This is a genomic window from Arenibacter lacus (assembly GCF_008711145.1).
GTDB lineage: Bacteria > Bacteroidota > Bacteroidia > Flavobacteriales > Flavobacteriaceae > Arenibacter > Arenibacter amylolyticus.
On the sequence record NZ_VVIN01000026.1, the window covers coordinates 1 to 51,644 of the forward strand.

Sequence of the window (51,644 nt, forward strand, 5' to 3'; positions counted from 1 at the left end):
ATACATGGTTTCGGCCGAATTTCAAAATCGAGTTGACCTGCCACGCAATACACTCCTTATATACAGGAAACGAACACTACCTATAAAAGACCACTTCCGCGCCCAAACCAAAGGGACGCATCCACCGGTCCCGCGTTAGGCATGCCCGCCGCTAGGCAGGGATTGCAGCGGCATCCCCGAAGCAAGGCTAGGGATACTGCAGAGAGCACGGCCCGACGAAGGAGGGAAACGCCCTAAAGGAAAATGAACTAATCCAAACTTAAGAGAAGAAGTTCCACACCAAACCAAAGCGAATCACAAAATCCCTATACGGATAGTTTGGCGCCGCATAGAATTTGTTTTCGGAAAACAAGGAGTTGAAGTGCTCTGCCTTTAGGAATACCCTGGTCTGTTGAATACGGGCATTGATGAAGAAATCTAACATTGGAAATCCTCCCAACTTCTCCGTATCTTGGGAATAGAATTCCCCCAGCACCGGGTTATAGGCGTCCATGGTATAGGCCGTAAAATACTTTAGGGTAACCCCCGTCTGAAAATACAATGCTTTTTTAAATCCAAAATTGGAATAGTACAAAGTATTCCTCGTTACAAACTCGGGCAGATTTAATACGGGGTTGGATTGGTTTACATTCTGATACATAATTGTATTATTCAGCGCAAATCCCTTCCACTTAAACTCCTTTTCATAATTCACCTTAAAAAGATCTACGTTCCCAGACTCCTGAAATGGCTTAATAAAGGCCTGCTCACTACCTTCTATCTCAGTTTCTGACGGGTCGGCAGCAAAATAGGTGTAGTTATTCAGGCTCGTGTAATTTGCCTTGAGATTACCCCAGGTTTTGGAATCTAGATCTAATTGAAACCCATTATTACCCACCTTCTTAAAATCGGATGTATGCTGCCAATTATAGTTACGGTAATCACTTTGGTATAACAAGAAGTTAAAGTTGGGCATCCTAGAGGAGGAGTGAATAGAAAACTTAAGCGCATGGTTTTCATTGATACGATAACTGGCAAAGGCGTCTAGGATGGTCCCAGAAAGATCTCCAGTAATGTTAGACTTTAGCGCCCCGTTCAGTTGAAAACCACCGATCTTTTTTACATATTTTGCCCCCACAGCAACTTCAGTCCCTTGCAACTGACTCTGAATCAACTGGTCATCCGTCTGCAAAACGGTATTAAAATAGTAATTGTACCGATAGAAGTCCACATGCCCTGTAAGCGCTCCCAGCGTTTTATTTGAAAACCGGGCACTCAGCTGATTATTGTAGGTCTTTAAATATACTTTATCCCCTATCTCGGACAGAAAGGCATCTCCAAAATATGGATTATTGGCAGTTTGCTTGTATTGGTAATATTTGGACTCATAATTAAACTCATGCCCCATGGTAAGTGCAGTAGTCCTTGCTTTTCCCGACTCGGATGGTTTTCCAAAGACCACATATTCATGGTCTAGGAAATACCGCTTTCCATGAAGTCGGTTATTAGCATTGGAAAACAAGACATCTAACCTAGACCGATCAGCAAAATCGGGATCATTGGATTCAAACTGCAATTCCTTATTGGCCAACCCGCCATTCTCTTCGGTTTCTAAGTTTTGGGTCGCAATATGAGCCCTTAAACTATAGCGCCCGTTTTGGGTAACATAATTGGTAGTGGCCTTAAAGTTTCCGGACGAGGCCTGACTGAATTGATATTTTCCCAACGATCTAAATCCCTTATAACCCAATGAAAAGTTAAGTCTTTTTGAAGTATTAAAGGTTAGTAATGCATCTAACAACTGTCCCTGTTCAAAGGTAGTTTTAAACATCAGGTCGGTCATTGGGGTAGCTACATTATAATAATCTACCTCCCTAGCCTCCAAATAATTAAAGTGCTTGGCTCTGGCTCCCAATCCCGGGTAGATATTGTTCACCTCTAAGTTAGCCCCCAACCTATTATAAGGCTGACCAACATTAGCGAAGGGCATTAGCTCAAAATCGTCCCTTCTTAAAAAGTTGTATTTGTATTCTTTCTGTATGGAAATCGTGGTATCCAAAAAGGTAGTATCTCTTTGGTAGTCTATAATCTTATAATCCTTAATTGTAATCTCCTGCACTTGGGTCCCAGGAGTACGTTTTGCTGGCAGCATTCTTTGTTGAACGCCCACAGGGGGCTCCCCCATTTTCCTAGGAGAAGGAATTGAATCTTCTTGAGCACTAATGGCCTGACTAATAAATACTACTAAAAGCGTCAATATATATCTCATGCTGTGGACTTACGCCGACAAAGTTAATTTTTTTGTCCTTAACGAAATGCTAAACTTCAAAAAACAGGCAAACAACGCCTTATCTCCGTCAATACCCTTGGCCTGCACAATCGAAATCTACAGAACAATCTCCACATCAATAAACATGAGGAAAAGCAAAAAATCAACTGAAACCCTTCAGGACATCGCTCCCTCCTTAAGTTAAAAACACTTTCTACCCAACACTCCCCAATTGCCCAGCAATCCTTAGGAGACCCATCCGCTTAGAGGACCCAAACCGTTTCTTGAGAGGTTTTCGCTCCAAAAACCTCATCCATTAATAGAAAAGCAGCCAATAACACCCATTGATTTTAAGTAGTATACTTCATTTCCTCCCTTTCAAGTTATGCAAACCTAATAATCCTTTTATAAATTTTTATATTTGGCCTTTTGCCCTACCACAAACAAATACTTTTGCTTTCTATATACAATGGAAAGCCACGGGCTTGATGACAAATTTACACGTGTACAATTAGCAAAGAACCCAAAATGTTACAACCATACTATACTACTTCTAGAGAAGCGGGCACCGATGAAGCTGGTAGAGGCTGCCTTGCTGGACCGGTAACTGCAGCAGCAGTAATACTGTCGCCCGATTATACCAACCCCATTCTTAACGACTCCAAACTCCTTACTGCAACCAAAAGAGATTTGGTAAGACCCCATATAGAAACCAATGCGTTGAGTTTTGGCATTGCACATATTCTCCCAGAGGAGATTGATAATATTAATATTTTGAACGCCTCGTTCTTGGCCATGCACCACGCCCTGGATCAATTGCAATTGCCGTTAGAATTTATTATTGTAGATGGCAACCGTTTTACTCCCTATAAAGACATCCCTCATGCCTGTATTGTTAAAGGAGATGCCAAGTACCAGAGCATAGCAGCGGCATCGGTTTTGGCTAAAACCGCCAGAGACCAGTATATGGAAAAAATACATTTGGAATATCCTATGTACAACTGGAAGAAAAACAAAGGGTATCCCACTGCAGAGCATCGTGAGGCAATTAAGAAATACGGTATTACAAAATACCACAGAAAAACGTTCCGACTATAGTCGGGAAGACTAAAATGAGATATTTAAAAATTCTATTTTTACGTAAAGTTCTTTCTATGAAATTTAAATTAGCGATTGTAACCATCTTCTTGTTATTAGGATGTGCCAAAAAGTCTCGCACTACTTCCCCCTTATTAACCTATATACCCCACAACAGTGCGGTTATTATTAAGATAAACGATCTATCTTCCTTCTCCAGTAAATTGGACAAGAACCATCTTTTAAGCTCCTTCTCTTCTACCCATCCTTATTCCAGTATTGTAGAAAAGGTAAAACCCTTGGATTACCTACAAACCGACAAGGAGAGTATGCTGGCCTTTGTTGAACTGGGAAAAGAAAATTTTGAGGTCTTATATGCTGCGTATTATTCCGAAGACCTTTTTATGGTAGAGGACATAACCGATAAAAAGGTAGAGACCATTACCTATGAAGGGAAGACAATTGAGAAACATAATTTGGAAGGGAATACCTTCTACGCAACCAGAATTCAAGACAAAATAATAATCAGTTCGGCCAAGATGTTGCTAGAGAACCTACTTCGCAACAAAAATAATCTGGAGGTTAATCCTTCACTATACAAATTAAATCAGGCAATAAACACCCAAAGCAGTGCCAATATTTTTATTAATGCCAAGAAAAGTACCTCCCTTCTCAACAGCGTATTGGCCGAAGGAACACAGTGGGATATTTCCAATTTTACAGAATGGGTATCTTTGGATTTCAACTCCAACAAAGACCATGTTAAACTCAATGGAATAAATACGGCTAACGATTCTTTACCTAAGATAAGCGACCTATTTAGAAACACCCACGCACTTGTAAACAGAACACCAAACATGGCTCCTATGGCCTCCGACGCCATTTTATCCTTCACCTTTGATAACTATACCGCCTTTGCCCAAAATCAGAAAAAGCATTTGGATAGGTCTGTTGAAATTGACAAAACCTTTGATGCCGTTGAGGAAATCGGTCTAATTTATTTAAATAGCGACCTCTCCATCGTTTTACATACCAGCGGTTCCATGAAGATTCACGAGTTTTTAGACAATTTAAAAACCGGTTCTGAAGAATATCAAGGAAATGAGATTGTATCCCTCTCCAAGAATAATTTCCTCAATGCTTATTTTAACCCCCTGGTAAAGGGCTACCATGCCAACCACTACACAATTTTGGAGAATGCCTTTGTTTTTGCCCGTTCTGCGGAAATGCTGAAAACAATCATTGCCAATTACAAGAACAGCAGCACTTTTAATAAGACGGCTACCTACAAAACGGCCCAGCAGCAGCTGGCAGATGAGTCTTCTATTCTCTTTATTTCCAACGCCAAAGGAGTAGAATATTTCCTAAACCGTTATTTTACCCAAAACTTGGCCAAGGAAATTAATACAAAAGAACTTTCCGAGTATTCTTTTGCAGCGCAAATGGTTGCCGAAGACCATTTTCACCACACTCATATTTTATTTCAAAAGATTGCACACGAAACCTCTTTGAACAAAACAACGCCCTTATATACACTTACCTTGGAAAGCGGGGTAGCTACCGTCCCTCAATTTGTAAAAAACCACTATACCAAGAAAGAGGAAATTGTAGTACAGGACCAAGAGAATACTTTATACCTAATCTCTACAGCGGGTAAAATTCTTTGGAAAAAACAGCTCTCTGGTAGAATTCAGGGTCGTATAGAACAGGTAGACCTCTACAAAAACGGTCGACTCCAATTAGCATTTACCACGGACAACCAATTTTTGATATTGGACCGAAACGGAAACGAAGTAGCACCCTTTTCATTTTCCTATAGCGGCGGCAACCTAGGTCCTCTATCGGTTTTTGATTACGATGGCAGAAGGGATTACCGTTTTGTAGTTTCGCAGGGCGATAAAATTTTCATGTACAATAGGCAGGGAAAAATAGTGTCTGGTTTTAAATATAAAAAGGCAGACCGTCCTATATTAGGAAGGGCCAAGCACTTCCGGATTGGCAGAAAAGACTACCTGGTTTTTAAAGAAGAGGGAGGCAATTTAAAAATCCTTTCTAGAACAGGACAAACTAGAGTCCCTGTAAAAGAAAAAATCACCTTTTCAGATAATGAGGTACAACTTCATAACAAGAAGTTTACCGTGACGGATACGGAGGGCCGACTCTATCAAATAGATGAAAAAGGAAAAGTGAATACAGCCAATCTAGGGTTATTCCCAGATCACGGGATGGATGCCACTAGCAAAACCCTCGTTATAATGAACGACAACGAACTACAGATACGAGGAAAAAAGGTAACGCTGGAATTAGGGGTATACTCCAAACCCAGAATATTTTATCTTAACGACAAGATCTATGTCACGGTCACCGACATCCAAAATCAAAAGATCTATTTATTTGACAGTCAGGCCAAACCCATTTCCAACTTTCCCGTATCCGGAAGCTCTCAGATAGACCTCAGCGATATGAATAATGACCATAAGCTAGAGTTGGTTTCCAAAGACCAGGAAAACTCCATTATTGTATATAGAATTAATTAATTAGGGCCTGGGCTCTGGAGAAAACGCCTCCGCATCCCAGGCTTATAATTAAGCAACCTATTACTAGTAGCGATTTACAAGGCACTCACAAATTGGTCACCTTTCTGAAAATCCTCTATGCACCTAATAAAATTTACCCACCTTAAGAATCTTGGTGTTTACTGGCAGGCACATCCCCTTTTTAGCCTATCTCTCCCTCATTCTTTGCGTGATACATCCTTACCGCAGTCACTAAAATCCACCCTCATCTTGATCTCTTCAAAAATTGAGCAAGGCAATTCTTACCTATAAATGCCATAGGAAACGGACCATTCTAATTTTATTGCAGATAATACAATAAAACATGCATTACATACAGTCTATTCTCATAAATCATTCTTATTCCTTAATTTTAAAAGAAAACGTTTTTTCAAAACAAACATATTTGGATCTATAAATCAATTAGTTATGACACTCACAAAAATAACCCCTAAGGCTTTGCTATGCGGTTTGCTTCTCTTTTCCTTCTCCCATGTTAGTCATGGTCAAATTTTAAAAAAATTGGGGAAAAGAGCCGAAAGGGCTGCCGAGCGTACCGTTGAAAGGCGCGTAGACAGGGAGGTAAGTAAAAAAACGGATCAAGCATTAGACAGTATTTTGGAGCCAGGAAGCAAGGGACCGGGCCCTGTATCTAATCCCCCTTCTGAAAGGGGTGAGCCAAACGCCCCCAATCCAAACAATCAGGAAGGGACCATTACCAGCTCCACCAACATGGATGCTGGCAACAAGGATTTAAAGTTTTACACCAACTACGACTTCGTAGCTGGGGATCGTGTACTAATCTACGACGATTTTTCGGTGGATAATATTGGTGACTTTCCTGCTAAATGGAATACCAATGGATCTGGGGAAGTGGTAACCCTAAACAATAGTCCGGGAAAATGGATGAAACTATCGGACAGGACCACCTACGTACCCGATATTCCCCAAATACTGCCCTCTGACTTTACCTTGGAGTTTGATATGATTACCTCGGGATTAGATAAAAAGGTAAGCTCCACCGCCCGTCTTAAAATATTACTGGATGATAACAATAGCCTGAAACAGGGAGCTGATTATGCTGAAGTTAGTATTCCGTTTGCTCAATATATTGATGCTGGGGTATATGTGAACAATCACTTCAATGGGCAAAATACATTGCGAAATTATGTGAAAAAAGACGTGCGAAACGACGTTTTACAACTGGCACATGTGGCTATTTCGGTTAACGGGCAGCGATTTCGGATGTGGATGAACGAACGCAAGCTGGTAGACCTTCCGCGATTTATTGAACCTGGATTGGTAAAATACGTCAAATTTCATTTAAGTAATATGCCCAGCGAAACCAAGGAGCAGTTTGTTTTCATCACCAATGTAAAGGTGGCAGAAGGGGGTGAAGACCTAAGGAGCAAACTTCTAAAAGAGGGGCAATTCTCCACTACAGGAATTTTATTTGATTCAGGGTCAGACAAAATTAAGCCTGAATCTTATGGTACCCTAAAAAAAATTGCTGATGTCCTACAACAAGAATCTGAAAGCAATATTAAAATCGTAGGCCATACGGATGCCGATGGTAGTGAGGCCACCAACCTAGAACTATCTAAACAAAGAGCCGCTTCAGTAAAAAATGCGCTGAGCAGCGATTTCGGGATATCGGAAAATCGCTTACAAACAGATGGAAAAGGGGAGGCCCAACCAGTTGGGGATAACAGCACTACTGCTGGCAAAGCCAAAAATAGAAGAGTAGAATTTATAAAAATATAAAAAAACCGCTACAGCCCTGTGTTACAGGGCCTATGCATAAACCTGGAATATTGACCTTAAAACCTTAAGCACAATGATTAAAAGAAATTGCATCGTATTAGTAGCCTTCTTAATTGCCTCCTTAGGCTTTTCACAGAACAATTGCAGTAAATTCTATCCCATGGAGGAAGGCGTAAGCTTTCAATATACCATGAGCAATAAAAAAGGCAAGCCGGAAGGAACCACAGATTATTCCATTACAGAGGTAACCAACTCAGGGGGCACTACCACCGCTACCATGAACATGAAATTCACCGATAATAAAGGGGAAGAAATCATGGTTTCCGATTTTAAAATAAGCTGTACGGGGCAGGGAATAAAAATAGATTACAATTCGCTAGTACCCTCCAAGATGATTGAACAATACACCGAAATGGGAATGGAAATGGATATTACCGGCACCGATATAAATATCCCCAACAACCTTAGTGTGGGGCAAGATCTAGACGATGCCAATGTAACCATAAACATTAAGATGACCGGGATGAATATGACTATGAAGGTAGATCAGATCAATAGGAAGGTAGTAAGTAAAGAAAGTGTAACCACCCCTGCCGGAACATTTGAATGTTACCTACTTACAGAAGACACCATTTCGGAGACCATGGGAGTAAAGCAAAATATGAGCACTAAATTATGGCTTGCCGAGGATGTAGGGATGGTTAAACAAGAAATCTACAATAAGAAAGGGACTTTAACCAGCCATATGGAGCTTACCAAGTATAATAAATAACCCCAGAAGGGAACATTAATAGAAACCGAGTCGTTTTGCACTCGGTTTTTTTATTGCGAAACTTCAGTCTTTACCGCTTGAAACTCCGCTTCAAAAAGCGTGGAAAAATGTTTTAACAATTTTTCCTTCACCTCATCCATAGCCACCTCTTTAACTCCCAATTCTACGTTTAGGGAGGTCACCGCCTTGTCTTTAATACCACAGGGAATCATTAAATCGAAATACCCTAAATCGGTATTTACATTTAAAGCAAAACCGTGCATGGTCACCCAACGACTTGCACGCACTCCCATGGCACATATTTTTCGGGCAAAGGGCGTCCCTGCATCGATCCAAACTCCGGTTTCCCCCTTAGAACGCTCTCCCTTTATGCCATACTCTGCAAGGGTAAGGATAATCATATCCTCTAATAATCGCAGGTACTTATGGATATCAGTGAAAAAATTATCGAGATCTAGGATTGGATACCCCACCACCTGTCCGGGACCGTGGTAAGTAATATCCCCACCCCGGTTGATCTTGTAAAAACTGGCTTGCTTTTCTGCCAAATGAGCCTCATCTACCAAGAGATTGCCCATATTCCCACTCTTCCCCAGCGTATAGACATGAGGGTGCTCTACAAAGAGAAAATGATTAGGAGTTTCCAGTCCTGCATCCTCCCTGCGGTTCTTAATTTTCAAATCCAAAATAGATTGGAAAAGTGTTTCCTGATAGTCCCAAGTTTCCTTGTAATCTTTATGGCCTAAATCTTCTAAGAGAATCCTTTTGTTCATAAGGCAAAGATACAAACTCCACTTAAAAATAAAGTCCTAATTTGGATTGTTAAGTATGATCAAAGCCGCAACCACTCCAGGCACCCAACCACATAAGGTGAGAAGAAAAACAATTATAAATGACCCACAACCTTTATCAATAACTGATAGGGGCGGGAATATGATGGCCAACAGCACTCTAAAGCATCCCATTTACTTTTTGATTTTTGATTGATGTACCAATAGGACGAAATTAGGGGCCTATTGTTACAGTAAGTTGACAAAAATACAAACAGCCGTGGAACAATACTATTTACAGGATTGATAGATTAAGCCAGAGTAGCTATATTTGCATCCTTAATCATTATTGTATGCAACTTTCGGAACAAGAAGTAATCAGAAGAGAAAAACTTGGCAAGTTACGTGAACTAGGGATAGACCCCTATCCCGCGGCACTTTATCCTGTAAACAATACGTCCAGGACCATAAAGGAAAAATATGAAGAAGGCAAGAAGGTAGTTATTTCCGGAAGGCTTATGTCCCGTAGAATACAGGGAAAGGCCTCCTTCGCAGAATTGCAAGATAGCGAAGGCCGTATACAAGTATATTTTAACCGGGATGAGATTTGTACTGGGGAAGATAAAACCTTATATAATGAGGTCTACAAAAAACTATTGGATATTGGGGATATCATTGGGGTAGAAGGAACCCTATTCACTACCCAGGTGGGAGAAAAAACGGTGATGGTTAAGAACTACACGCTACTTAGCAAATCCCTACGTCCTTTACCACTTCCAAAAGTAGACGCAGAGGGTAACGTACACGACCAGTTTAACGACCCAGAGTTGCGCTACCGTCAACGTTATGTAGACTTGGTAGTTAACCCTAGCGTAAAGAACAACTTTATAAAGCGTACCAAGATCACCAATAGCATTCGTCAATTTTTCAACGATGCAGGATACCTGGAGGTAGAAACCCCAATTCTACAACCAATTCCAGGGGGTGCCGCGGCCCGTCCGTTTAAAACGCACCACAATGCCCTAAACATCCCCTTATATTTAAGGATTGCTAACGAATTATATCTTAAGAGATTAATCGTGGGCGGATTTGATGGCGTGTACGAGTTTGCAAAAGACTTTAGGAATGAAGGCATGGACCGCACCCATAATCCTGAATTTACGGTAATGGAACTATACGTAGCGTATAAGGATTACAATTGGATGATGGATATGACCGAGACGCTACTAGAAAAGGTAGCTATAGACTCTAATGGCACCTCAAAGGTTACGGTAGGAGAGCACCAAATTGAATTTAAAGCCCCCTACCCCAGAATTCCGATTCTTGAAGCTATTAAAACCCATACCGGTTATGATGTAGCTGGAATGGACGAGAATGAACTTAGGGAAGTGGCCAAAAAATTAAACCTAGAGGTAGATGAAACCATGGGTGTAGGAAAGCTGATTGATGAGATCTTTGGGGAAAAATGTGAGCATCATTATATACAGCCCACTTTTATTACCGATTACCCAAAGGAAATGAGCCCATTAACAAAGGAACATCGCAGCAACAAGGCCTTAACTGAACGATTTGAATTGATGGTAAACGGAAAGGAGTTGGCAAATGCCTACTCTGAGCTGAACGATCCCATTGACCAACGCGAACGATTTGAAGAGCAGCTTAAACTCTCAGAAAAAGGGGATGATGAGGCTATGTTTATAGACCAAGACTTTATTAGAGCTTTGGAATACGGGATGCCCCCTACCAGTGGTATAGGTATTGGTATAGATCGTTTGGTAATGCTAATGACCAATAACAGTTCTATACAGGAAGTACTTTTCTTCCCACAAATGCGCCCAGAGAAGAAGGAAGTAGAATTGAACGACGAAGAGAAGGGAATCTTATCCCTATTAAAACCATCTGGAACTTTGCCCTTACAAGAACTAAAGGAGCAGGCAGGATTGAGTGGTAAAAAATGGGACCGAGCTATGAAGGCCCTCGCCAAGCACGAACTTGTGAAGGTTACGACTGAGGGAGCTACAAAAATGGTTGTTTTAACAAAGTAACTTCCTAAGGGATTAGAACAACGCTCATGGCGTTGAACCTTTACTTATGTTTATATTTATTAAAAGGGCTGGGAATAATTTTCCAGCCCTTTTTGTATTACCACGCTCCAAAGTTTATCACCCCACAGTATCGGTATTCGTCCAGAAAATCTGCCCATCCGGACTAATAGCAGGAGGTTTTCAGCCACACCTATAAACATGAACAGTATTGATGGGAGACCCCCCCAAATTTCACCGGCTCTAAAACTGTCCAATCAAACCCCATACAAACGGCAAAGGAACACAGGCTAAGCGGTCATTTTCCAACAACACAGCAAACAACCTTTCATTGGATGAACGCAAAATAGTATCAAGATTCGATAAGTTACAGCTGGTATTTAAGGTCATTTTTCCTTATAATTGTTATACCCAAGTCTCATAATCAGCCTCTTGCACATAAGCTACCACACTGAGGCGCTGATTAAACGCCCTTTTGGGGGCAACCTAGGAAACAACAACAAACACGAGCAGCGTGAAAAATGGACGTTATATACTCCTTACCATAATTGGATTTGTCCTGCTTAGCATCCTTGTATGGAAATTTATACAACCCGAACAGCCCGTTGACTTCAGTACCCAGATAAAACCCATCCTAAATAAAAATTGTATTACCTGCCACGGTGGAGTTAAAAAAAACGGAGGATTTAGCTTATTATTTGAAGAAGAGGCCTTTGCAAACACCGAATCTGGTTCTCCAGCTATACTACCGGGAAATGCAGCCAAAAGTCCTATGATTCAACGATTACATGAGGACGATCCTGAACTGCGTATGCCCTATTTAAAGCCTAAGTTATCCAAAGAAGAAATAGATTTACTGACCAAATGGGTAAATCAGGGTGCCAAGTGGGGCAAACACTGGGCCTATACCCTCCCCAGTAAGGTAGCGATTCCTATGACCACCCAAGCTGCAGGAATTACTGGTGAAGACTCTAAAGGGTTTATAAAGAGCCCTATAGATCATTTTATATTAAAAAAATTAGAACAACATAATTTGGAACCTAGCTTAGCTGCATCCGCAAGGATAATTGCAAGAAGGTTGTCCTTAGACCTCATCGGGCTGCCGCCAGATGCGCAGTTGCTCAACGACTTTAGCGAGGGGAAAATCACCTACGAACACTATGTAGACACCTTACTGGCCAACCCAGCCTATGGCGAAAAATGGACCAGTTGGTGGTTAGACCAAGCTAGGTATGCAGATACCAAAGGTTATGAAAAAGATTTGGGTAGAACTATGTGGCGATATAGGGACTGGGTAATAGATGCCTTTAATAAAGATATGCCCTATGATCAGTTTACCATAGAACAATTGGCCGGCGACTTACTGCCCAACCCCTCGGAAGATCAATTGATAGCTACGGCTTTCCACAGAAACACCATGAGCAATGACGAAGGGGGAACGGACGATGAGGAGTTTAGGGTTGCCGCCGTAATAGATCGCGTAAACACCACTTTTGAAGTATGGCAAAGCACTACTATTGGTTGTGTTCAATGCCATTCCCATACGTACGATCCCTTTAAACACCAAGAGTATTATAATTTAATGGCCTTCTTCAACAACTCTAGCGACGCAGATACTTCCGAAGATGAGCCTAATCTTAGATTTTACAACGAAGATCAAAAAAAAGAGGTAGATCGAATTTATGAATGGATCTCCAAAAATGACGATAGTGAGACAGCTACCTCCTACAACAATTTCCTAACCTATACAGAACCTGTCTACCACGCCCATTTAGCGCAAGATTATACCAATGGGAATTTGGCCGATACCAAATGGCTTGCTTTACGCCCCAACGGTTCTTGCTACCTAAACGAGGTTTACACTCAAGGCGCCAATTATATTTACCTAAAATACGCAGCTGGTATGGATGGTACTGAAATAACCATCCGCCGAGACCATCCCGAAGGGGAAATATTAGCCCAGTTCACCATTAATAAAACCAAAGGTAGAATTATCCAAAAGTTCCCTTTTAAAAAGGTAGATGGTAAGGTAAATCTTTTTATAGCAGCCAAAAACGATAAAATACCCGCTACAACCCCCACTAGTTATATCAGTTGGTTGGCATTCCTTCCCGAAATAAATACGGAAAATATGTTGACTCACCCCCAAATTGACAACACCTTTATGGAGTTGATAAATGCACAGGTTCCTACCCTGCCCATTATGGCCGAAAAACCTGATTTTCAAAAAAGAACCACTCAAGTTTTTGAGCGAGGCAATTGGCTGATGAAAACAGATACTGTGGAACCAGGAACGCCAAAAAGTCTTAATGCATGGGACCATTCCTGGCCAAAAAACAGATTGGGACTATCCAAGTGGTTGGTGAGCAAAGAAAATCCGCTTACCGCACGTACCCTTGTAAACCGGGTTTGGCACCAACTATACGGAAGAGGCATTGTAGCCTCCCTGGAGGATATGGGTTCCCAATCCGATTGGCCCTCCCACCCCGAACTCTTGGATTGGCTGGCCTTAAGATTCATGAACGAACATCAATGGAGCGTTAAAGCCTTGATTAAAGATATAGTGCTTTCTGGCACCTATAGACAAAGCTCCAAGACCAACGCCCAATTACACCGCATAGACCCCCATAATACGCTTTATGCCCGAGGTCCTAGAACGCGACTTAGTGCGGAGCAAATCAGAGATCAGGCCCTAGCGGTATCTGGGCTATTAAGCAAAAAAATGTACGGCCCAAGTGTAATGCCCCCGCAACCAGATGGCGTGTGGCAAACAGTTTACAATGGAGGCCAATGGGTAGAAAGCAAAGGAGAGGACAAATACCGAAGAGGGTTATACACCTATTTAAAAAGAACTAGTCCCTACCCTTCCTTCCTAACCTTCGATGCGGGAAGCAGGGAGGTGTCCACCGTAAGGAGAACAGTTACCAACACCCCTTTACAAGCCTTGGTTACCCTAAATGATCCCGTATATCAGGAAGCCTCCTATCACCTAGCTAAATACATGGAAAAGACCAAAGAGGTAGCTGCAGGAATAAGTAGTGGATATACCAAAGCTACCTTGGCAGAAATAGATCAGGAAAAACTTGAAGTATTAAAGGACCTATACCAACGCTCGTATATGGAATTTAAAGAAAATCCAGAGCAGATTAAGGAGTTTATTCCCCAACAAACAGAAAGGGATCCCCATATTGCCGCACTGACCGTGGTGGCGAGTACCATAATGAACTTGGACGAATTTTTAACAAAATCCTAGCGATGAATAACTTAAACCGACTCATAAAAGAAAAGATCCATAGGGAAATTCGAGCGAATACTCGCAGGCATTTTATAAAGGACTGTGTCACTGGAATGGGCGGACTAGCACTTGGATCTATGTTTTTGGGCTGCAATCACTTTTTGGGTAGCGACAAAAAAGAAAAGATAGCACTTACAGAACGAGACATCAATCCCTTAGCCTCTATGCCTCCCCCCTTTCCAGCCAAGGTGAAGTCTGTAATCTACCTACATATGGCAGGGGCACCGTCACAACTGGAAATGTTCGATTATAAACCCACCTTACACAAACTGGACGGGCAGCTAACCCCACAATCGCTATTGGAAGGGAAAAAATTTGCCTTTATTAGAGGCACCCCAAAACTGTTGGGACCACAGGCAGAATTTAAACGACATGGAGAATCTGGAAACTGGGTTTCCAACTTTCTGCCCCACTTTTCCAAGGTGGTAGATGAAGTGGCCTTCCTTAAAGCCGTAAACACAGATCAGTTTAATCATGGACCGGCACAGCTTTTTATGCATACTGGTGGACCCCGACTGGGGAGACCAAGCTTAGGGTCTTGGGTAACCTACGGATTGGGATCGGAGAATCAAAATCTACCAGGTTTTGTAGTACTGACCTCAGGCGGAAAAACCCCAGATGCAGGGAAAAGCGTATGGGGAAGCGGATTTTTACCATCCGTTTACCAAGGCGTACAATGCCGCTCTAAAGGAGATCCTGTACTTTATATAGAAGACCCCAAAGGCATCAGCAGAAATTTAAAAAAGAGCACCATAGCGGCCATCAATAAAATAAACAAATCTGAATTCAATGAATATTCCGACCCTGAAATATTGGCCAGAATTAATCAGTATGAAATGGCGTTCAGGATGCAGACCGCCGTTCCAGAGGTTATGAACATCAATAACGAACCAGAACATATCAGAGAGATGTACGGCGTAAAGCCCGGCAAGGAATCTTTTGCCAATAACTGCCTATTGGCAAGGAAACTGGTAGAGGATGGAGTTCGCTTTGTTCAATTGTTCGATTGGGGGTGGGATAGCCACGGAACGGGTCACGATACTGCCGTTGATCTTGGTTTAAGAAATAAGTGCACGGAAATAGACCGCCCCATGTCTGCCTTACTATTAGATTTAAAACAAAGGGGCTTGCTAGATGAAACCCTCGTGGTATGGGGTGGGGAATTTGGCCGGACCCCGATGCTAGAAAATAGGGAAGGCCAAGAAATGGCCTATAAAGGACGGGACCATCATGGGGACGCCTTTACCATGTGGATGGCCGGAGGGGGTATAAAGAAGGGCGCCAGTTGGGGCCTTACGGACGAAATTGGTTTTTCTGCCTTGGAAGGTCAGGTTTCCGTACACGATATACATGCTACCATACTCCACCTCTTGGGCTTTAACCACGAACAGTTCACCTATGAATTCCAGGGGAGACCATTTAGGCTTACCGATGTGGAAGGCCAGGTGATCCATGAAATATTAGCATAAACAACCAAAAAAACAACCCATGAATCCCATTAAAACTTTTGTAGTTCTTTTCCTTTGCACAATAACCCTCTCCCAGGCCCAAGAAAAAATAATGTTTTTTCAAACAGATTGGGGAAATAAGTTAACCTATGATGCCTTTTGTGAAAAGGCAAAAGCAGCTGGCTATGATGGAATAGAAACTTGGCTACCCTCTAACAACGCTGATCAAGGCCAATTAAAAGCAGCCTTGGCCAAACACCAACTTAAGCTGATTTTTTTACACGGCACCAATAAAGGTCTTCCCTTTAAAGAGAGCCTAGAACAGTATAAAACTGGTTTGGAAAAATTAATGAAATGGAATCCAACCCTCGTCAATTCTCATACTGGAAGTGATTTTTATAGTTTCGAGGAAAATCGTGCATTTATTAATGCTGCCACCACTATAAGCGAAAAATATAACATTCCGGTGGTTCATGAGACCCATAGGGGACGGTTTAGCTATAGCCTTCCTGAAACCAGCAAGTACCTATCACAATTACCCAATTTAAAGCTTACCTTGGATATTAGTCATTGGATGGTGGTACACGAATCCCTGCTAGAGGGAAAAGAGGAGTTGCTGAAACCGGTGATTAGTAGGTCGCACCACGTTCACGCTCGTATAGGCCATCCCCAAGGTCCACAAATAAGCGACCCAAAAGCGCCGGAATGGACACCTACCGTAGAAAGACATTTAGACCTCTGGGAGGAGATCATTAGAACAAGCTGGAAAGAAAACAAGGGTATATTTACAGTAACCACTGAGTTTGGTCCCCCAGATTATATGCCCACACTCCCTTATTCCAAAATCCCATTGACAGACCAATGGGAAGCCAACGTTTCTATGATGAAAGCTTTAAAAGAACGCCTAAAATTGAGGAGGTAAATAATGGATGTAATTCAACAATTAATAGGGCGTTTACACCCAATGGTTGTCCACTTACCTATTGGATTTATCATTACGGGTTTGTTGTTACAATGGATAGACCGCAAACAAGGCACCTTGAAACCCGTAATTGCCAAGGTATTCTTATGGGGTTTTATCGCAGCCATTGTGGCTAGTATTAGCGGATACTTACTTTACCTTAATGAGGGTTACGGGTTTAACACCATAAAGTTTCACTTGTGGGCGGGAATCGCCACTGCCCTTTTTTCTGGATTAATGTATTACCGCATTAAGGCACCCACTACCGTAGAGTTTTTAAGTCGCATACCCACTAGTCTCTTCTCCTATTCCTTATTATTTCTAATCTCCATAACCGGTCATCTTGGGGGGAGCATTACCCACGGATCGGATTACCTCGTGGAACCTTTACCAACAGCAATAAAAACTGCCTTGGGCATCGCTCCTAAAAACTACGAACTGCCCAGACTGGAGGAAGCGCTTTGGGAAGAATCAGATTTATACGCCCAAGTGGTACAACCCATCCTTAACAACCGATGTCTAAGCTGTCACAACCCCAAAAAAAGTAAGGGAGACTTACACCTGAATAATCCTGAAGGGATATTAAATGGTGGTGAGAACGGTGAGGTAATAAATTGCCACGATATAAAAAACAGCCCTTTGTATGCGCGACTCGTTTTGCCCATAGATCATGAGGACCATATGCCTCCCAAGGAAAAGTCACAATTATCTAAGGAAGAAATTGAAGTTATCAAGGCGTGGATAGAAACCGGACCATCTTTTGACAAAACAATTGGCGAATTAAAGCTTCCCAAGTCCTTGTTTACCGCCTTTTTCCCAAAGGACAGAGCCACCGATTATCCCGAACTAGAGGTAGCTGCCATTCCTACAGATACCATTAGGTTGATAAGAAGTTATGGCTTCCATATAGAACCAATAAGTGCGTCTAGTAACCTGATCCGTGTTTCCTGCATCAATAAACCAGATTTTATCGATGCTGATTTAAAACTACTAAGTTCGTTAAGCAAACAATTGGTAAACCTAGATGTAAGTAACACCCAGCTTACTGATGCTATTTTTGAGTCACTGACTAAATTTCCCAACCTCACTGTTTTAAAATTGAACCATACACAGATAACCGGGGAAAATATAGACAAATTACAATCTTTGGATTATTTAAAAACACTACACCTAACTCATACCAATTTTAGCGGCAAACATCTTTCCAGCCTTAACTCTTTTAAAGCGTTAAAGTCCGTTTTCCTTTATAATAGCAAGGTTGATCCAACAGAGTTCCAAAATCCACCAACTTCCAGCGACCTCCGTATAGATTATGGAAACTACCAACTGCCCAAAATAGCTGCAGACACCATTGTATATTAAAGATTGTGCATTGGCAGGGATACGGTTAAACCAAAGTGAATTACAAAAATATCATGAGAGGAATGGATAGCTCATACACTTATTACAAACTGCTTAAATTGTGAAACCAGGTCTTTTTTATGGCAGCTCCCCAACCTCAAAAAAATCATCCCTCAGGACATTTCCCAAAGAAAACCGCTGTAACATACTCACGAAAAACACGAATTCGATGCATTTTACGATACAAACCACATCAGCCATCAAATTATTCCCATCAACCAAGGGTATTCATTGAAAATAAATCAATACCCCGGCTACATTTCCGGATTCTAAAATTAATTCAGTTCTTTGAAGGAATTGAATTTACAAAATAACATATAACTCAATCATGATTACAAATCGACTTCAAAAAATGCTATTTGCATTTTTGTTATTGGGCTTTATTACATCTACCGAAGCCCAAATTTTTAAAAGGAAATCCAAAAAAACAGAACAGGCCAGTGAGGCGGAAAAACCTAAAAAAGGGGATATTCAGCCATACGACAAAGTAATTACCAAGGAGGCCATTACGGATAAAGGTCTATTTGACGTGCACAAAGTGGACAGCAAATACTATTATGAAATTCCAGACAGCTTATTTTCCAAGGAGATGCTCATGGTGAGCAGGATTTCCAAAACGGCAAGCGGCATTGGTTTTGGGGGAGGAAAAATTAATACCAAAGTCCTCCGATGGGAGAAGCGAGACAAAAAGGTTTTGCTCCGCGTAGTTAGTCATGATGTAGTGGCATCGGACTCTCTCCCAATCCACGAAGCAGTAGTAAACTCTAATTTTGAGCCGGTTTTGTATGCATTCGATATTAAGGCGATCAACAAGAAGGATTCTACCAAATTGGCCACCGTTATTCAGGTAAACGACTTATTTGAGGAAGATGTAAAAGCCTTGGGAATGCCAGAATTTTACCGTAGCCGGTACAAAGTATCTAGACTAGAAGGCTCTAGAAGCTATATTGAGTCCCTTAAAAGCTTTCCCTTGAACATAGAGGCCAGACATGTAAAAACATACGCTGCGGGCAATCCCCCTTCCAATGCCACCTTGGGTTCTATTTCCATTGAGATTAACAACTCCATGATTCTCTTGCCAGAAGAACCTATGAAACGACGGGCATTCGACTCTCGTGTTGGTTGGTTTACCAGTAGCCAAATAGATTATGGTCTCAACGCACAAGAAAGCAAGCGAGTTACCTATTTAGATCGTTGGAGATTAGAGGTAAAAGAGGAGGATATAGAAAAATTTAAACGTGGGGAATTGGTAGAACCCAAGAAGCCTATTGTTTATTATGTAGACCGGGCAACCCCGGAACATTGGGTCCCTTATATAAAGCAGGGAATTGAAGACTGGCAAGTAGCATTTGAGGCGGCGGGTTTTAAAAATGCCATTCTTGCTAAAGATCCTCCTACCATAGAGGAAGATCCGGAATGGTCTCCAGAAGATGTTAGGTATTCGGTAGTACGCTATTTAGCCTCTCCCATTCCCAATGCCAACGGTCCGCGAGTTAGCGATCCAAGAAGTGGGGAAATATTGGAGTCCGATATTAATTGGTACCACAACGTAATGTCCTTGCTAAGAAACTGGTTTTTTGTACAGACCGCAGCCATCAATCCGGATGCAAGGGGCGTAGCTTTTAAAGAAGAAGTAATGGGTCGTCTAATCCGCTTCGTATCCTCTCACGAAGTGGGCCACACCTTAGGCCTTCCCCATAATATGGGGAGTAGTGCCGCCTATCCGGTAGACTCCTTACGTTCTGCTACCTTTACACAGAAATACGGTACTGCACCTTCTATAATGGATTATGCCCGTTTTAATTACGTAGCTCAACCAGGGGATGAAGGAGTAGCGCTAATGCCTCAAATCGGTATTTATGACAAGTATGCTATCAATTGGGGATACCGTCCAATTTTGGACAAGTCCGAAACCGAGGAGAAAGAAATATTGGATAGCTGGATCCTAAAACATGCAGGAGACCCTCTATACCGATTTGGACATCAGCAAGTGGGAGATGTGGTAGACCCCAGTTCCCAAACAGAAGACTTAGGGGACGATGCCATTAAAGCAAGTACCTACGGGATAAATAACCTTAAGTTGATTGTTCCCCAATTAATAGAATGGACGGCAGAGGATGGCAAGGAGTACAAGGATCTAAATGTTTTGTACGGGCAGGTTATTGCTCAATTCAACAGATATATGGGCCATGTTAGTAATAACATTGGAGGTGTTTACGAACATCAAAAAACGTACGACCAAGAGGGAGCAGTTTATACTCCAGTAGCCAAGGAGCATCAGCAAAATTGTATGATTTTCATCCAAGACCAGCTTTTTAAAACACCAAAGTGGTTAATAGACCCCAACATTTTCAATAAAATTGAGTATTCAGGTTCTGTAGAAAGGATTAGAAAAACGCAAGAAAGGACCTTAAACAATATTTTAAGCCTGGGCCGAATGGCAAGGCTGCTAGAAAATGAGGCGATTAACGGCAAGGAGGCGTATAGTCTGTTAAATATGATGAACGACCTAAGAAAGGGAATCTGGTCCGAATTGAGAAGAGGCAATAGTATAGACATCTATAGAAGAAACCTACAAAAGGCGCATATAGATCGTTTGGCTTATTTGATGACGGCAGAAAGCGAGGCCAAACAATCCGAAATGGGCGGCTACCGTAAATCTACCGCTATCAACACAAGCCAATCGGATATCCGCTCCATTGCTAGGGCCCAGTTAAATGTTTTAAAGCGAGATATAAACAATGCCATTGCACGTACCTCCGATCCCATGAGCAAGTATCACTTGCAGGATGCGGTAACGAGGATAAACCAAATCTTGGAACCTAAATAATAAAGTAGGAACCACCTTATTAAAGTAGGCTAGGGCATTATTTTACCCTAGCCTACTTTTTTTATAAGTTCTACCTTATCCATAGCTTATAGGATCAAAGAAGGTACCATGGTTAAAGATTATTAAAGGTTGTTATCAATTGCCATGGTGTTGATGTTATTTCCTACATTTACAGCTGTAATAAAATCCCATATCAGTGTCTTATAAAATTAAAAGCCTGCTTTATTTTATCTGTTTCTTAGCTGCCTCTGTCTTTTACTACTATTTAGACGTAGAAAATGAGCCGCCCCCTCCTACCCAGTCGGTTGAAATACCTAAAGAAAATAAAGACACTATACTCCCTGAGGAGCATATTAAAAAACCATTTGAAACCCTGGAAAAAACTTAATTCTATAATATCCTAATTTCTAAACCGATCCAAGGTAGACATACACCACAAGAAAGCTTGGTTTCACAACAATGACTCGTACATTCCCAAAGGTTCTCTTAAATTAGAAGCACTAAACAACGCCCTAAACCTATGAACTACAGAGTTAAAAGTTTAGTCTACCTAATCGGCTTCATTTTTTCGGCTTTGGTAGGCACCTACCTCCAGGAAGATTCCCATACAGTTACGGAAGAACTTACCACAGAACATGTTGAGAAAATAGACCAAACTATTGTTAGTTTAGAAAAACAGAGCTAATCCCTCTTTCTTTCAACAACATAGAGTGTAAGTCGCCAGCAACTACCAAAGACAGTATTTTGCACTTGGTTTAGTAGGCCCGTTTACCTAGGTTGTCAGTTCTTGGGCTACTATTTCCTAAGCTCAACACCCCCTTCCCTATTTATATCACAGGCAGGAACTACTTCCAACAATATTATTAACAACACCCTAAGAAACCTTCCTATACATTTTAATAATTAGGTGAAAATCCCCAGCAATCATTTCCAAATCTTATAAAAACAAGATGTTTTCCTAGTCTAACCTCCATAAAAATAAGATACGAGATTAAACCAATTGTTGTTTCAGCTGTCCTACTAGTAAACCCATAAATTTTTAAAGGATGAAAAAATTAGTTTTTACCATGGTATTTCTACTTGGCTTTACCGCTATTGCGCAAACGGGAAACCGAAAGGGAATGAAGGATTTAACTCCCCAGCAAATGGCAACCCTGCAAACCAAAAAAATGACCTTGGCGCTAGATTTAACCGATGCCCAACAAGCACAGATTCAAAAGTTAAATTTAGAAAATGTTACCGCGCGCGTGGAGCGAAGAAAGGAGATGCAAGCCAAAAGAGAAAGTGGAGAGATAAAACCTCTTAGTTCGGAACAGCGCTATGAGCTTAGAGTAGCGCATTTGGATCATCAGATTGCGCAGAGGCAACAGCTTCAAAAAATACTATCTAAGGAACAATTTATAGTTTGGAACAAAATCAATACTAAAAGGAAATCCCATAGAATGGCAAACGCCAAAAAGGCACGCTATGCAAGAAGGCATTAACCATATAATAAAAGGGATATCCGCTCCCTAGTTCCTTTCTCATGTTAAGGAAAAAACTAGGGTGTGGATATCCCCTAATACACTAAACCTGGATGATGAACATTCAGTTTAGGTTTATCATCCAGACTACTCCTATTGTTTTAAATCGTCCACAATATTGGAAAGAGCCGCAATAGTGGCATCCAGATCTTCGTACGTAAGTGCATCATTCAAGAAATAGCTTTCAAATGCACTTGGCGGTAGGTAAACGCCCTCTCTCAACATTCCGTGAAAATACTTTTTAAAGGTATCATTGTTCCCTTTAACAGAGCTTTCAAAATCTACCACCGGCTCATCCGTAAAATGTATGGATATCATGGAGCCAAATCTATTTTTTTGAAAGGGAATATTGTTATCTGTCAACACCTTAGCCAAGCCAGCTCCTAAGTATTTAGTTTTATCCGCCAGACTTCTAAAGATCGCCGGATTGTTGTTTAGTTCGGTCAACATGGCTAATCCGGCACTCATTGCCAAGGGGTTTCCACTTAGGGTACCTGCCTGATACACCGGACCATCGGGAGCCAAGTAGCTCATAATTTCATCCCTGGCTGCAAAAGCACCTACGGGCAATCCGCCACCTATAACCTTACCAAAGGTTACAATATCTGCATCTATACCCAAAACTTCCTGTGCACCTCCCTTTGCCAATCTAAATCCGGTCATCACCTCATCAAAAATCAACAGTATCCCTTCTTGGGTACAAAGGTCACGCAATCCTTTAATAAAACTTTCATCTGGAATAATACATCCCATATTTCCAGCTACTGGCTCAAGGATTACGGCGGCAATTTCCCCCTTATTGGCAACTACTAAAGATTTTACGCTTTCCAAATTGTTGTAGATGGCCAAAAGAGTATCCTTGGCAGTTCCTTGAGTAACCCCCGGGCTATTGGGACTTCCAAAGGTAACCGCTCCACTACCTGCTTGTATTAGGAAGGCATCTGAATGCCCGTGGTAACAGCCCGCAAATTTTATAATCTTATCCTTTCCGGTAAAGCCTCTGGCCAGCCTTACGGCACTCATACAAGCCTCGGTTCCACTATTTACAAATCGGATTTTATCTATATTGGGCACCATGGAAACCGCCAATTCCGCTAATTTGGTTTCTATTTCTGTAGGCATCCCAAAGGAAGTACCTTTTTTAGCTTTTTCTATTACCGCATTAACAACAGGTTCGTGGGCATGTCCCAAAATTAGTGGACCCCATGAAGCTATATAGTCAATTAATCGGTTCCCATCCTCATCGTACAAATAAGCTCCTTTGGCCTCCTTAACAAATATGGGTTCTCCTCCTACTGCCTTAAATGCTCTAACCGGGGAATTTACCCCTCCAGGAATAACTTTTTGCGCATCGGCAAACAAGGCACTACTTCTTTTATATCTCATATTTATTTATTTTTTTACAGCTTTTACAGTGATTTTTTGGCCCACCGCCAAATTACTGTTCTTCAAATTATTCATTTCCATCAGTTCCGGAACAGAAATAAAATACCTCCTGGAAATGGAATACAGGGTATCTCCTTTTTGTACCACATAGGTTGTAAGCCTGTACTCCTGTGGTTCCTTTTTCACTATTCTCCCAGACTTTATCACCTCCTTATCATACTTATACAGTTCGTATCGCTCTATAAGGGAAATTAATTTTTCCGGGTATTTTCTATCTGTGGCATAACCAGCTTGTCGTAGGCCTTTTGCCCAACCCTTGTAGTCGTCGTGATCTAAATTGAACAAAAAGGCATAGCGCGCTCGGGAGGATAGAAATATACTTCTATCCCTAAAAGAGTACATAGGGTGGTTGTATTTCCTAAAACACTCCCCTTTCTCATCGTCGTCGTGAAAATCATAATCGCCATTCCAGCCCGTGTGGCACTTTATGCCAAAATGGTTATTTGTTCTTTGGGTAAGATTCCCTCTACCCGCTCCGCTCTCTAATATTCCCTGCGCCAGGGTAATACTGGCAGGGATGCCATAAGCTTTCATCTCAAAGCGCGCTATCTCCGAAAAAGTCGTGATATATTCTTCCACCGAATTCACTGGAAATTGCACAAACTTCCCCGTATCCTCCGGAAGTGGATACAACACATTCCCCTGCTCCCTTTGTTCTTTTTCTGGCGCTTTTTCCGCAGGCTTTTCTACAGTTCTCTCTATTTGCTTCTTCGATGGGGCAACTCGCTTTTTAGTGCCACAAGCGATCATTAAAAATCCAAAAACAAGTATTGTTATTATTCTTCTTATCATACTTCAATCAATGGTTGCTGTCTTTTCTTTAATTTTATATTCATTCCTTCAATCCCCTGTAAACCACCTGTATGCACCACTAAAACAGACGCTCCAGGTCTAAAATAGTCCTGCTTCACCAAATCCAGTACCCCATACAACAGTTTTCCGGTATAAATAGGATCGGTAGGAATACCGGTTTCCCGCTTAAACCAGTTAATAAACGCTATAAGCTGTGGGGATACCTTGGCATAACCGCCAAAGTGATAATTGGTCTTTAATTCCCAATTATCCCTGGAGACAAAACTACGAATATCTTTTCTTAGAAAATCACCTTTAAGGGATGCAAAACCCAATACCGTTTGGTTCTTGCTAGAGGAATTAATGATACCGGCCATGGTACCTCCTGTCCCAACACTACAACAAACGTAATGGTACTCAAGGTCTCGCTCCCTCAATATTTCTTCGCAGCCTTTTATAGCCAAGGCATTGGTTCCTCCTTCCGGGACCAGATAAAATGGCCCCATGGTATCCTGGAGTTTTTGCAAATAGTCTGGGTTAGTCTTATCCCTATACTGCTCCCTGGAAATAAACATAAAGTCCATTCCATTTTTACTGGCTTGCAGCAGCGTAGGATTATTATTATAATTCCCTTGTAATTCAGCGCCCCTTATGATCCCAATGGTACGGAGGCCTACCTCTTTTCCGGCATAGGCAGTGGCAGCAATATGGTTAGAAAAGGCCCCTCCAAAAGTCACCAAGGTGCGATGCCCCAATTGTTGGGCTTCTAGCAGATTGTATTTTAACTTGCGGAATTTATTCCCGGAAATATAGGGATGAATCAAGTCTTCCCTTTTTACAATTAGGGAAACCTGTTTTTCTTTTAATAGGGGAAGTTCTACATGTTGATGGATACCCGACACAATTATCGCTTTTCAGCCCAAAGATATTTAATAAAACTATACGGTCTTCGTTGTTGCAGATAATGTGGGTTGGATTCATTTTGGTAAGCCTCCCTTTCAAAACTGATGTTCCTATACGCCGTATAAGCATCGAAGTATATAAAAAACCGGATAAGGCCCTCCAGGAAGTATAAAAAATAAAAGGGAAGAATCAATAATTCCTTTTGCTGCCGTAGGTGAATCTTTTCATGATTAATGAGAACGACATCCTTTATAAGAGCTCGATTCTTGAGTATGATAAAAGGCCAGACCGATAATCCTACATAGTCCTTATAAAAAAGATGTTTAAACACAATAACCATAAAGCGAAATCTAACTTATATAAAGATAACGGTCCTTAATTCAATAATGTGCGCTTTTCGATTTAAAACTAGCTAAATAAGATAAAAAACCAAAAAGCAAGCTAGTAGAAACCCAAATAGCCTCAAAGAATGGGACTCTCAGCCCTCTTTTCAATTAAATCCCATAAATTTACAGCAATGAAAAAAATAATACCCATAGAGAAAGGGGATTTTTATCTCTCTGAAGAAGGCTATAAAGTGTTCACAAAACAATACCTCTTAAAGCGTGGATATTGTTGCGAAAGTGGTTGTAGACATTGCCCTTACGGCTACAATCCCAAGACGGCGAGAAGAAAGTAACTCCTATTCCATTCGGCATGATATTTGTGATATCCTATTGTGAAGTTTAATGAATACGAATTAAAAAAAATAGTTATGAAAAATATCAAATTACTATTTGCTCCCCTTTTCGCCATCCTACTTTTGGCGTCCTGTTCTTCGGTGCAAGTGCTGACCGATTACGATAGAGAGGCAAATTTCAACAATTTTAAGACCTTTGCATTTTACAAAACTGGCATAGACAAGGCCCAAATTTCGGACCTTGACAAGAAAAGAATACTCAAAGCTATTGATGCTGAAATGAGCGCTCGAGGTTTTGTAAAATCTAATGAACCAGACATCTTAATCAGTATTTTCACTAAGGAAAGACAGCAGGTAGATGTATATAGTAATTATTGGGGCGCAGGATATTATGGCTGGGGATGGAATCCGTATTTCTGGGGAGGCCCATACAACCATGGTAATGTGAGCACCAGAACGGAAGGCTCCTTATACATAGATATTATAGATGCCAAAAACAAGGAACTAGTATGGCAGGGAAGAGGAGTTGGCAGCTTGCACAATATTAAAAACATTGAAAAGAAGGAGGCACGTATTAGAGAGTTTGTTGCCGAAATCCTACAAGCCTATCCACCGGGATCGGAAAGCAAATAAGGAGGTAGGCAAAAGCACACTTTTATAGCTTTCTATAATGTATTCATAAAGAGCTACACCCAATTATGTAAGGCCTTTTCCAGTTTTCTGGAAAGCCCACGCCCCAAAAGGAATTCCCACTTCCTTTTGGGGCTGCTTTTTTGTATATTTAGTTGATTTGTAAAACCTGCATCCATGTCGTACAAAAGCAACTATATATTGGATAAGCTGCCCCAGCATTTAAAGCAGTATATAAAGCCTCAAAACTATGAGGAATACACTCCTATTAACCAAGCAGTATGGCGCTATGTAATGCGAAAAAATGTTGACTACCTTAGTAAGGTTGCGCATAAAAGCTATGTAGACGGTCTCCGAAAAACAGGTATTGCCATAGACCATATTCCCAATATGTATGGAATGAACCGGATCTTGAAAGATATCGGATGGGCTGCGGTAGCCGTAGACGGATTTATTCCTCCCAGTGCATTTATGGAGTTCCAAGCTTACAATATTTTGGTAATTGCCTCCGACATTAGGCAGTTAGAGCATATAGAATACACCCCTGCCCCAGATATCATTCATGAAGGTGCCGGGCATGCTCCCATCATCGCCAATCCAGAATATGCAGAATACCTAAGGAGGTTTGGAGAAATTGGCAGCAAGGCCATTTCCAGTAGAAAAGATTATGAGCTCTATGAAGCGGTAAGACACCTTTCTATCATAAAGGAGGCCGAAGGCACACCCCAGGAACTGATAACAAAAGCAGAGAAAAAAATTGAGGATCTCCAACAGAATATGGGGGAGCCTAGCGAAATGGCGCTTATCAGAAACCTACACTGGTGGACGGTAGAATACGGGCTGATAGGCACCTTGGAGAACCCAAAAATTTATGGCGCCGGCCTTTTATCTTCTATTGGCGAGAGTGCTTGGTGCATGACAGACAAGGTTAAGAAACTCCCTTACTCCATTGAAGCAGTCCACACCTCTTTTGACATTACCCAGCCGCAACCACAATTATTTGTCACACCAGATTTTGCCTACCTCAACCAAGTTCTGGAAGAGTTTGCCAATACCATGGCCCTCCGGAAAGGAGGCCTAAGCGGATTGGAGAAACTGGTAGAATCTAAAGAATTGGGGACCGTGGAATTAAGCACAGGTATACAAATTTCCGGGAAATTTGATAATACCATTGCCCATGAAGGGAAGCCCATCTATTTCTCTACCAAAGGCAAAACCGCACTGTCTTATAGAGGTAAGGAATTAATAGGACATGGGACAAGGCATTATCCCAAGGGGTTTGGCTCTCCAGTTGGAAAATTAAAAGGAATCAATATTGCTATTGAGGATATGAGTCCAAGGGACCTAAAAGCCTATAATATTTACGAAGGTGAAACTGTGCTTCTTGAATTTGTGGGTGGCGTAACCATAAGTGGGGAAATAATAACTGGCACGCGAAACCTAAAGGGTGAAATTATCTTGATTACTTTTTCCAACTGCACCGTAAAATACCAGGACCAAATTCTTTTCCACCCAGCACAGGGGCTTTACAATATGGCCGTAGGGCAAACCATTGATTCCGTATTTAACGGCCCTGCAGACCTTTCTAGTTTCGATTTAATTACCCATACCATTTCGGACACCACCATAAAGTCAACCCCAACCAAGTGGCGACTGCAACTGGAGGAGCTTTATCGGCAGGTTAGGGAATACCGGGAAAGGAAAAACACCAACATCTCCAGAAATAAGGTATTTCAAGAATTGGTAAACAACCATCCCGATGATTGGCTACTATCGGTGGAGTTGTATGAATTGGCAAAAAATAACGGCGACCACGCCTTTGCCGATAGGATTGTAAATCACCTTGAGAAGGTAAAACGAAACAAACCCAAGGTAGGCCGCTTAATTGATGACGGCCTGGAATTGGTGGATAAAAATTTAGTAATTTAGGCGCTTTCACTTATATACGCACAGTAAGGGGTAGATGGCCCTAGAAATATACTTACATGAAGTTATTGGTCCATTTTACCTTGCTTTTATTTCTATATCCCATGTCCTCTTCTAAAGCTCAAGCACTTTACGATGAAAACAACGTACCTTTTTTTAAGGTACCCAACCCACTAACCACCTTTGAAGGCGAAAAAATATCCACTGCCTCTGAATGGAAAAACAAGCGAAGACCAGAAATCCTTCAATATTTCACTAACGAAGTATATGGTGCGTTTCCAGCACATAAGCCGCACCTATCTTCCAAAATTTTGGAGAAGGACCACAACGCCTTGGGAGGAATGGCCAAACGCTTGCAGATTGAACAAACCTTTAGCAGGGACAATAAAAGTTTAACCTTTACCATCTTACTATATCTCCCCAAGGAGGTAGCGAATGCCCCTATATTCCTAGGTTATAATTTCTTTGGCAACCACACGGTTACCGATGAGACGGAGGTATTGGTCTCCACCGCTTGGACCAACAACAATGCCCTTTTGGGAATTACCAACCATACTTTAACGGAGCAGACAAGAGGTGCAAAAAGCAGCCGATGGCCCTTAACTCAAATTATCGAGGCCGGTTACGGATTGGCCACCATATACTACGGGGAGGTAGACCCGGACAAAAACGATTTTTCCGATGGTATTCACGCCCTTTTTTATCAGAATGGCCAGCAACACCCAAAAGAAAATGAGTGGGGTAGTATTGCCGCTTGGGCATGGGGACTTCACAGAACCATGGATTTCTTGGAAAGGTATGAGGAGACCAAAAATTCTAAAGTTATAGTTTTTGGACATTCACGCCTTGGAAAAGCTGCTCTCTGGGCAGGGGCCAATGACGAGCGATTCGCAGCGGTGATCTCCAACAACTCTGGATGTGGTGGCGCTGCCATGTCTAAACGAACCTACGGAGAGACCATTGCCACCATCAATCAACGTTTCCCCCATTGGTTCTGCTCCAATTTTCAAAAATATAATAACAATGAAACTGCCTTGGAGGTAGACCAACACCAACTTTTGGCACTGATTGCCCCAAGACCCTTGTATATTGCCAGTGCTGAAGAAGACCGTTGGGCAGATCCCAAGGGGGAATTTCTCGCTGCCTATTATGCTACTCCCGTATATGAATTGTTTAAAAAGAAAGGGATTCCCTCTTTAGAAATGCCCGTCACCAATACCCCTATACTAAACACCCTGGCCTATCATATACGAAGTGGCAAGCACGATATAACGGAGTACGACTGGGAGCAGTATATAAAGTGGGCCAACCGTTTTTTAAGATAAACGCCCCCTTCTCAATTTTTAATTATGTGACTTGGAGCTCGTAGGTCCTCCAATCCCTGAACCGTATGATCCCCATATACCAAGGTCCACCCCATGGAATTGGTGAGCACCAAAAACTTAGACAACTCAGTTATCAAGCGGTTTTCTGCATTGGTAATTATCGAGGAAGCGTTAATTTGCTTCATCAGGGAAGCGTGTACGTTTTTCTTTATCTTATTATAATCCCCTGCATTAAACTGATTCAGAAAATCTGCTGTAACATCGTAGTATTCAAAATCTGGGTACAATTTAATTTCTGCTTCGGGAATACTACGGATATACAAGGTCTTAGACTCCTTGTCTACCTCAAAATCGATTAAGCTTAGATCATATGCTACCGTCACCTCCGCATTCACCACTACCAACGCCTTTTTCTTGGCAGTGATTAAAGGCCCAAAAAGTTGTTGGGAATCCTTATAGTTATAGACTTGGGAAAAGTGTCCCTCAGTAACAATTAGCTTGGCTACATTATTCACCTGTTTTTGCAACATCACCGCATTCTCCTCCAAAATAGAATCCTTCTTATTTTCTTCCGAACAGGAACGAATAATCAAGACGGCCGTTAAGGCCAACACCACACCAATTATAAAACCTCTCATTCTTTAAATTTCATAAACGGATACTCTTCTTGGAGCTCCTTAATTTTTTGTTGTTGTTTCACCAGAAACTTCTTATGCTGGTCCGAAGATAGATTAAATGGCCTATGCAACAAACCCTTTTGAACCTTGTCTACCTTTTCCATTACTGGCAGCACCGTTGTGGACAGCCACATAAAACTAAATTTCTCCCAAATATAATCTACTGCCAGGGTATTGGGATGAACCATATCCGCATTATAAAAGCGATAATCCCTTAATTCATCCATCATTATTTCATAGGAGGGAAAATAATGTGCCTTGGATCCAGTATTGTCTTTCCTTGCCGATATTTCACTAAGAATTGCATGTATAGAGGTGATTAGGTTTGCCTTGCTTTGCTGGTTTTCCACAAAACCATCTTTAAGATGTCTTACTGGGGAAACTGTGAAAATAAACTGGATATTCTTATTAACACTTTCAACACACTCCACCATACGCTTTAGAATAAGCGTGTTCTCTTCTATGGAAATCATTTCCTTGTTAAACTCCTTTTGTGGCACCTTATGGCAGTTGGCAACCATCCGATCTGTTTCCTTATGCCGATACACCCATGCGGTTCCCAAGGTAATTATAAGGTGGGAGGCTTTGGTAATATGCGCTAAGGCAATCTCTAAACTCGTATTTAAATTTTGCAGCAATGCTTCTTTGGAATTTGCCGAAAAGCTGGAATGGACATCAAAGCAATGCCATTGTCCATTATAGCAAAAGACGTCATTCTCGGTATAATACTCCTTATTAACCGCTCTACGCACCAATGCTTCCATTGCTTGCGGATGAAAAAGAGTGCCAAAGGGATTGCAAAGGGTACGGAATTTATAGTAACTGAGCTTATCCCCTATATTTTTAGAAAAACAAGAGCCCAATAAAACCACCTTACTTTGGTAGTCTATTGGGCTGCTAGCCTTCTTTAATGGTATTTGGGTCTGTAGTTTCATTGTGTAATTCACCTACTTTATTGAAACCAAATTGGCCCCATCTAATTGGCTGTTATCCCAAGTAATCTTTGGCTTTCTCCAAAACCTCTGGGATACCCGCTGGGTTTTTCCCCCCGGCAGTAGCGAAAAATGGTTGGCCTCCGCCCCCACCTTGGATATACTTCCCTAATTCTCTAACGATGGTCCCTGCATTTAAATTCTTTTGGGCCACTACTTCCTTGGAAATATAGCATGCCAATAGGGCTTTTCCATCTTTTTCCGTAGCGAACAAAAGGAATAGGTTATCTCTTTCCCCTCCCATTTCAAAGGACAAATCTTTAATTCCTGCAGCATCCAGGTCGATCCGTTTTGCGAGGAATTGCACTCCATTAACCTCGCTAAGTTCATTTAAAAGGTCGCCTTTTAAATTCTTGGCCTTGTCCCTTAACAAGCCTTCCACTTGCTTTTTCAACAATGAATTCTCCTCCTGCAAGGCAGTAACTGCCTTAACGGGATCTTTAGCATTGTTCAACAAATCTTTAATCTGGAGGACCATTCTATTATTTTCGGAATAAAATTCCTTTACCGCATCGGAGGTAATAGCTTCTATTCTTCTTATTCCCGAGGCTACTGCACCCTCAGACCTTATTTTAAAATGCCATATATCCCTTGTATTCTCTACATGGGTTCCTCCACAAAGCTCAATGGACTGTCCAAAACGGATGGTTCTTACAGTGTCCCCATATTTCTCTCCAAAAAGAGCCACTGCACCTTCTTTCATAGCTTGCTCCATAGGAATACCACGCTGCTCCTCTAGTGGCAGGTTGCCGTAGATACGAGCATTCACAAAGCTTTCTATCTCCTGTATTTCATCCACGGTAAGCTTGGCGAAATGAGAGAAATCGAATCGTAGGTATTTGGAGTGCACGGCAGAACCTTTCTGTTCTACGTGCGTACCAAGAATTTCCCGTAAGGCTTGGTGTAATAGATGGGTAGCAGTATGGTTACAAGCAGTTCTAAAACGTTGTTTTTTATCTACTACCGCCTTAAAACGCGCATCGGTTTCGGCAGGGAGTTCCTTGGTAAAATGTACAATTTCGTTATTTTCCCGTTTGGTATCCAAGATATAATATACCGTCCCATTGGGCGCTTCCAGGTAACCTTTATCTCCTACCTGTCCTCCACCTTCGGGATAAAACGGAGTCATATTGAATACCAACTGATACTTCTTGCCCTCCTTTTTGGTGGTAATCGTTCTATATTTCACCAATTTCACGGAGGTTTCCATTAGATCGTACCCTACAAATTCCTGTTCTGGATCATCGGATAAGATAACCCAATCGTCCTTAGAAACTTCTGAGGCCGATCTAGAGCGTGCCTTTTGCTCTTGCATGGCCGCCTCAAATCCCTTTTCATCTAAACCATATCCTCTTTCACTAAGAATAAGGGCTGTTAAATCTTTAGGAAATCCATAGGTATCATAAAGCTCAAAGGCCATTCGGCCATCCATAACCTTACCTTTATTGGCCTGGATCATAGTATCTAACAGAATTAGCCCTTGATCCAATGTTTTCAAGAAAGATTGTTCCTCTTCCTTCACCACATTCTCTATCAATTGCTTCTGCATCCTAAGTTCCGGGAATGCCTCTCCCATATGATCGGCAAGCACTTCTACCAATCTGTACATAAAGGGATCCTTGGTATCCAAGAAAGTAAAGCCATATCTAATAGCCCTTCTTAAGATCCTACGGATCACATATCCTGCACCGGTATTACTGGGCAACTGTCCGTCTGCAATGGAAAATGCTACTGCCCTAATATGATCTACGATTACCCGGATGGCAATATCCACCTTCTCATCCTTCCCATATTTGGCATTTGCGATGGTCTCTACCTCTCTGATAAGGGGGGTGAAAATATCGGTATCGTAGTTAGAACGTACGTTTTGCATGACCATACAGAGGCGCTCAAAGCCCATTCCCGTATCTACGTGCTTTGCAGGTAGGGGCTCTAAATCGCCATTGGCCCTTCTGTTATACTGCATAAATACCAGGTTCCATATTTCCACTACCTCCGGATGGTCCATATTGACCAGAGAGGCACCGGAGACTTTATCTTTCTCCTCCTTGGGCCTAATATCTACATGGATCTCGGAACAAGGACCGCAAGGCCCCTGGTCTCCCATCTCCCAAAAATTATCTGCTTTATTGCCAAACAATATTCTGTCTTCGGGCACAATCTTACGCCAAAAATTGAGCGCCTCGGTATCTTGCTCCAAATTATCGGCATCCTTACTCCCCTCAAAAACGGTTACGTAAAGACTATCCTTATCAATTTTACATACCTCGGTTAAAAATTCCCAGGACCAGGCAATAGCCTCTTCTTTAAAATAATCTCCGAAACTCCAGTTCCCCAACATTTCGAACATGGTATGGTGATAGGTATCCATACCCACTTCTTCCAGGTCGTTATGTTTACCACTAACCCTAAGGCACTTTTGGGAATCGGCTACCCTTTTGGATTTAGGCACAGAATTGCCCAGAAAGAACTCTTTAAACTGTACCATCCCGGCATTGGTGAACATTAAGGTTGGGTCGTCTTTAATGACCATGGGTGCTGAAGGAACAATTTTATGTGCTCTTTCCTCAAAAAATTCTAAAAACTTGGCTCTTATATCTTGGGATCTCATGTAAATTCGTAAGCTTTTTATATATTTAACTAATGCTTGAAAACATTTCTTAACTTTGCAAGCTGGATAAAAACCCGCACAAAAATAGAATAAATTACATACATGTCTAAGGTAAAATATTATTACGACCCAGACACCCTATCTTATCGCAAGATAGAACCCAGAAAAGCAAAAAAGTATAGGAATATCGCCTTCTTTTTTCTTGGCTCCATGCTTTTTGGACTTCTAGGGTTAGTATTCTTAATGAACACTAATTTAATTAACACCCCAAAGGAGCTCTCCTTACAGCGGGAAGTTAAGAATTACGAGCTCCAATTTGAAATTCTCAACAGGAAAATGTCTCAAATAGAGCAAGTTTTGGCAAATATAGAGGAAAGGGACAACAATCTATATAGAATGTATTTTGAAGCCAACCCTATCCCAGAGGAGCAAAGAAGAGCCGGATTTGGTGGAATTAATCGCTACCAGCATTTGGAAGGTTTTAACAATTCTGAAATGATCATTGCTTCCACGAAGCGAATGGAAATAATTCAAAAACAGATGGTAATTCAATCTAAGTCCTTGGATGAGATTACTAAATTAGCCGAAGAAAAGGAAAAGCTTTTGGCGGCAATCCCAGCAATACAGCCTATAAGCAATGAAGATCTTACCAGAATGGCTTCTGGCTATGGATGGCGTACAGACCCCTTTACCAAGGCCCGAAAAATGCACTGGGGGATGGATTTCACTTCTCCGAAGGGAACCCCCATCTATGCAACCGGAGATGGAAAGGTATTACGGGCAGACAATAATTCTTCTGGATATGGAAAGCACATTAGAATAGACCACGGTTATGGATATATGACCCTCTACGCACACTTAAGTCAGTACAACGTTAGAAAAGGCCAGAAAGTGGAGCGCGGAGATCTTATAGGATTTGTGGGGAATACCGGAAGGTCCGAAGCACCTCACTTGCACTATGAGGTATGGAAAGACCAACAACGGATTAACCCCATTAATTTTTACTATGGAAGTTTAAGTCCGGAGGAGTTTGAGAATATGCTGAAATATGCCACCCAAGAAAATCAATCTTTAGATTAATGCATATAGATTTGCCTGAGAAAAGGTATTACGGAATAGGTGAAGTTGCCAAAGCCTTTAAGGTGAATGCTTCCCTTATCCGTTTTTGGGAATCGGAGTTTGATGTACTAAAACCCAAAAAAAATGCCAAGGGCAACAGAAAATTCACCCCTGAGGACATAAAAAACCTTAAGCTTATCTATTATTTGGTAAAGCAACGCGGCTTTACCCTGGATGGTGCAAAAATTCAACTAAAGGAAAACAGGTTAAAGACCCTAACCTCTTTTGAAGTCATTCAAAAATTAGAGAAAGTAAAAGCAGAATTGATCAAAATAAAAAATCAACTATAATTAAAAACAGCTAGTTATGAAAAAATGGTTAATCCCCGTAATTATCATAGTTATTATTGCCCTAGGATTTTACCGCTGGGGAGTAAGCTTTAATAACACCGCAATATCCTTAAATGAAAATGTTAGTGAGGCGTGGGGTAATGTACAAACCTCCTATCAACGGCGTAACGATCTTATTGGGAACCTTGTAAAAACCGTACAAGGAGCTGCCGATTTTGAGCGCAATACGCTTCGAGAGGTTATTGAAGCAAGATCCAAAGCAACACAAACCACTATTGATCCTTCCAACATCACTGCGGAACAATTACAAGAATTTAATCAGGCACAAGGGGGATTAAGCAGTGCTTTATCCCGACTTTTGGTAACAGTGGAGCGGTATCCCGACTTAAAAGCGAATCAAAATTTCTTAAAGCTTCAGGACGAGTTAACAAGTACCGAAAACACTATACAAACTGCCAGAACACGGTTTAACGAGGCTATAAAGCCCTACAACAACCATGTGAAGATATTCCCAAATTCCATCTTAGCCGGTTGGCTTGGCTTTGACGACAAACCTTATTTTGATTCTGAACCTGGCGCCGAAAGACCGGTAGATGTTGAATTTGATTTTTAATTAGAAGAAAAAATGCCCTCCAGTGAAGATTTTTTAACCATTGAAGAAGAACGGGAAATTATTGAAGCTATTCGCATTGCTGAAAATAATACTTCGGGAGAAATACGTGTGCATATAGAAAATGGGTGCGGCAAAGACCCATTGGAACGCGCCAAGGAAGTTTTTCATCTTCTAAAAATGGACAATACCAAACAAGACAATGGGGTATTAATCTATGTAGCCACAAAAGAACACACTTTCGCCATCTGTGGAGGGAAGGGAATTGATAAAGTAGTACCAAAAAATTTCTGGGACGCTACCAAAAATACTATCATTTCCCATTTTAAAGCTAAACGCTTTAAACAAGGTTTAATAGAAGGCATTTTGCTGGCCGGAAAAGAACTTAAAGCTCATTTTCCATGGCGGGAAGACAATAAAAATGAGCTTTCGGACGAAATTTCACGAGGATAACTTACAAGTTTCAATGTTCAAAAGAATACTATTATTCTGGATTTTAACAGCGTGTACCACTAGTATTTTCGCTCAGTTCAATATTCCCGAGCCTCCTAAAACCCCTACTAGTGTCTATGATTACGCTAAGATGCTTTCCACTACAGAGGAACATGCTCTTAAAACAAAGCTTCTTGCCTACGCAGATACTACTTCAACACAAATTGTTATTGCCATAGTCCCTACCATAAATGGAGAAAATATTGGCCTCTTAACTCCCAAATGGGCCCACGAATGGGGAATAGGCCAAGCAGACAAAGACAATGGAGTTTTTATTTTATTGGCAGAAAAAGAACGAAGAATATGGATATCCCCCGGCTATGGGGTAGAAGATAGACTCACAGCAGGTATCGTGGGTGAGATTACAAGAAACGTAATAATCCCTGAATTTAAAAAAAACGATTACTATGCTGGCCTTAACAAGGGAATCGATGCTATTATCCAGGTATTAAATGGCAAGTATAAAGAGGACCGCACCTTTGGGCAATCTAACGACCTCCCCTTCTCTTCCATACTCCCAATAATTATATTTATTATCATCATGATAATCCTCTCCAACAGAGGAAGAAGAGGTGGCAATAGTGGTAGCGGCGGCGGTAGATCCGGCGGATTAGATATTTGGGACATCATTGTTCTAAGCAATATGGGACGCAGTGGACACAGAACAGGCTCTTCTGGAGGGGGCTTTGGCAGTGGTGGCGGATTTGGCGGAGGATTTGGTGGCGGATTTGGCGGCGGCGGCTTTAGCGGTGGCGGCGCAGGGGGAAGCTGGTAGAAGCTTAACCCTATTTGCTACGCTTATTATTATACAAAAAGGAGGGCTAGCATTTATACAAATGCTAATTTTCAAACAAAACTAACTTGCTGTAAATTTCCTAAAATGCAATCCATATCTTTAGATGCATTTCTGCTCTTATGACATAGAGTGCAACCCAATCATATTACCCTCTGTGTCATAAACAAGGGAAACAAAACCATAGGCTCCGATGGACTGTTTGGACCGCGACACCTTACCTCCAGCTTTTTCTACCCTACTCTCTTCCACAGCGCAATCGTCACAATGGAAATATACCATTGTACTGTTTCCCCCTGCTTCCATGCCATCTACCTTCACCAACGCTCCACTAGTTCCAGAACCGTTGATATTCATGGGGAATGCAAGCATCGTTAAATTCTCCTGAGTTTCTTCAGGCAGGTCAAGCACACTACATTCAATTTTAAATACGGCCTCGTAGAATTTTTTGGCCCTTTCCATTTCGTTTACGTATATCTCAAACCAAACCACAGGATTTTTAGCCGCCATATCTTTTATTTTACTGGTTACACTTCCTTAAAGTTACAGGAATTTATTTATACAGCATTCCATAAATTGATATTAATTGGCGCTATCTTTCTATTAATCCCCACACCTAGGATAGTTTCAGCAATTACCATAAAGTATAACCCAATAATCTGCCAATCGGTTTGCTTTGCATTCTTTTGAAACCACCAAGAACCACATAGACATAAAACGATGCGCGGTTAATTAATTACACTAAGAAAAAGCGAGCAGTATAAGGTTTAAAATCGTCTTCCCCTACCTCGTTGCTTACTCCCTCCAAACTGATCGAACTTATAACTAAAACTAGCCATAAAATAGCGTTTTAGCATGGTTCCCTGGTAATCTTGGATAAAGTCTTCCCCAGTGGTCCTTCGGGTGTTTATATTTTGATCCAAGAGGTCGTACGCCAATATTTTCACAGTTCCTTTCTCTTTTAACACCTGCAGCCCCAGACTCATGTTCCAGAACAAGGCATCTTTATTAAATCCTGGACCCACGTTCCCGTTATAACTATAGCGTAGGTCGTTACCCCAAATTAAGTTTTTGGGCCAATAACTAGTCACCCTTAGACTAGCATTCTGAGAAGTATACCTAATATCATCTAGACGGTCTAGGTTGTATTTGGTATTGTTAAAGGAAATACCATATCCTGGCTCTATCTCCAAGAGCTCTTTGTAATTATAGGTGGTAGAGACATAAGGAAATACACTAAAGCTCTTCCCCTTAAGTTCTGTCCCATTGGTAAAGCTTACTCGCTGATCTATGCTAAAGCTAGGCCTTATATTAAATCTTAAGGTATATACACTATCTTTCTTAATCTGCTTAGAATAACCAAAGCCACCATAACCATTATAGTTTCCATTTACATTGGTAAATCTAGTGGTCCTTAAGAAATCCTCATCGGTGGTAGTTACAGCCGACACCCTATCATTTTGGATGTTAAGCCCAGAATACAAATAAACTCCACTCCGTTCTCTCCAATTATAATTATTGAAGTTAAAACGGATATTGTGATTTATACCCGGCAGTAAATTTGGATTACCAATAACGATATTTAGGGGGTTGTTTACATTGGGAACTGGCTGCAATTGATTTACATTAGGAATATTCAATCTAGAATTATATCTAAAAGACAATCGCTTATTTTTACCCAAGGAATAATTAATGTTACTGCTGAAGGTTAGGTTTTCATACGAATTAGAAAAGTTACTGTTCCTTAAATAGTCTGTATTGGTAAGATCCGTAAAGACATAATTTGCGCTGACTCTAAAGTTAAGTTTTTCACCCTGACTCTGAATTCCTATGGAAGGGGTTTGCTGTTGGTTGGTAAAATTAAAATCGGAACTCAAGGCTTCGTTAAATAGATTATACCCACCTGTAGTATCGTCGTAATCCATTACTTCCCTATTATCCCCCCTTCGATCATGAGAAAACTGATACCCTAGATTCAGGAATAACTTGTTGCTTAAAGGCTGTCTAAAGGAAGCCTCTAAATCATAAGAGTCCCGTCTATTATCCACTTCCGAAAGCTGATCCAAGATTTCTACACTGGCATTGTCACCATAAATCTCCCGGATAGAGCTTAGATTGGAAGTACTCTTATTTTCGGAATTGTTATTGGAAAAAGTAAAACTTAAGATGGTACCAATGGTATCCAATTTTTTCATTAGGCTCACCCTATTGGAGAAGTTTCTCTGGTGGCCGTCGCTAATAGAAACCCGTTCGTTAGAGTTTATAAGGTCACCATCCTCATTCTTACTAATCGTATTATTACTATTGTTAGAGTTGCTCCAATTAGCACTTAAATTAGGCTGCACAGACACCCTTAGGGTAGGATCTATATCGAACTCCAGATTTACAGTTCCCCTATTAGAGTTGGTAGCCCCCGTAAAATTGGAAACGTTCTCCGTGAAGTACCTACTATCTGGTAAAATATTTTCCCTGTTGGTCTTCTGATCATTATAAGAGTCACTGTATGCAAAGAAGTAATTCCCATCTACCTTATACTTTCCTTTTTTAGCATTGGCATAACTAGCTCCTAAATTTGATGAGGTAGTAATTCCATTTCCAAAATTATTAAGAAGGTTAGATCCCCTAGCCCCGGAATTCCCCACCATATCATAAATCTCATCGTACGAAAAACCGGAGTTGTTAATATTATTGGCACCTCCAATAAAACTTACGCGTTGCGTATCGTTGAAATAATTGAGTAATCCGCTGAGCTGATACCGGTCATCCGTACCGTAACCTGCCGATGCGCGACCCATATATCCTTTATTCTTATCTTTCTTGATGGTGAGGTTAATGGTCTTATTTTCTCCCTCTGCATCGTCTCCGGTGAATTCTTCTCTTTTTGTTTTAGAATCTACAATCTGAATTTTACTGATAATATCTTTTGGAAGGCTTTTAGTGGCCACTTTGGGATCGTTACTAAAAAACACCTGACCATTCACCAGCACCCGGTCTACTTCCTTTCCGTTCACCATAATTTTACCATCGGAATCCACTTCCACGCCCGGCAGCTTTTTCAGCACATCTTCTACCGTGGCATCTGGCCTAGTCTTAAAAGAATCGGCATTAAACTCTAACGTATCCTTTTTTATGGCAATAGGGATTCTATGCCCCACAAGATGTACCTCATCCAATTCCTCGGCCTGCTCCTCTAATTTTACCTTTCCAAGATCAAGGCTTTCCTGCAACTCTACATCCATCTCTATTGACTTATAACCATTATAGGTAAAGAAAAGCTTTACCTCCTTTAATGGAGTGTTTCCCTCCAATCGGAATTCCCCTTTTTGATTGGATATGGTATAGGTAATTAGACTACTGTCTCTCACAGATTCCGCATAGATAGTAGAAGCCTCTAAAGGAGTATTAGTAAGCGCATCTACTACCTTTCCACTAAGGGTAAAATCTTGCGAAAAAACGATAGGTAAAAAGAAAAGAAAAAACAGGAAAGAAAGTACTACTCTTATCATTGGTAAAGTTTGGTGTTAGGATATTGGTAAATTCACAAACTACCAAAAATACCCCAACACCAAAGACAACCAAAGAGCTTAACAGAACTTTAATACTAGTAGGCACTTGGCCCAGCAAATAGGATTACTTTTTCCGCATAAACACGGACACTGGCGATCCTGTAAAATCAAAATTCTCCCTTAATTTGTTTTCCAAGAACCGCTTATAAGGTTCCCGCACATATTGTGGAAGATTACAAAAGAATGCAAATTGCGGATAGGGAGTTGGCAACTGCGTACAGAATTTAATCTTCACATATTTATCTTTGTAGGCTGGCGGTGGATAATTCTCTATAATAGGCAACATGATATCATTCAGCTTTCTAGTAACCACTTTTTTAGCTCGATTCTCATAAACCTGAACGGCCGTTTCTATGGCTTTATAAATCCGCTGCTTGGTAAGCACGGAGATAAAGATAATGGGGACATCTACAAAGGGTGAGATAGCCTCTTTTATTCTTTGGGTATACTGTTTAATGGTATTGGTTTCCTTATCCTCTATTAGGTCCCACTTGTTCACCAATATTACAATCCCTTTATTGTTTCTATGTGCCAACCAGAAAATGTTCTCTACCTGCCCATCAAATCCACGGGTAGCATCTAACATAAGGATACAAACGTCCGAATGCTCTATGGCTCTTACAGAACGCATCACCGAATAGAACTCTAGATCCTCGCGTACTTTGGACTTTCGTCTAATTCCTGCGGTATCCACCAGGTTAAACTCAAATCCAAACCGGTTGTATTTCGTATCTATACTATCCCGCGTAGTACCAGGAATATCGGTCACAATATACCTATCCTCTCCGATCAATGCGTTTATAAAAGACGATTTTCCAGCGTTGGGCCTTCCTACCACGGCAAAACGTGGCAGATCGTCTGGTTGTTTAGCTTTTTCAGGCAATACTTTTACCAAATCATCCAACAGGTCCCCGGTACCACTTCCATTAATACTGGATATGGTGTGATATTCGCCCAGTCCAAGGGAGTAAAACTCAACAGCATCTTGCATCCGCTGTGCGTTATCTACCTTATTCACCACCAAAAACACTGGCTTCTCTTCCCGTCTCAATAGTTTAGCAACATCCTGATCCATACCCGTAACTCCGGACTCTACGTCTACCATAAATACAATGGCATCTGCTTCATCTATGGCCAGTTCTACCTGCCTATCTATTTCCTTTTCAAAAATATCATCGCTACCCAGCACATATCCACCTGTATCTATCACTGAAAATTCTACACCGTTCCAATCACTTTTACCATAATGACGGTCCCGCGTTACGCCGCTAACGGCGTCCACAATAGCTTCCCTTCTCTGGATAAGACGATTAAACAAGGTTGATTTGCCCACATTGGGCCTTCCTACAATGGCAACTATAGCGCTCATATACTTTAACTTTGGTGCAAAAGTACTATTAAAAATTGAGGTAAAAACAGTATCTTTTCTCCTTTATTAACACTTAGCTCCAACAATGACTCTTCCCAACGGCATTGCCTTACGACCTAGGTTTCAACTCCTATTGAAGGAAAAGGCCCTTCCTGTTTTGGAATTATTCAGGGAAAATGAAGATCCGCCGTTTCTTATAAAGAGCCTGGGACAGCACGTATTTATAAAGTTCAATAAAACAGAATCTAACTTTTGGACCCCCCAATTGCAATTTGAAATTGTGGACTATGAGGAGGGACAAAGCAAGCTATATGGCCTATTTGGACCCAATCCTACGTTGTGGACCTTTTTTATGTTTATCCATTTTATTATAGCTACGCTCATTATTGTAATGGGCATCTGGGCATACTCCGGTTATGCCCTAGGACATTCCTACACCCTACAAATTGGTCTTATTGGGCTAATGGTTGTACTTTGGGTAGCCTTGTACGTCTTTGGCAGGTGGGGCAAAAAAAAAGGCAGGCACCAAATGGAACACCTGCACAATTATTTAATACAACGGCTATGCACTTATATTACCTAGCCCACCGAAAAAGATTAATTATTATACCCAAATCGCTTTAGCTGCTTAGGATCGTTCCTCCAGTTTTTATTCACTTTTACGTACAACTCCAAATGCACCTGTTTCTCAAAGAAGTTTTCTAGATCCTTTCTTGCTTCAACCCCTACCCTCTTCAGAGCAGCTCCTTTATGGCCAATAATGATCCCTTTTTGAGTATCTCTCTCCACCATTATTACAGAGCGCATGCGTATTATCTTTTCATCTTCAAAAAACTCCTCAGTATCGATTTCCACTGCGTAAGGAATTTCTTTTTTATAAAATTGAAGGATTTTCTCCCTTATAGTCTCATTAACAAAAAAACGCTCTGGTTTGTCTGTCAGCTGATCTTTCGGATAATAAGCCGGACCCTCCGGTAGTAATTCCAAAATACGGTGAAATACTTCCTTCACATTAAAATTCTGAAGGGCAGATATAGGGTGAATCTCTGCCGTTGGCAATTGCTCTTGCCAGTATTGCACCTGCTCTTCTAACATTCCCTGTTCGGAAACGTCAATTTTATTGAGCAGCAACAGAACCGGAATTTTGGTGTTTTTAAGTTTCTCAAAAAACTTTTGATCCTTTAACGCCCTCTCACCAATTTCCACCATGTACACCAAGACATCGGCATCCTCAAAGGCAGATTTAACAAAATCCATCATAGAGGACTGCAATTCATAGGCAGGTTTAATGATACCTGGCGTATCGGACAAGACCATTTGGAAGTCGTCCCCATTTACTATACCTAAGATCCGGTGCCTAGTAGTCTGGGCCTTGGAGGTAATGATAGACAGTTTTTCCCCCACGAAAGCATTCATGAGTGTAGATTTCCCAACGTTGGGATTTCCTATAATGTTTACAAAACCGGCTTTATGGGACATAATTTCATCTATTTTATTTGATGCAAAGGTAAAGGATTCCTTGGTTCTAGATGATAATTAAGCCTAAAATAACGTATAAGCCCACTGTAACCAGTCCGCCGATTATAGCATAGGGCATTTGAGTATTCACATGATCTATATGATCGCTCCCCGATGCCATGGAAGAGATTATAGAGGTATCCGATATGGGGGAGCAATGATCACCAAAAATCCCCCCGCCTAGGGTGGCCGCTACCACAAACGGCAAGGGCACTGCGTGTATTTCTGCCATAGGTACAGAAATCGCCATCATAATGGCAAAGGTACCCCAAGAGGTTCCCGTAGAGAAGGCAATAAACGAGCTAATGACAAAGATGGTGGCTGGTAAAAAAGCGGGAGACAACCATTCCTTGGACCAATTAGCCACAAATTCCCCAGTCCCCAATTCATTGGAAGCATCCCCAATGGCGAAGGCCAACAACATTAATAGGGCTAAAGGCATTAATTCACTGATCCCTTTTAAAACCAAATTCACCATTTCTTTGGTCCTCATAATTCCTTGCGACCTATATAGTAGCATAGCAACAATAATGGAAGTGAGCACGGAATACAGAACGGAAGAAGATCCGGAGCCATTCCCGATAGCTTGAAAAACATGATCTCCAAAGGAAATAGAGACAGGAACCGCATCCCAACCGGTATATGCAAGAAATACGGGCATCATCAGTACCATGGTGGCCAGTGGCACGATCATATTATAGGCCTTTGCCGCTATTCCCTCCTTGGACTCAAATGCGGTGACCGTAGAAGACAACATTGGCTGCGCATTGTCATTCATTAATTTCCCGGTTTGACGGGTCCGCTTTTCCGCTTTGGCCATAGGACCAATATCCTTTTTAAAAACTATCACTAGAAACACAAATAATATGGCGAGCATGGGATAAAAATTATAGCCCATGGAGGAAAGCATGGTGCCTAATGGATCTTCTATCCCCTGGGAGAGCAACAAGCCCATTATAAAAGCACCCCAAGCATTAAAGGGAATAAGGATGGACGAAGGCGCAGAGCTAGAATCGGCGATATAAGCTAACTTTTCCCTTGGAATTTTTAGTTTATCAAAAACCGGTCTATAAAGGGTACCTACGGTTAAGGAGCTGATACTAGTCTCTACAAACAACAATATCCCAGTAAGCAAGGCCATCAATTGCACTACTACCCTACTAAATCCGCTCCGTTTCTTTTCGAAACGGAGAATTATTCTATTGAGTACATTAATAAAACCCTCTACTCCTTTAGAATATTGAATAAACAACAGCAATGCACCTACCAAGGCACTAAACATTATGGTCCTGGTATTTCCCGGGGATTTAAATACATTAACTAGGCCTTCTACAGCGGCAAGGGTACCAGTGAAAAAATTCCAATCCTCCAAGATAATCCAAGCAAACCATATCCCGAAAAGTAGCGCAATGTATACCTGCTTAGTCCGCAGAGCAAGGACAATGGCAATTACGGGAGGCAAAATGGAGAGAAAACCATAGTTATCCATAAGTAGTAAGGTGAGTTAATTTAGATATGCTTTATTTAAAGGGTTACAAAATAGAAAGAAATTAAACACCGTACTACAACAACGGTAATTTAAACTTCTAAGGAAGGGGAATCTTGCTAAGAAAAAAAGATTTTAAAATATTCTCCATTTCATTTTGATTATATGGAAAAGTGATTGTATATTTGCACCCCGAACGGGCAATGTCTCAGAAACAATAGCCCAGACGAAAATTGAAATAGTAGCACTATAAAGGTGCAGTAAACATACATCGCGGGATAGAGCAGTATCCTTCGACTACGCTCAGGACAGGGCACCTACTCTTACTGAGTTGAAAAATTGAAATAGCAGCACCTTAAAAGTGCAGTAAACATACATCGCGGGATAGAGCAGTATCCTTCGACTACGCTCAGGACAGGGTACCTACTCTTACTGAGTTGAAAAATTGAAATAGTAGCACTATTATAAAAGTGCAGTAAACATACATCGCGGGATAGAGCAGTAGGTAGCTCGTCGGGCTCATAACCCGAAGGTCACAGGTTCGAGTCCTGTTCCCGCTACTAGTAAAAACAAGGGTTTCAAGAGATTGAGACCCTTTTTTTATTTCTACTGTACAACATATGTACAACATTTTTTAAGATTTAGTCTCTTTTCTGGGATTTATATATTTAAGGCATCACGGACAGTTGTTGTGTTTGATCCAAAAAAAATCATGATTTATACCTTCTAAAAGTTTTTGATTATTGTTAGTATAGTCTAAATTTGATATGTATTGTCAAAATGACTCTTAGTAATTTGAAGGGAGCAAATAAAATCGTCAATCAACACCTCGCAACCATCCCTACATGGAAATAAACTACAACATAACCACCGATCCAAACTTGTTGGACAAACAAAATGGAATTACTCCTGAACTTTCGCGCAAGTTGGAATGGTTTCACAAACTGGCGTTAAAAGGAAAAAGATCGAGCGTGCAAAAATTGCTGGACGCTATAGAGCGCTATCCCAATAATCCTCAGTTGAAAAATTATTTATCCGTTCTGTACGGCCAACTGAATGATACCAAGAAGATGCACGAGACCAATAGGTGGGTTATTGCGGAACACCCCGATTACCTATTCGGAAAGCTAAACTTGGCAAGCGAATATTACTTCAATCAGGAATACGATAAAATGCCTGAAATTTTAGGCACCAACATGGAGATACAATCGCTCTATCCAGACCGCGACACCTTTCATATAAATGAGGTCATTTCATTTTATAAATGCGCAACCCTTTATTATTCCGCTATCGGTGACCTGGAGCAGGCGGAGGTCCGACTCAATTTAATGCAAGAACTAGCACCTGATTCCGAAGAAACCGAAATGGCCTGGAAACGATTCTATACGGCCTCGCTAAAAGCAAGCCAAGCGCGTTTTGAAGAAGAACAGAAAACTAGAATATCGGTAACGACTAGTCCTCAAAAAATTTATCCTACCCAAGAAGCTCCCACTTTCCATCACGAGGAAATAGAATGGCTCTACACCCATGGACTCCACATCGGTGAAGAAAAACTGAACAGGATACTGTCGCTCCCCAAGGACACACTTATTAATGACCTTGAATTGGTGTTACTCGATAGTATTGCCCGTTATGGCTATTTTATAAAATCCATTGAAGAAAACGGATGGGACGAGGAGGAGATGAATTTTGTAATCCATGCCATTTACCTATTGGGAGAACTCCAGGCAACCGACAGCTTAGATGTCATTTTGGATGTTCTGAGCCAATCCGATGCATATTTCGAGCTCTTTTTAGGTGATTTTCTCACTTCGGCAATTTGGGAACCTATCTACAAAATTGCCGTCAATAACCTGGAAGCATGTAAAGAATTCATGTATACACCCGGGTTGGACACCTATGCCCGCACTACCATCACGGATGTATTGGAACAGCTTGCCTTACACCATCCCGAAAGGCGCGAGGAGGTTTTGGCCTGGTTCAGGGAGGTCATTCTGTTTTTCTTGGACAGCAGCCTAGAGGATAATGTAATTGACAGCGATGTGATAGCGCTGTTGATATGCAATGTAATCGATATCGATGGTGCAGAATTAGTGCCGGAAATAAAACAGTTATTTGACCGAGGGTTAGTGTCCCAGGGTATTTGCGGGGACTGGCAGGAAGTGATTGAAGCCTTTGAACAACCATGCCCCCGAGATAAAAGAAATGAAATTCTGCCCATGGCAGACCGTTACGACATCATAACAAATACTTGGGCCGGCTACAGGGAGGAATTGGGTAGTCCTCCAGAAGATTTCTTTGATTTTCTACATTCCTCACAAATGCCTATAATAGCGGAACCGAAAATTGGACGTAACGAACCTTGTCCCTGCGGCAGCGGGAAAAAGTATAAAAAATGTTGTTTGTAATAGCTACGAGTTCGTCTGACGGTCTTAAGGATTAATATTTCTTGTTTTGCCTCTTTAAATATAATTCTTAACTGTCAGATTTTATCGTGGTTACTTCAGATAATCATATTTTCCATTCCGACCGAGGGAGCCAGTATGCTTCAAATAAAATAACAAGCCTGTTAAGCTTAAGTTGCAAAACAACTCAAAGTATGAGCCGGAAAGGGAACTGTTGGGATAATGCCGTAGCTGAAAGTTTCTTTAAGACCATAAAATATGAATGTATCCATAGGCACAACTTTAAAACCTATTTTCAAGCTTACCAAATTATTGAAAACTACATTAATTGGTATAATAATGTTAGAATACATTCTGCCTTGGACTATAAAACACCGACTGAAAAAGAATTCGAACTAAAAATCAAAAACATGCATAATGTAGCATAAAAAATAGTACCAAATTTATTAGGTAGTCCATTACATATTGTCTTGTAGCGATTGTAGGGCATGACCTGAAAATTGAACGTTCAACCTACGAAATATTACGGGTCTTGGGGATATCCCTACTGGATAAAACCCCTGTAAATGAGCTGTTTACCAATGTAGATTACAATAATATCAAAGAACTTGAATATAATCAACTGAAAATCAGTCTATTTTAAGTGGACACTAGTGGTTTAAACCACTAAAACAATACATATCCCTTTATTCAAATAAGAAAATTTGGACTCTAGAATAGAATTAAACATCAAATTGGTAAATTTGAATTAAAACTGGATATTGATAATCAATACTTGAAGTTTGACATTCGTTGAAACCTGAAACCACTATAATATTAAATGAATAAACTATTTCATATATTCAGAGTTAACGAAGCAGAAGCGACATTTATTTCTTCCCAACCAGATGAACCACATAGCCACGACTTTGAAGAATTATTGATTGGTATAAGTGGAGAGCTGGAACATTTTATTGATTTTAATGTAACCACAACCCAGGCACCTTTTGTGAGTTTCGTCACAAAAGGCAAGGTACACCGGGTAATACCGAGACTGTATAACGGGAAATGCGAGATTTGGGCAATTCGTTTTAAGAGTGATTTTATTCCAGAGACTAGGTTCCAACTTTATTCTCTTTTTCACGGCAAGGCCAATTTAAAATTAGAAAAAGGAAGCTGCTTTCAACGACTCTCAATAATATGCGAAATGATGAACGATGAAACTTCTCAAGAAATCCCAAGCTACGCCATTATCAAGCAACTCTTGAGTACCTTGTTCACTATAATAGAGGTTGAAATAAAAAAATTGGGCAACACCAACGAAGCCTTGCAAAAAACTCAGAACGAAACATTTGGGAATTTCCTGTCCATTCTTGAAAAAAATTATCACAGACCTTTGGGTGTTGATTTTTATGCTGAAAAACTATTTATGTCCACCAGAAACTTAAACTTGATATGCCAAAATATTTTAGAACAGAGTGTCTCGGAAATCATCGAGACGCGTAAGCTTACCGAAGCCAAAAACTTGTTGATCTCTACGAAAAAAAGCATTTCTGAAATAGCCTACGAACTGGGCTACAATGAAAACTCATACTTCTCTCATGTCTTCAAAAAAAAATCTGGTCAATCGCCAAGTGAGTTTAGGGATGAGATGGGGAAAATAGCTTCTTTCTAAATCTACAATTCATTTACCGATTGGTATAATATATAGTTGCATGTAGTAGTTTTTGTCACTAAATAGCGATTTGGCAGAACATTAATTTAATGGATTATGAAAAAAGCAAACAAGATGCCCCATACCTTAATAGCCAGACCATTCCCATTGATAGTGGAGAATCGAATGATTATGGAAATGTTTAATTAAACCATTAAAAAAATAAGTAGAATTTAAGTTGATTTCCCAAATCTACATCCCAACTACCGAATAATGTAACTATAAAAACATATTTGTTCCCATCTTTGTAGTGTTGGTTTTTTCATTTAATCACAATTAAAAACAACATTGGACTGCGCCCCCAAACAACCCAGAAATGACGGCAAAAGCAGTGTTCATTATACCCTAAAATATTTTAATAACGTAAAAAAACATGATAATACTAAATTACAATTGGATTAGAGGAGCTAATATTCCTGTAGATGGTGGTATCTATTCATATGTTTTATTAAATAAAAACAATTTTAAAAAAATTTTATAACTGAAAACAAAAGAAAGCTATAGAACTCCTACTTTTTGTGATCCAGAAACAGGTATATGCATAATCCCCACTTACTGTGTTGGAATGGAATTACGTGACGACACAAATTGAAATGAGAATAATGGTAATATAACAAGTTAGGTATATAAAGTATGTACCTGGCATGTATTAATTTTTCAAGAATTAGACAAAATATAACAATTATGAAAATAGGAATAACTGGAGCTACTGGGCAATTAGGGCAACTAGTAGTTCAAAAATTAAAAGAGAAAAACACGGGAGCTAAATTAGTGGCTTTGGTTAGAGACCCAAAAAAGGCTGCATCGTTGGGAATAGAAGTCAGAACCTTTGATTATGGGCAACCAGAAACCCTACCGCAAGCATTGGAGGGTATAGACCATTTAGTATTTATTTCTGGTAGTGAAATTGGTAAACGAGAGACCCAGCATTCCAATGTGATAAAGGCTGCTAAACAAGCCAAGGTAAAGAAAATTGCCTACACCAGCTTGCTCCACGCAGATACTTCCTCCCTGATGTTGGCACCAGAGCACCTGGCTACGGAAAATATGCTGAAGGAATCCGGTATTCCCCACACTATTTTGCGCAACGGTTGGTATACTGAAAATTATACGGCCAATTTAAAAGCAGCCTTGGAGCACGGTGCTATTATTGGGAGTGCAGGCAACGGCAAAATTTCATCGGCTACACGTGAGGACTATGCCGAGGCTATAGCCGAAACCATCACCAGCGATGCCCACACAGGACAAACCTATGAATTGGCCGGTGACCAAACCTACACTATGCAGGATTTGGCTGCCGAAGTAAGCAAACAAACGGGTAAAAACATCGTTTTTGTAAACCTTCCGGAAGCGGAATACGCTCAGAAATTGCAGGAAATCGGCTTGCCCGAAGGCATGGCCACAGCTTTTGCCAGTTTGGATTACAGCGCTTCCAAAGACGATTTGCACAACGAAAGCGGCACTTTGTCACAATTGATTAAACGTCCTACTACACCACTATCCCAAGCGGTAAAAGCAGGGTTAAAATAAAAATCGGTTCTAATATTGGAACAGTTGCTATGAAATGAGCATGACCGAAATCTGGTCGCTAGCCCGAAAGATCCAATCAGGCTGGCCTGCCCGAACGAAGTAGTCG

40 protein-coding genes, 1 tRNA gene and 1 pseudogene are annotated in these 51,644 nt (G+C 41.0%); 28 read left to right on the top strand and 14 right to left on the bottom strand.

From position 1 onward, the window contains the following. Positions 1-259: 259 nt before the first annotated feature. A complete protein-coding gene (locus tag F1E73_RS09290) occupies positions 260-2,248 on the bottom strand; it encodes a putative porin (protein ID WP_150451753.1) in 1,989 nt (662 codons plus the stop codon). Positions 2,249-2,776: 528 nt separating this feature from the next. Here F1E73_RS09290 and F1E73_RS09295 point away from each other — a divergent pair. The 4 genes from F1E73_RS09295 (at position 2,777) to F1E73_RS09310 (ending at position 8,416) form a co-directional block, all read left to right on the top strand. Beyond that, positions 2,777-3,346, top strand: coding sequence for a ribonuclease HII (locus F1E73_RS09295; protein ID WP_150451754.1), 570 nt, complete (start codon positions 2,777-2,779; stop codon positions 3,344-3,346). 56 nt (positions 3,347-3,402) lie between these two features. Beyond that, complete coding sequence (locus F1E73_RS09300; protein WP_150451755.1) at positions 3,403-5,862, top strand: DUF3352 domain-containing protein; 2,460 nt, start codon at positions 3,403-3,405, stop codon at positions 5,860-5,862. A gap of 447 nt (positions 5,863-6,309) precedes the next feature. Continuing rightward, entirely contained in the window at positions 6,310-7,644 is a 1,335-nt protein-coding gene (locus F1E73_RS09305) for an OmpA family protein (RefSeq protein WP_150451756.1), read from the top strand. Between the two features lie 73 nt (positions 7,645-7,717). Beyond that, on the top strand, positions 7,718-8,416 hold the full coding sequence (locus tag F1E73_RS09310; RefSeq protein ID WP_150451757.1) for a TapB family protein: 699 nt from the start codon (positions 7,718-7,720) through the stop codon (positions 8,414-8,416). 50 nt (positions 8,417-8,466) lie between these two features. On the opposite strand, the gene lipB is transcribed toward F1E73_RS09310, so the two are convergent. Both lipB and F1E73_RS09320 read right to left on the bottom strand, forming a co-directional pair. Beyond that, the gene (lipB, locus tag F1E73_RS09315; protein WP_150451758.1) at positions 8,467-9,189 is read right to left on the bottom strand and encodes a lipoyl(octanoyl) transferase LipB; all 723 of its coding nucleotides are present in this window, start codon (positions 9,187-9,189) and stop codon (positions 8,467-8,469) included. Between the two features lie 36 nt (positions 9,190-9,225). Next, positions 9,226-9,381, bottom strand: coding sequence for a YqaE/Pmp3 family membrane protein (locus F1E73_RS09320; protein ID WP_086477933.1), 156 nt, complete (start codon positions 9,379-9,381; stop codon positions 9,226-9,228). A gap of 158 nt (positions 9,382-9,539) precedes the next feature. Between F1E73_RS09320 and lysS the strand changes: the two genes are divergently transcribed. The 9 genes from lysS to F1E73_RS09360 all read left to right on the top strand — a co-directional run bounded on the left by lysS (position 9,540) and on the right by F1E73_RS09360 (position 22,647). Beyond that, positions 9,540-11,231, top strand: a complete 1,692-nt coding sequence (gene lysS / locus F1E73_RS09325) for a lysine--tRNA ligase (protein ID WP_086477934.1) — start codon at positions 9,540-9,542, stop codon at positions 11,229-11,231. 511 nt (positions 11,232-11,742) lie between these two features. Next, entirely contained in the window at positions 11,743-14,481 is a 2,739-nt protein-coding gene (locus tag F1E73_RS09330; protein ID WP_223883398.1) for a DUF1553 domain-containing protein, read from the top strand. Positions 14,482-14,483: 2 nt separating this feature from the next. Continuing rightward, positions 14,484-15,992 carry a DUF1501 domain-containing protein gene (locus tag F1E73_RS09335; protein ID WP_150451759.1) on the top strand — a complete coding sequence of 503 codons (1,509 nt, stop codon included), beginning with the start codon at positions 14,484-14,486 and terminating at the stop codon, positions 15,990-15,992. A gap of 19 nt (positions 15,993-16,011) precedes the next feature. After that, positions 16,012-16,893 carry a sugar phosphate isomerase/epimerase family protein gene (locus F1E73_RS09340; protein WP_223883399.1) on the top strand — a complete coding sequence of 294 codons (882 nt, stop codon included), beginning with the start codon at positions 16,012-16,014 and terminating at the stop codon, positions 16,891-16,893. A 3-nt stretch (positions 16,894-16,896) separates the two neighbouring features. Next, positions 16,897-18,294 (top strand): c-type cytochrome domain-containing protein, encoded by a 1,398-nt coding sequence (locus F1E73_RS09345; RefSeq protein WP_086477935.1) that lies wholly within the window; start codon positions 16,897-16,899, stop codon positions 18,292-18,294. 367 nt (positions 18,295-18,661) lie between these two features. Further along, complete coding sequence (locus tag F1E73_RS09350; RefSeq protein ID WP_150451760.1) at positions 18,662-21,163, top strand: zinc-dependent metalloprotease; 2,502 nt, start codon at positions 18,662-18,664, stop codon at positions 21,161-21,163. Between the two features lie 196 nt (positions 21,164-21,359). Further along, a complete protein-coding gene (locus F1E73_RS09355; protein WP_150451761.1) occupies positions 21,360-21,551 on the top strand; it encodes a hypothetical protein in 192 nt (63 codons plus the stop codon). Positions 21,552-21,683: 132 nt separating this feature from the next. After that, positions 21,684-21,848 carry a hypothetical protein gene (locus tag F1E73_RS17605; protein WP_176328518.1) on the top strand — a complete coding sequence of 55 codons (165 nt, stop codon included), beginning with the start codon at positions 21,684-21,686 and terminating at the stop codon, positions 21,846-21,848. A 361-nt stretch (positions 21,849-22,209) separates the two neighbouring features. Then, entirely contained in the window at positions 22,210-22,647 is a 438-nt protein-coding gene (locus F1E73_RS09360; RefSeq protein ID WP_086477938.1) for a DUF4890 domain-containing protein, read from the top strand. 132 nt (positions 22,648-22,779) lie between these two features. Here F1E73_RS09360 and hemL read toward each other — a convergent pair whose 3' ends face one another. The 3 genes from hemL to F1E73_RS09375 are packed head-to-tail and all read right to left on the bottom strand — an operon-like array spanning position 22,780 to position 25,826. Further along, positions 22,780-24,072 (bottom strand): glutamate-1-semialdehyde 2,1-aminomutase, encoded by a 1,293-nt coding sequence (hemL, locus tag F1E73_RS09365; RefSeq protein ID WP_150451762.1) that lies wholly within the window; start codon positions 24,070-24,072, stop codon positions 22,780-22,782. 6 nt (positions 24,073-24,078) lie between these two features. Beyond that, on the bottom strand, positions 24,079-24,924 hold the full coding sequence (locus tag F1E73_RS09370; RefSeq protein WP_150451763.1) for a glucosaminidase domain-containing protein: 846 nt from the start codon (positions 24,922-24,924) through the stop codon (positions 24,079-24,081). Then, complete coding sequence (locus F1E73_RS09375) at positions 24,921-25,826, bottom strand: 1-aminocyclopropane-1-carboxylate deaminase/D-cysteine desulfhydrase (protein WP_150451764.1); 906 nt, start codon at positions 25,824-25,826, stop codon at positions 24,921-24,923. The genes F1E73_RS09370 and F1E73_RS09375 overlap by 4 nt, the downstream gene beginning before the upstream one ends. Positions 25,827-26,344: 518 nt before the next feature. On the opposite strand from F1E73_RS09375, the gene F1E73_RS17610 reads away from it, so the two are divergent. From F1E73_RS17610 to F1E73_RS09395, 4 genes are all read left to right on the top strand, one after another. Further along, positions 26,345-26,506 (top strand): DUF5522 domain-containing protein, encoded by a 162-nt coding sequence (locus tag F1E73_RS17610; RefSeq protein ID WP_191089000.1) that lies wholly within the window; start codon positions 26,345-26,347, stop codon positions 26,504-26,506. Positions 26,507-26,581: 75 nt separating this feature from the next. Beyond that, positions 26,582-27,139: a DUF4136 domain-containing protein gene (locus F1E73_RS09385; protein WP_086477976.1), complete on the top strand. Its 558-nt coding sequence runs from the start codon at positions 26,582-26,584 to the stop codon at positions 27,137-27,139. Positions 27,140-27,313: 174 nt separating this feature from the next. Next, positions 27,314-29,065 (top strand): aromatic amino acid hydroxylase, encoded by a 1,752-nt coding sequence (locus F1E73_RS09390; RefSeq protein ID WP_086477943.1) that lies wholly within the window; start codon positions 27,314-27,316, stop codon positions 29,063-29,065. Between the two features lie 56 nt (positions 29,066-29,121). Beyond that, a complete protein-coding gene (locus F1E73_RS09395; RefSeq protein WP_150451765.1) occupies positions 29,122-30,387 on the top strand; it encodes a glucuronyl esterase domain-containing protein in 1,266 nt (421 codons plus the stop codon). A gap of 11 nt (positions 30,388-30,398) precedes the next feature. Here F1E73_RS09395 and F1E73_RS09400 read toward each other — a convergent pair whose 3' ends face one another. From F1E73_RS09400 to alaS, 3 genes are read right to left on the bottom strand one after another with little or no spacing between them, the layout of a single operon-like run. Beyond that, positions 30,399-31,025 (bottom strand): DUF4230 domain-containing protein, encoded by a 627-nt coding sequence (locus F1E73_RS09400; RefSeq protein WP_086477945.1) that lies wholly within the window; start codon positions 31,023-31,025, stop codon positions 30,399-30,401. Continuing rightward, positions 31,022-31,999 (bottom strand): GSCFA domain-containing protein, encoded by a 978-nt coding sequence (locus F1E73_RS09405; RefSeq protein ID WP_150451766.1) that lies wholly within the window; start codon positions 31,997-31,999, stop codon positions 31,022-31,024. Before F1E73_RS09405 ends, F1E73_RS09400 begins: the two co-directional genes overlap by 4 nt. Positions 32,000-32,051: 52 nt before the next feature. Beyond that, positions 32,052-34,667, bottom strand: a complete 2,616-nt coding sequence (alaS, locus tag F1E73_RS09410; RefSeq protein ID WP_150451767.1) for an alanine--tRNA ligase — start codon at positions 34,665-34,667, stop codon at positions 32,052-32,054. 102 nt (positions 34,668-34,769) lie between these two features. Between alaS and F1E73_RS09415 the strand changes: the two genes are divergently transcribed. From F1E73_RS09415 to F1E73_RS09435, 5 genes are read left to right on the top strand one after another with little or no spacing between them, the layout of a single operon-like run. After that, positions 34,770-35,747 carry a M23 family metallopeptidase gene (locus F1E73_RS09415; protein WP_150451768.1) on the top strand — a complete coding sequence of 326 codons (978 nt, stop codon included), beginning with the start codon at positions 34,770-34,772 and terminating at the stop codon, positions 35,745-35,747. After that, a complete protein-coding gene (locus F1E73_RS09420) occupies positions 35,747-36,076 on the top strand; it encodes a MerR family transcriptional regulator (RefSeq protein WP_086477949.1) in 330 nt (109 codons plus the stop codon). The genes F1E73_RS09415 and F1E73_RS09420 overlap by 1 nt, the downstream gene beginning before the upstream one ends. A gap of 16 nt (positions 36,077-36,092) precedes the next feature. Continuing rightward, positions 36,093-36,689 carry a LemA family protein gene (locus F1E73_RS09425; protein WP_086477950.1) on the top strand — a complete coding sequence of 199 codons (597 nt, stop codon included), beginning with the start codon at positions 36,093-36,095 and terminating at the stop codon, positions 36,687-36,689. A 12-nt stretch (positions 36,690-36,701) separates the two neighbouring features. Continuing rightward, a complete protein-coding gene (locus tag F1E73_RS09430) occupies positions 36,702-37,139 on the top strand; it encodes a TPM domain-containing protein (protein WP_086477951.1) in 438 nt (145 codons plus the stop codon). A 13-nt stretch (positions 37,140-37,152) separates the two neighbouring features. After that, the gene (locus F1E73_RS09435; RefSeq protein WP_223883400.1) at positions 37,153-37,953 is read left to right on the top strand and encodes a TPM domain-containing protein; all 801 of its coding nucleotides are present in this window, start codon (positions 37,153-37,155) and stop codon (positions 37,951-37,953) included. A gap of 138 nt (positions 37,954-38,091) precedes the next feature. Here the strand turns inward: F1E73_RS09435 and F1E73_RS09440 are convergent, their stop codons facing one another. From F1E73_RS09440 to der, 3 genes are all read right to left on the bottom strand, one after another. Beyond that, entirely contained in the window at positions 38,092-38,481 is a 390-nt protein-coding gene (locus F1E73_RS09440; protein ID WP_150451770.1) for a VOC family protein, read from the bottom strand. Positions 38,482-38,738: 257 nt separating this feature from the next. Next, positions 38,739-41,477, bottom strand: a complete 2,739-nt coding sequence (locus F1E73_RS09445; RefSeq protein ID WP_150451771.1) for an outer membrane beta-barrel protein — start codon at positions 41,475-41,477, stop codon at positions 38,739-38,741. A 124-nt stretch (positions 41,478-41,601) separates the two neighbouring features. Next, the gene (gene der, locus F1E73_RS09450; RefSeq protein ID WP_086477955.1) at positions 41,602-42,906 is read right to left on the bottom strand and encodes a ribosome biogenesis GTPase Der; all 1,305 of its coding nucleotides are present in this window, start codon (positions 42,904-42,906) and stop codon (positions 41,602-41,604) included. An 85-nt stretch (positions 42,907-42,991) separates the two neighbouring features. Here der and F1E73_RS09455 point away from each other — a divergent pair, with 85 nt between their 5' ends. Further along, a complete protein-coding gene (locus F1E73_RS09455; RefSeq protein WP_191089001.1) occupies positions 42,992-43,489 on the top strand; it encodes a GTP-binding protein in 498 nt (165 codons plus the stop codon). A gap of 14 nt (positions 43,490-43,503) precedes the next feature. Here F1E73_RS09455 and era read toward each other — a convergent pair whose 3' ends face one another. Further along, the gene (era, locus tag F1E73_RS09460; RefSeq protein ID WP_150451772.1) at positions 43,504-44,385 is read right to left on the bottom strand and encodes a GTPase Era; all 882 of its coding nucleotides are present in this window, start codon (positions 44,383-44,385) and stop codon (positions 43,504-43,506) included. 46 nt (positions 44,386-44,431) lie between these two features. Next, positions 44,432-45,913, bottom strand: a complete 1,482-nt coding sequence (locus F1E73_RS09465; RefSeq protein ID WP_150451773.1) for a Na+/H+ antiporter NhaC family protein — start codon at positions 45,911-45,913, stop codon at positions 44,432-44,434. A 484-nt stretch (positions 45,914-46,397) separates the two neighbouring features. Between F1E73_RS09465 and F1E73_RS09470 the strand changes: the two genes are divergently transcribed. The 5 genes and pseudogenes from F1E73_RS09470 to F1E73_RS09490 all read left to right on the top strand — a co-directional run bounded on the left by F1E73_RS09470 (position 46,398) and on the right by F1E73_RS09490 (position 51,538). Then, a tRNA-Met gene (locus tag F1E73_RS09470) sits at positions 46,398-46,470 on the top strand. A gap of 285 nt (positions 46,471-46,755) precedes the next feature. Further along, the gene (locus F1E73_RS18060; RefSeq protein WP_317132955.1) at positions 46,756-48,318 is read left to right on the top strand and encodes a DUF1186 domain-containing protein; all 1,563 of its coding nucleotides are present in this window, start codon (positions 46,756-46,758) and stop codon (positions 48,316-48,318) included. Positions 48,319-48,425: 107 nt separating this feature from the next. Continuing rightward, a pseudogene (locus F1E73_RS09480) lies at positions 48,426-48,743 on the top strand (integrase core domain-containing protein); the annotation flags it as partial. A gap of 392 nt (positions 48,744-49,135) precedes the next feature. Further along, complete coding sequence (locus F1E73_RS09485) at positions 49,136-49,969, top strand: helix-turn-helix transcriptional regulator (protein ID WP_150451774.1); 834 nt, start codon at positions 49,136-49,138, stop codon at positions 49,967-49,969. A gap of 723 nt (positions 49,970-50,692) precedes the next feature. Next, a complete protein-coding gene (locus F1E73_RS09490; RefSeq protein ID WP_150451775.1) occupies positions 50,693-51,538 on the top strand; it encodes an SDR family oxidoreductase in 846 nt (281 codons plus the stop codon). Positions 51,539-51,644 lie beyond the last annotated feature (106 nt).

Bases quoted from the DNA above. Each gene is read 5' to 3' on its own strand.
- F1E73_RS09310 (WP_150451757.1), top strand. From the start codon at position 7,718: ATGATTAAAAGAAATTGCATCGTATTAGTAGCCTTCTTAATTGCCTCC.
- F1E73_RS09345 (WP_086477935.1), top strand. From the start codon at position 16,897: ATGGATGTAATTCAACAATTAATAGGGCGTTTACACCCAATGGTTGTC.
- F1E73_RS09350 (WP_150451760.1), top strand. From the start codon at position 18,662: ATGATTACAAATCGACTTCAAAAAATGCTATTTGCATTTTTGTTATTG.
- F1E73_RS09415 (WP_150451768.1), top strand. From the start codon at position 34,770: ATGTCTAAGGTAAAATATTATTACGACCCAGACACCCTATCTTATCGC.
- F1E73_RS09465 (WP_150451773.1), bottom strand. From the start codon at position 45,913: ATGGATAACTATGGTTTTCTCTCCATTTTGCCTCCCGTAATTGCCATT.
- F1E73_RS09440 (WP_150451770.1), bottom strand. From the start codon at position 38,481: ATGGCGGCTAAAAATCCTGTGGTTTGGTTTGAGATATACGTAAACGAA.
- F1E73_RS17605 (WP_176328518.1), top strand. From the start codon at position 21,684: ATGAACTACAGAGTTAAAAGTTTAGTCTACCTAATCGGCTTCATTTTT.
- F1E73_RS09320 (WP_086477933.1), bottom strand. From the start codon at position 9,381: ATGGGATGCTTTAGAGTGCTGTTGGCCATCATATTCCCGCCCCTATCA.
- F1E73_RS09430 (WP_086477951.1), top strand. From the start codon at position 36,702: ATGCCCTCCAGTGAAGATTTTTTAACCATTGAAGAAGAACGGGAAATT.
- F1E73_RS09400 (WP_086477945.1), bottom strand. From the start codon at position 31,025: ATGAGAGGTTTTATAATTGGTGTGGTGTTGGCCTTAACGGCCGTCTTG.
- F1E73_RS09435 (WP_223883400.1), top strand. From the start codon at position 37,153: ATGTTCAAAAGAATACTATTATTCTGGATTTTAACAGCGTGTACCACT.
- F1E73_RS09305 (WP_150451756.1), top strand. From the start codon at position 6,310: ATGACACTCACAAAAATAACCCCTAAGGCTTTGCTATGCGGTTTGCTT.
- F1E73_RS09385 (WP_086477976.1), top strand. From the start codon at position 26,582: ATGAAAAATATCAAATTACTATTTGCTCCCCTTTTCGCCATCCTACTT.
- der (WP_086477955.1), bottom strand. From the start codon at position 42,906: ATGAGCGCTATAGTTGCCATTGTAGGAAGGCCCAATGTGGGCAAATCA.
- era (WP_150451772.1), bottom strand. From the start codon at position 44,385: ATGTCCCATAAAGCCGGTTTTGTAAACATTATAGGAAATCCCAACGTT.
- lipB (WP_150451758.1), bottom strand. From the start codon at position 9,189: ATGAACAAAAGGATTCTCTTAGAAGATTTAGGCCATAAAGATTACAAG.
- F1E73_RS09420 (WP_086477949.1), top strand. From the start codon at position 35,747: ATGCATATAGATTTGCCTGAGAAAAGGTATTACGGAATAGGTGAAGTT.
- F1E73_RS09425 (WP_086477950.1), top strand. From the start codon at position 36,093: ATGAAAAAATGGTTAATCCCCGTAATTATCATAGTTATTATTGCCCTA.
- F1E73_RS18060 (WP_317132955.1), top strand. From the start codon at position 46,756: ATGGAAATAAACTACAACATAACCACCGATCCAAACTTGTTGGACAAA.
- F1E73_RS09300 (WP_150451755.1), top strand. From the start codon at position 3,403: ATGAAATTTAAATTAGCGATTGTAACCATCTTCTTGTTATTAGGATGT.
- F1E73_RS09290 (WP_150451753.1), bottom strand. From the start codon at position 2,248: ATGAGATATATATTGACGCTTTTAGTAGTATTTATTAGTCAGGCCATT.
- F1E73_RS09445 (WP_150451771.1), bottom strand. From the start codon at position 41,477: ATGATAAGAGTAGTACTTTCTTTCCTGTTTTTTCTTTTCTTTTTACCT.
- F1E73_RS09295 (WP_150451754.1), top strand. From the start codon at position 2,777: ATGTTACAACCATACTATACTACTTCTAGAGAAGCGGGCACCGATGAA.
- F1E73_RS09490 (WP_150451775.1), top strand. From the start codon at position 50,693: ATGAAAATAGGAATAACTGGAGCTACTGGGCAATTAGGGCAACTAGTA.
- F1E73_RS17610 (WP_191089000.1), top strand. From the start codon at position 26,345: ATGAAAAAAATAATACCCATAGAGAAAGGGGATTTTTATCTCTCTGAA.
- F1E73_RS09485 (WP_150451774.1), top strand. From the start codon at position 49,136: ATGAATAAACTATTTCATATATTCAGAGTTAACGAAGCAGAAGCGACA.
- F1E73_RS09455 (WP_191089001.1), top strand. From the start codon at position 42,992: ATGACTCTTCCCAACGGCATTGCCTTACGACCTAGGTTTCAACTCCTA.
- F1E73_RS09395 (WP_150451765.1), top strand. From the start codon at position 29,122: ATGAAGTTATTGGTCCATTTTACCTTGCTTTTATTTCTATATCCCATG.
- F1E73_RS09360 (WP_086477938.1), top strand. From the start codon at position 22,210: ATGAAAAAATTAGTTTTTACCATGGTATTTCTACTTGGCTTTACCGCT.
- hemL (WP_150451762.1), bottom strand. From the start codon at position 24,072: ATGAGATATAAAAGAAGTAGTGCCTTGTTTGCCGATGCGCAAAAAGTT.
- F1E73_RS09335 (WP_150451759.1), top strand. From the start codon at position 14,484: ATGAATAACTTAAACCGACTCATAAAAGAAAAGATCCATAGGGAAATT.
- F1E73_RS09390 (WP_086477943.1), top strand. From the start codon at position 27,314: ATGTCGTACAAAAGCAACTATATATTGGATAAGCTGCCCCAGCATTTA.
- lysS (WP_086477934.1), top strand. From the start codon at position 9,540: ATGCAACTTTCGGAACAAGAAGTAATCAGAAGAGAAAAACTTGGCAAG.
- alaS (WP_150451767.1), bottom strand. From the start codon at position 34,667: ATGAGATCCCAAGATATAAGAGCCAAGTTTTTAGAATTTTTTGAGGAA.
- F1E73_RS09340 (WP_223883399.1), top strand. From the start codon at position 16,012: ATGAATCCCATTAAAACTTTTGTAGTTCTTTTCCTTTGCACAATAACC.
- F1E73_RS09405 (WP_150451766.1), bottom strand. From the start codon at position 31,999: ATGAAACTACAGACCCAAATACCATTAAAGAAGGCTAGCAGCCCAATA.
- F1E73_RS09370 (WP_150451763.1), bottom strand. From the start codon at position 24,924: ATGATAAGAAGAATAATAACAATACTTGTTTTTGGATTTTTAATGATC.